The organism is Psychromarinibacter sediminicola, assembly GCF_029168335.1.
Lineage (GTDB): Bacteria > Pseudomonadota > Alphaproteobacteria > Rhodobacterales > Rhodobacteraceae > Psychromarinibacter > Psychromarinibacter sediminicola.
This window is the reverse complement of sequence record NZ_JARGYC010000024.1, coordinates 1-56,129: the sequence shown is the minus strand read 5'-3', so window position 1 is coordinate 56,129 and position 56,129 is coordinate 1. Positions and strand designations below refer to the sequence as shown.

53 protein-coding genes (1 of these 53 running past the window's edge) are annotated in these 56,129 nt (G+C 67.5%); 11 read left to right on the top strand and 42 right to left on the bottom strand.

What is annotated here, in order from left to right; all coding sequences use genetic code 11:
- The 3 genes in view from P1J78_RS10995 to P1J78_RS10985 are tightly spaced (at most 31 nt apart) and all read right to left on the bottom strand, a layout consistent with a single transcriptional unit that may run on beyond the window.
- Positions 1–327 carry the 5' end (the start) of a TRAP transporter large permease gene (locus P1J78_RS10995; RefSeq protein WP_275567397.1) on the bottom strand. 951 nt of this gene lie to the left of the window's left edge, so only the first 327 of its 1,278 coding nucleotides appear in the window; its start codon is at positions 325–327; its stop codon lies off the left edge, out of view.
- Positions 324–827: a TRAP transporter small permease gene (locus tag P1J78_RS10990; RefSeq protein WP_275567396.1), complete on the bottom strand. Its 504-nt coding sequence runs from the start codon at positions 825–827 to the stop codon at positions 324–326. Before P1J78_RS10990 ends, P1J78_RS10995 begins: the two co-directional genes overlap by 4 nt.
- A 31-nt stretch (positions 828–858) precedes the next feature.
- Entirely contained in the window at positions 859–1,869 is a 1,011-nt protein-coding gene (locus P1J78_RS10985; RefSeq protein ID WP_275567395.1) for a TRAP transporter substrate-binding protein, read from the bottom strand.
- 149 nt (positions 1,870–2,018) lie between these two features.
- Between P1J78_RS10985 and P1J78_RS10980 the strand changes: the two genes are divergently transcribed.
- From P1J78_RS10980 to P1J78_RS10955, 6 genes are all read left to right on the top strand, one after another.
- Positions 2,019–3,017, top strand: coding sequence for a LacI family DNA-binding transcriptional regulator (locus P1J78_RS10980; protein WP_275567394.1), 999 nt, complete (start codon positions 2,019–2,021; stop codon positions 3,015–3,017).
- A 393-nt stretch (positions 3,018–3,410) separates the two neighbouring features.
- Entirely contained in the window at positions 3,411–4,340 is a 930-nt protein-coding gene (locus tag P1J78_RS10975) for an ArsR/SmtB family transcription factor (RefSeq protein ID WP_275567393.1), read from the top strand.
- A gap of 155 nt (positions 4,341–4,495) precedes the next feature.
- Complete coding sequence (locus P1J78_RS10970; protein ID WP_275567392.1) at positions 4,496–5,746, top strand: extracellular solute-binding protein; 1,251 nt, start codon at positions 4,496–4,498, stop codon at positions 5,744–5,746.
- A gap of 76 nt (positions 5,747–5,822) precedes the next feature.
- Positions 5,823–6,698, top strand: a complete 876-nt coding sequence (locus tag P1J78_RS10965) for a carbohydrate ABC transporter permease (RefSeq protein ID WP_275567391.1) — start codon at positions 5,823–5,825, stop codon at positions 6,696–6,698.
- Positions 6,695–7,534 carry a carbohydrate ABC transporter permease gene (locus tag P1J78_RS10960; RefSeq protein WP_275567390.1) on the top strand — a complete coding sequence of 280 codons (840 nt, stop codon included), beginning with the start codon at positions 6,695–6,697 and terminating at the stop codon, positions 7,532–7,534. Before P1J78_RS10965 ends, P1J78_RS10960 begins: the two co-directional genes overlap by 4 nt.
- A gap of 49 nt (positions 7,535–7,583) precedes the next feature.
- Positions 7,584–8,645 (top strand): ABC transporter ATP-binding protein, encoded by a 1,062-nt coding sequence (locus P1J78_RS10955; RefSeq protein WP_275567389.1) that lies wholly within the window; start codon positions 7,584–7,586, stop codon positions 8,643–8,645.
- A 183-nt stretch (positions 8,646–8,828) separates the two neighbouring features.
- On the opposite strand, the gene P1J78_RS10950 is transcribed toward P1J78_RS10955, so the two are convergent.
- From P1J78_RS10950 to P1J78_RS10895, 12 genes are all read right to left on the bottom strand, one after another.
- Positions 8,829–9,593 carry an ABC transporter ATP-binding protein gene (locus P1J78_RS10950; RefSeq protein ID WP_275567388.1) on the bottom strand — a complete coding sequence of 255 codons (765 nt, stop codon included), beginning with the start codon at positions 9,591–9,593 and terminating at the stop codon, positions 8,829–8,831.
- Complete coding sequence (locus tag P1J78_RS10945) at positions 9,590–10,630, bottom strand: FecCD family ABC transporter permease (RefSeq protein ID WP_275567387.1); 1,041 nt, start codon at positions 10,628–10,630, stop codon at positions 9,590–9,592. The genes P1J78_RS10950 and P1J78_RS10945 overlap by 4 nt, the downstream gene beginning before the upstream one ends.
- Positions 10,627–11,634: an ABC transporter substrate-binding protein gene (locus P1J78_RS10940; protein ID WP_275567386.1), complete on the bottom strand. Its 1,008-nt coding sequence runs from the start codon at positions 11,632–11,634 to the stop codon at positions 10,627–10,629. The genes P1J78_RS10945 and P1J78_RS10940 overlap by 4 nt, the downstream gene beginning before the upstream one ends.
- Positions 11,635–11,861: 227 nt before the next feature.
- Entirely contained in the window at positions 11,862–12,281 is a 420-nt protein-coding gene (locus P1J78_RS10935) for a nuclear transport factor 2 family protein (protein ID WP_275567385.1), read from the bottom strand.
- A gap of 13 nt (positions 12,282–12,294) precedes the next feature.
- Positions 12,295–13,110, bottom strand: coding sequence for a GNAT family N-acetyltransferase (locus P1J78_RS10930; protein ID WP_275567384.1), 816 nt, complete (start codon positions 13,108–13,110; stop codon positions 12,295–12,297).
- Between the two features lie 17 nt (positions 13,111–13,127).
- Positions 13,128–13,835: an aspartate/glutamate racemase family protein gene (locus P1J78_RS10925; RefSeq protein WP_275567383.1), complete on the bottom strand. Its 708-nt coding sequence runs from the start codon at positions 13,833–13,835 to the stop codon at positions 13,128–13,130.
- Complete coding sequence (locus tag P1J78_RS10920; protein ID WP_275567382.1) at positions 13,835–14,707, bottom strand: ABC transporter permease; 873 nt, start codon at positions 14,705–14,707, stop codon at positions 13,835–13,837. Before P1J78_RS10920 ends, P1J78_RS10925 begins: the two co-directional genes overlap by 1 nt.
- A gap of 4 nt (positions 14,708–14,711) precedes the next feature.
- Positions 14,712–15,545: an ABC transporter permease gene (locus tag P1J78_RS10915; protein ID WP_275567407.1), complete on the bottom strand. Its 834-nt coding sequence runs from the start codon at positions 15,543–15,545 to the stop codon at positions 14,712–14,714.
- Positions 15,546–15,661: 116 nt separating this feature from the next.
- Entirely contained in the window at positions 15,662–16,933 is a 1,272-nt protein-coding gene (locus tag P1J78_RS10910; protein ID WP_374213244.1) for an ABC transporter substrate-binding protein, read from the bottom strand.
- A gap of 37 nt (positions 16,934–16,970) precedes the next feature.
- Complete coding sequence (locus P1J78_RS10905) at positions 16,971–17,969, bottom strand: ABC transporter ATP-binding protein (protein ID WP_275567381.1); 999 nt, start codon at positions 17,967–17,969, stop codon at positions 16,971–16,973.
- A 281-nt stretch (positions 17,970–18,250) separates the two neighbouring features.
- A complete protein-coding gene (locus tag P1J78_RS10900; protein ID WP_275567380.1) occupies positions 18,251–18,895 on the bottom strand; it encodes a DsbA family protein in 645 nt (214 codons plus the stop codon).
- 59 nt (positions 18,896–18,954) lie between these two features.
- Positions 18,955–19,566 (bottom strand): NAD(P)-dependent oxidoreductase, encoded by a 612-nt coding sequence (locus tag P1J78_RS10895; protein ID WP_275567379.1) that lies wholly within the window; start codon positions 19,564–19,566, stop codon positions 18,955–18,957.
- 174 nt (positions 19,567–19,740) lie between these two features.
- On the opposite strand from P1J78_RS10895, the gene P1J78_RS10890 reads away from it, so the two are divergent.
- Positions 19,741–20,124: a winged helix-turn-helix transcriptional regulator gene (locus P1J78_RS10890; protein ID WP_275567378.1), complete on the top strand. Its 384-nt coding sequence runs from the start codon at positions 19,741–19,743 to the stop codon at positions 20,122–20,124.
- Between the two features lie 415 nt (positions 20,125–20,539).
- On the opposite strand, the gene P1J78_RS10885 is transcribed toward P1J78_RS10890, so the two are convergent.
- From P1J78_RS10885 to P1J78_RS10855, 7 genes are all read right to left on the bottom strand, one after another.
- Positions 20,540–21,928, bottom strand: coding sequence for an FAD-dependent oxidoreductase (locus P1J78_RS10885; protein WP_275567377.1), 1,389 nt, complete (start codon positions 21,926–21,928; stop codon positions 20,540–20,542).
- A gap of 111 nt (positions 21,929–22,039) precedes the next feature.
- Positions 22,040–23,440, bottom strand: a complete 1,401-nt coding sequence (locus P1J78_RS10880; RefSeq protein WP_275567376.1) for an FAD-dependent oxidoreductase — start codon at positions 23,438–23,440, stop codon at positions 22,040–22,042.
- 28 nt (positions 23,441–23,468) lie between these two features.
- Entirely contained in the window at positions 23,469–24,470 is a 1,002-nt protein-coding gene (locus P1J78_RS10875; RefSeq protein WP_275567375.1) for an ABC transporter ATP-binding protein, read from the bottom strand.
- Positions 24,467–25,555 (bottom strand): ABC transporter ATP-binding protein, encoded by a 1,089-nt coding sequence (locus P1J78_RS10870; RefSeq protein ID WP_275567374.1) that lies wholly within the window; start codon positions 25,553–25,555, stop codon positions 24,467–24,469. Before P1J78_RS10870 ends, P1J78_RS10875 begins: the two co-directional genes overlap by 4 nt.
- 192 nt (positions 25,556–25,747) lie before the next feature.
- On the bottom strand, positions 25,748–26,584 hold the full coding sequence (locus P1J78_RS10865; protein ID WP_275567373.1) for an ABC transporter permease: 837 nt from the start codon (positions 26,582–26,584) through the stop codon (positions 25,748–25,750).
- Between the two features lie 36 nt (positions 26,585–26,620).
- Entirely contained in the window at positions 26,621–27,571 is a 951-nt protein-coding gene (locus tag P1J78_RS10860) for an ABC transporter permease (protein WP_275567372.1), read from the bottom strand.
- Between the two features lie 69 nt (positions 27,572–27,640).
- Complete coding sequence (locus P1J78_RS10855) at positions 27,641–29,245, bottom strand: ABC transporter substrate-binding protein (protein WP_275567371.1); 1,605 nt, start codon at positions 29,243–29,245, stop codon at positions 27,641–27,643.
- Between the two features lie 222 nt (positions 29,246–29,467).
- Between P1J78_RS10855 and P1J78_RS10850 the strand changes: the two genes are divergently transcribed.
- Entirely contained in the window at positions 29,468–30,703 is a 1,236-nt protein-coding gene (locus tag P1J78_RS10850; RefSeq protein ID WP_275567370.1) for a citrate synthase, read from the top strand.
- 179 nt (positions 30,704–30,882) lie between these two features.
- On the opposite strand, the gene P1J78_RS10845 is transcribed toward P1J78_RS10850, so the two are convergent.
- The 12 genes from P1J78_RS10845 to P1J78_RS10790 all read right to left on the bottom strand — a co-directional run bounded on the left by P1J78_RS10845 (position 30,883) and on the right by P1J78_RS10790 (position 44,310).
- Entirely contained in the window at positions 30,883–31,968 is a 1,086-nt protein-coding gene (locus tag P1J78_RS10845; RefSeq protein ID WP_275567369.1) for an ABC transporter ATP-binding protein, read from the bottom strand.
- A 3-nt stretch (positions 31,969–31,971) separates the two neighbouring features.
- Positions 31,972–32,757, bottom strand: a complete 786-nt coding sequence (locus tag P1J78_RS10840) for an ABC transporter permease (RefSeq protein ID WP_275567405.1) — start codon at positions 32,755–32,757, stop codon at positions 31,972–31,974.
- Positions 32,758–32,771: 14 nt separating this feature from the next.
- Complete coding sequence (locus P1J78_RS10835; protein ID WP_275567368.1) at positions 32,772–33,758, bottom strand: ABC transporter permease; 987 nt, start codon at positions 33,756–33,758, stop codon at positions 32,772–32,774.
- A gap of 75 nt (positions 33,759–33,833) precedes the next feature.
- Complete coding sequence (locus tag P1J78_RS10830) at positions 33,834–34,943, bottom strand: ABC transporter substrate-binding protein (protein WP_275567367.1); 1,110 nt, start codon at positions 34,941–34,943, stop codon at positions 33,834–33,836.
- 58 nt (positions 34,944–35,001) lie between these two features.
- Positions 35,002–36,102, bottom strand: a complete 1,101-nt coding sequence (locus tag P1J78_RS10825) for an NAD/NADP octopine/nopaline dehydrogenase family protein (RefSeq protein WP_275567366.1) — start codon at positions 36,100–36,102, stop codon at positions 35,002–35,004.
- A gap of 99 nt (positions 36,103–36,201) precedes the next feature.
- Positions 36,202–36,795, bottom strand: a complete 594-nt coding sequence (locus P1J78_RS10820; protein ID WP_275567365.1) for a peroxidase-related enzyme — start codon at positions 36,793–36,795, stop codon at positions 36,202–36,204.
- The gene (locus tag P1J78_RS10815; protein ID WP_309568128.1) at positions 36,792–37,271 is read right to left on the bottom strand and encodes a hypothetical protein; all 480 of its coding nucleotides are present in this window, start codon (positions 37,269–37,271) and stop codon (positions 36,792–36,794) included. The genes P1J78_RS10820 and P1J78_RS10815 overlap by 4 nt, the downstream gene beginning before the upstream one ends.
- The gene (locus P1J78_RS10810) at positions 37,271–38,737 is read right to left on the bottom strand and encodes an NAD(P)-binding domain-containing protein (RefSeq protein ID WP_275567364.1); all 1,467 of its coding nucleotides are present in this window, start codon (positions 38,735–38,737) and stop codon (positions 37,271–37,273) included. Before P1J78_RS10810 ends, P1J78_RS10815 begins: the two co-directional genes overlap by 1 nt.
- A gap of 277 nt (positions 38,738–39,014) precedes the next feature.
- The gene (locus P1J78_RS10805; RefSeq protein ID WP_275567363.1) at positions 39,015–39,161 is read right to left on the bottom strand and encodes a hypothetical protein; all 147 of its coding nucleotides are present in this window, start codon (positions 39,159–39,161) and stop codon (positions 39,015–39,017) included.
- 110 nt (positions 39,162–39,271) lie between these two features.
- Positions 39,272–40,834, bottom strand: a complete 1,563-nt coding sequence (locus P1J78_RS10800; protein WP_275567362.1) for a sulfatase family protein — start codon at positions 40,832–40,834, stop codon at positions 39,272–39,274.
- Positions 40,831–43,203, bottom strand: a complete 2,373-nt coding sequence (locus P1J78_RS10795) for a TRAP transporter permease (protein ID WP_275567361.1) — start codon at positions 43,201–43,203, stop codon at positions 40,831–40,833. Before P1J78_RS10795 ends, P1J78_RS10800 begins: the two co-directional genes overlap by 4 nt.
- Before the next feature lie 132 nt (positions 43,204–43,335).
- Positions 43,336–44,310, bottom strand: a complete 975-nt coding sequence (locus tag P1J78_RS10790) for a TAXI family TRAP transporter solute-binding subunit (protein ID WP_275567360.1) — start codon at positions 44,308–44,310, stop codon at positions 43,336–43,338.
- Positions 44,311–44,397: 87 nt separating this feature from the next.
- On the opposite strand from P1J78_RS10790, the gene P1J78_RS10785 reads away from it, so the two are divergent.
- The gene (locus P1J78_RS10785) at positions 44,398–45,345 is read left to right on the top strand and encodes a LysR family transcriptional regulator (protein ID WP_275567359.1); all 948 of its coding nucleotides are present in this window, start codon (positions 44,398–44,400) and stop codon (positions 45,343–45,345) included.
- 60 nt (positions 45,346–45,405) lie between these two features.
- Here the strand turns inward: P1J78_RS10785 and P1J78_RS10780 are convergent, their stop codons facing one another.
- Positions 45,406–45,615, bottom strand: coding sequence for a hypothetical protein (locus P1J78_RS10780; RefSeq protein WP_275567358.1), 210 nt, complete (start codon positions 45,613–45,615; stop codon positions 45,406–45,408).
- A 310-nt stretch (positions 45,616–45,925) separates the two neighbouring features.
- Here P1J78_RS10780 and P1J78_RS10775 point away from each other — a divergent pair, with 310 nt between their 5' ends.
- A complete protein-coding gene (locus tag P1J78_RS10775) occupies positions 45,926–47,077 on the top strand; it encodes an amidohydrolase/deacetylase family metallohydrolase (protein WP_275567357.1) in 1,152 nt (383 codons plus the stop codon).
- A 57-nt stretch (positions 47,078–47,134) separates the two neighbouring features.
- Here P1J78_RS10775 and P1J78_RS10770 read toward each other — a convergent pair whose 3' ends face one another.
- Genes P1J78_RS10770 through P1J78_RS10745 form a run of 6 tightly spaced genes read right to left on the bottom strand, consistent with a single transcriptional unit; the run spans position 47,135 to position 53,190 of the window.
- Positions 47,135–48,100: an ABC transporter ATP-binding protein gene (locus P1J78_RS10770; RefSeq protein WP_275567356.1), complete on the bottom strand. Its 966-nt coding sequence runs from the start codon at positions 48,098–48,100 to the stop codon at positions 47,135–47,137.
- The gene (locus tag P1J78_RS10765) at positions 48,097–49,050 is read right to left on the bottom strand and encodes an ABC transporter ATP-binding protein (protein ID WP_275567355.1); all 954 of its coding nucleotides are present in this window, start codon (positions 49,048–49,050) and stop codon (positions 48,097–48,099) included. The genes P1J78_RS10770 and P1J78_RS10765 overlap by 4 nt, the downstream gene beginning before the upstream one ends.
- Positions 49,051–49,053: 3 nt before the next feature.
- Positions 49,054–49,905, bottom strand: a complete 852-nt coding sequence (locus P1J78_RS10760; RefSeq protein ID WP_275567354.1) for an ABC transporter permease — start codon at positions 49,903–49,905, stop codon at positions 49,054–49,056.
- On the bottom strand, positions 49,902–50,849 hold the full coding sequence (locus P1J78_RS10755) for an ABC transporter permease (RefSeq protein ID WP_275567353.1): 948 nt from the start codon (positions 50,847–50,849) through the stop codon (positions 49,902–49,904). The genes P1J78_RS10760 and P1J78_RS10755 overlap by 4 nt, the downstream gene beginning before the upstream one ends.
- 10 nt (positions 50,850–50,859) lie before the next feature.
- On the bottom strand, positions 50,860–52,383 hold the full coding sequence (locus P1J78_RS10750) for an ABC transporter substrate-binding protein (protein ID WP_275567352.1): 1,524 nt from the start codon (positions 52,381–52,383) through the stop codon (positions 50,860–50,862).
- Between the two features lie 30 nt (positions 52,384–52,413).
- Entirely contained in the window at positions 52,414–53,190 is a 777-nt protein-coding gene (locus P1J78_RS10745; protein WP_275567351.1) for an SDR family NAD(P)-dependent oxidoreductase, read from the bottom strand.
- 322 nt (positions 53,191–53,512) lie between these two features.
- Between P1J78_RS10745 and P1J78_RS10740 the strand changes: the two genes are divergently transcribed.
- Positions 53,513–54,460 (top strand): MurR/RpiR family transcriptional regulator, encoded by a 948-nt coding sequence (locus tag P1J78_RS10740; protein ID WP_275567350.1) that lies wholly within the window; start codon positions 53,513–53,515, stop codon positions 54,458–54,460.
- Positions 54,461–54,535: 75 nt separating this feature from the next.
- Here P1J78_RS10740 and glpK read toward each other — a convergent pair whose 3' ends face one another.
- Positions 54,536–56,035: a glycerol kinase GlpK gene (glpK, locus tag P1J78_RS10735; RefSeq protein ID WP_275567349.1), complete on the bottom strand. Its 1,500-nt coding sequence runs from the start codon at positions 56,033–56,035 to the stop codon at positions 54,536–54,538.
- Positions 56,036–56,129: the final 94 nt, after the last annotated feature.

The following is a 56,129-nucleotide window of genomic DNA, read 5'->3' as shown; positions in this document are numbered from 1 at the left end:
CGCCGCGCCGGACATGCCGGAGAACACCAGGCTGACCAGGACGTTGACCTGCGCCACCCCGCCCCGCAGCCGGCCGACGATCATCCGCATCAGCTCGAACAGGTGATTGGTGACGCCCGTGGCGCTCAGCAGCGTGGCGGCGAAGATGAACAGGGGCACCGCCAAGAGCGGCGTCGAGTCGAGCGCGTTCACGCTGCGCTGCGCCAGCACGTTCAGCGGCAGGTCATGGATCAGGATCGTGATCGCCGAGGACAGGCCGAGGCAGACCGCGACCGGCACGCCCAGGACCAGCCCGGCACCGAAGAGAAGCAGAAGCGTCAGGGTCATGCGCGCCGTTCGCCTCCGCGCACGAGTTCGGCCAGCCGCAGGATCGCGACCAGTCCCAAAAGGACGATCCCCAGAAGCGCAGGGATGTAGAAGATCATGTTCGGGATCCCCAGCGCCGGCGTCTTGAACCGCGCCGCGCGGTCCAGAAAGCCGGCGAATGCGACCAGGCTGATCCCGGCGAAGGCCGCAACGGACAGGTCCGACACCGCCAGAACCGCCGCCCGCGCCTTGCCGGCGAGTCGGTCCGGCAGGAATTCGACCGCGATGTGGGAACCGCGGTCGAGAAGGTGCGGAATGGTCAGGTAGACGAGCGCGATGCCGAACCACCGCGCCAGCTCGTCCGCCCAGGGCAGACCGAGGGAAAAGACGTTCCGGGCCACGACCTGCCCTGCCACCAGCGCGGAGATCGCCACCAGCAGCAGGACAGAGATCCAGAGCCCGGCCCGGGCGACGGCACCGAGTGCCCCACGCAGGGTGGCGATCACACCGGTCTCGGCCATCGCTTCGCTCTCCTCCCCCGGCGGCCGTCGATCACTCGACGGCTTCGACCTGCTCGTAGAAGTCGCCGTACTGGTCGCCGAACTCCGCGTCGATGCGCTCTTCGACCGAGGCGCGGAAGGCCTCGACATCCAGCCCGTCCTCGGGGCCGATGATCGTCATGCCCAGCTCTTCCAGCTTGGCCTTGTCCTCGGTCTCCGAGGCGATCACGTATTCGGTCGCCTTCTGGCGCACTTCCTCGGCCGCCGCCTGCAGCGCCGCCTTGTGCTCGTCCGACAGGCCCTGCCAGGTGTCCTCGTTGATCAGGACGACCTCGGCCGCGACGATGTGCCGGGTCTCCATCATGTGGCTTTGCACCTCGTAGAGCTTGTGCGCCACCGCCACGTTCACCGGGTTCTCCTGGCCGGAGACGACGCCGGTCGCGAGCGCGGTCGGCACCTCGGACCAGTCGATCGGCACCGGCACGGCGCCGAGCCCCTCGACCGCGGCGGTGTAGATCGGGAACGGGATCGAGCGGATCTTGACCCCCTCGAGGTCGGCCGGCGTCTTGATGGCCCGGTCGGCCGTCAGGTTCCGCGCCCCGAAGTAGAAGGCGTAGAGCACGCGCACGCCGGCCGCCTCGATCAGCTCTTCGTTGAGCTGCTGCATCACCGGCGAGTCGGTATCCACCACCTTCATCAGGTGATCCACGTCGCGATACAAATACGGCGTGTCGAAGGCGGCGAAGGGCGGGTGCAGCGAGCCGATGGCCCCGGCCGTATTGTGCGACAGCGCGATGGTGCCGGTGGACACCCCCTCGGCCAGTTCCTGCAGCTTGCCGAGCTGCGACGACGGGAAGACCTGCACCTCGATGGCCCCGTCGGTCCTCTCGGCGATGGCCTCGGCCAGCCAGTCCGCCTGCATGCCGGCAATGGAATTCGGCGCGTTCATATGTCCGTAGCGCAGGGTGATGTCCTGTGCGTAGGCGGCGCCTGCCATGCTGGCGGCGACCACGACGGCAGAGACGGTCCGGCGCAGCGGCGCCTTGGTGATGAAGTCGAGCATGTATCTCCTCCCAGGGTGATGGTTTTTGATGGAGCGCTTTACAGCGGCGCCAGAAAAACCCATGCTTTCGAGAGTATTTCGCAACGCGGCTTCGATACAGGGTTCGATCATGATGGTTTTTGATGTCTTCTGAGAGGGCCGGCCGCAGCTTGACCACGATCCCCGAAATCGCCCGCGCTGCCGGTGTCTCCACCGCCACGGTGGACCGGGTGCTGAACCGCCGCACGCCCGTCCGCGAAAGCACCTCGCGCCGCGTTCTGGATGCCGCCTTCTCGCTGGGCTACGTGACATCCTCCGACGTCGAACGGCTCAGCGAGTCCGAGCCGCTGACCCTCGCCTTCCTGTTGCCGCGCGGCACGAACCCCTATCTGGCCCTCGTGAACCACCGCGCCCATGCCTTCGTCGAGCGCAACCGCCGCGATGCGCGGGTGAAGAGCTATTTCATCGACGGGTTCGACCCCGACGAACTCGCCCGTTCGATCCGCCATTTCGCGCGACGCGCCGATGGCGTGATCTTCATGGCCATCGACCACCCGAAGGTCCGCGCCGCCACGGACGAGATCGTCGCCTCCGGCAAGCAGGCGATCACCTTCATCTCGGACATCTCCACCTCGCGCCGCCATGCCTATGTCGGCATCGACAACTTCGCCGCCGGGCGCACAGCCGCCCTGATCCTCGGGCGTTTCAACGGCGGACGCGAGGGGCGCGTCGCGCTCATCGCCGCCAGCCGGATCTACCGCGCGCACATGGAGCGCGAAGTCGGCTTTCTGGGGCTGGTCGAGGAACGGTTCCCGGGCCTTTCGGTGTCCGCCACCCGAGAGGGGCACGACGACCGGGACGAGAACTACCAGCACACCCGCCGGCTTCTCGACAAGCATCCCGACATCATCGGCCTCTACAACGTCGGCGGGTCGTCCGACGGGATCGGCCGGGCGCTGCGAGAGAGCGGGCGCGCACAGGACATCACCTTCGTCGGACATGGGCTGACCCGCGACACACGCGCGATGCTGGCGGACGGAACGATGGACGCGGTGATCACGCAGGATCCGGACGCGCTGTTCGAGGCCGCCGTTCTTGCGGCGACCAAGGGAACTCCGCCGGTGGTGACGGCAGAGCTGTATCTTTCGGAGAACATGCCGCCGGAGTGAAAGCCGCCCAATTCGTCAAACGCGGGGGCGGGATCGTCCGCCCTGCCCCGTCGCCAGCCCGTCGCGGTACGGCCGCGCCTTGACCGACCCACGCGGACGGACATTCGGACAAGAGACCTCTGGCGACAGAACACGCTGCGATACCAATCCGGTAGGCGCATCACGATCTTGATGCTCATCAACACATTCGTCCCGCGCCAGTACCGCCCGCCCGTCGTCCCGCGCGACATCTCACGGTCGGGCACGAAGGGACCGGCCCTGATCAGATCTAGTTACGTCGCGTGAATTTCGGCGACAGCGCGCGACCGATCGATCCCTTTCCTCAAGTTTTCAGTTGTTGTCGCCCGACAGTATCGGTATTTCGGATATATATCGTAACTCGGGTCGAGCGTAATGAACGGCAAATTCATCGTCGTGGACCCCGTGAAGGACTTTGCGATCCTGAAAGGGCTCGCGTCTCCAACGCGGGTCAGCATCCTGACTCTCCTTCGCGAAAACGGGCCCACGAACGTCAACGTGATTGCCGAAAGGCTCGGCCTGCCGCAATCCTCGGTGTCGACCAGCGTGCGCATGCTGGAAGACGCGGGGCTGGTGCAGACCGAGGCGCGCAAGGCCCGGAAAGGCACGCAGAAGATCTGCCGGGCGATCTATGACGAGCTGGTCATCGCCTTCAACCGGGACGTTGCCGAGACCGCGGACCGCACCATCGAGGTGTCGATGCCGCTGGGCCTCTACTCGCAGTGCGAGGTAACGGGACCTTGCGGCATCTGCGCGCCCGACGGCATCATCGGCCTTCTGGACGTGCCGTCGACGTTTCTCGAACCGGACCGCATGAAGGCGTCGCTCCTGTGGTTCACGAGCGGTTTCGTGGAGTACCAATTCCCCAACAACGCCAAGGTACTGGGCGCCGATCTTGAAGCGGTCGACCTGTCGATGGAGGTCAGCTCGGAAGTTCCCGGCACCAATGCCGACTGGCCTTCGGACATCTCGGTCTCCTTCAACGGCACAGAGCTGGGAGTCTGGACCTCGCCCGGCGACTACGGCGACAAGCGCGGACAGCTGACGCCGGACTGGTGGAAGCTCAGAGGATCCCAGTACGGCATGCTGAAGACATGGTCGGTCACGCGCGCGGGCACCTTCGTCGACGGGGTCCGGATCTCCGACGTGTCCATCCGCGATCTCGATCTGACAGAGCACCGCTCCGTTCGCGTTCGAATCGAGGTCAAGGCGGACGCTCAGCACCCCGGGGGGATAAATATCTTCGGGCGCGGGTTCGGGAACTACGATCAGGACATCCTGCTGCGCCTGCGACGGCGGACCTGACCGGCCCCTGGCCCCCGCTGCCTGCGCGGCCCTCCAAGCCGCTTGACGACGGCGCGCCCATTGCCTCAATATCCTCAAAGTAGATTTATATCCAAAATGCTGATTTGCCGGGGGCCACCCCGGCCGGCATCAACAAGTGAAAAAGGGAGGAAGAAATGAAAGACCGCTGGAAATCGAGTACCGTCCTGGCAGGGGCGCTCCCCGCGCTCGTTCTCGGGACGTTTGCCACCTCGGCCGCCGCGCAGGACGCCATACGGGTCATCAGCCACCGGCAGCCGGCGCTGGAATACTACACCGAGCAGATGGTCGACGCCCTCCCCGAGGGCCGGGTGACGATCGAGTTGATGCCGATCGACAAGGAGCTCGAACTCGCGTCGATCACGATGTCGTCCGAGTCCGACGCGATCGACGTCGTCTATCTGAACGACTCGGCGTTCAAGCGTTTCGCTGCAAACGGCTGGCTGGAACCGCTGGACGATCTCTGGGAGAAGTACAAGGACGAGTACGACCTTGACGACTTCCCGCAGTCGGTCGTCGATGCCGTCAGCTATGACGGACATATCTATTCCATGCCGATCCTGACGAACACCGAGCTGTTCTTCTACCGCAAGGACGTGCTGGACGAGGCCGGCATCGCGCCGCCTTCGACGATGAGCGAGTACATGGACGCGGCGGCCGAACTGGACTCGCCGCGCATGGCCGGCACCATCATGTCGCTGAAGCCGGTCGACGCCGCGCTGAACGAGGCGCACTGGTACATGAACGCCATCGGCGACGGGTGGTTCGACGAGGACTGGCGCCCGATCTTCAACAACGAGGCGGGCGTCGAGGCGATCACGATGCTCAAGGAGATGTCGGAATACGCGCCGCGCGGCTTCACCTCGCATGCCAACGACGAGTCCACGATCAACCTTCAGCAAGGCCTGGCCGCGATGGGGCTGCAGTGGTTCACCCGCGCCGCGGCGATGGACAACCCCGAGCAGTCCCGCGTCGTGGGCAAGATCCACTGGGTCGCACCTCCGGGCGGGGGCGCGCGGGTCGCCAATGACGGCTTCGCGATCTCGAAGTTCTCGAGCGCCGACAAGGAAGAGGTGTTCAAGATGCTGGCCGAGGCCGCCAGCCGGGAGAGCATGCGCGAGGGGGCGAAATTCGCGATGCCGCCGAGGCTTTCGCTGCTGGAGGATCCCGACCTGGCCGAAGAGTTCCGCTGGTACCCGGCGGCGCGCGACGCGCTGGAAAGCGGCAAGCCGTTCCCGGCGATGCCCGACTTCCTGGACGTGGGCGAGATCGTGACGCGGCACATCCTGCGCGCGGTGACCGGCGAGGCCGAGGTCAAGGCGGCGCTGGACCAGGCAGCGGCCGAGACCGAGGAACTCCTGGCCTCGCGCGGCTACTACGACCAGTGAACGCAGAGGCGCCCGCGATCCCGGGCGGATCGCGGGCGTCGTCCGTTTCGGCCCGAGGATAAGGAGACCTCCAGGCATGGTGCGCTGGCAGCGGGGGCTTTGGCTCTTTTTCCTACCGAGTTTCGGCCTGCTGGCCGTCGTCCTGCTCTGGCCGCTGGGCTACGCCATCTACCTGAGTTTCTTCGACTATTACCTGGGGTCGGACGCCCGCACCTTCATCGGCCTGGGCAATTACGCCGACCTGCTGTCGGAGACGCGGCTGTGGCGGTCGATGTGGACGACGATGCTGATCGCCTTCGGTTCGGTCGGGCTGGAATTCGTCGTCGGCTTCGCTCTGGCGCTGGCGCTCTACCGCCTGCATCGAAGCGCCAAGGTCTTCTCGGTGCTTCTGTTTCTGCCGCATATCGTGACCCCCGTCGTCGCGGCGCTGTTTTTGAAATGGATGCTCGCATCGAACTGGGGGTTCATCGACGCGACGCTTCTGACCTTCAACATCGAGCCGCAGGACTGGCTCGGCAGCCCCTTCTGGGCGAAGGTCAGCGTGATCCTGGCCGATGCCTGGGTCTTCACGCCATTGATCATGATGGTGCTCTACGCGGCGTTGCAGGGGCTGGACACCTCGCTGATCGAGGCCGCGCAGATCGACGGGGCAAGCAACTGGCGCATCCTGCGGCACGTCATCATCCCGTCGCTCATCCCGGCGATCATCTTCACGATCTCGGTGCGCCTGATGGACGTCTTTCGGTTCTTCGACATCATCTACGTGCTCACCGGCGGCGGCCCGGGCACGGCGACCGAGACCATCACGATGTACACCTATCAGCTCGGCTTCCGGATGCTGGAAGTGGGCAAGGCCTCGGCGCTCGGCGTCATCACCCTCGTTCTGGTTGCCGCGCTTCTGCTGGCGATCAACCGCACCCTGAACAAGACCTACAGGGGAGGTGACCGATGAGCGTCGATGCCGTCAGCCGGCGCCAGCGCGACACCTATCTGATCTTCATCGCGCTCTGCGTCTTCACCTTCATCAACCTGACGCCGCTGATCTGGGCGGTGCTGACCTCGCTCAAGGATCCGCGGGACGCCTTCACGATCCCGCCGACGATCATCTTCGAGCCGACGCTCGAGTATCACTACGAGGTCTGGTTCGAGAACGACTTCTTCCGCTATCTCAAGAACAGCCTGATCATCTCGCTCGGCACCGTGCTGGTCTCGGTTCCGGCCGGAAGCCTGGCGGCCTATGCCCTGTCGCGGATCCCGCGGCGAAGCGCCGGACCGATCCTGAGCGCGCTCTTCACGATCCGGATGTTCCCGCACATGCTGCTGGCGATTCCCTTCTTCGTGATGGGTACCTTCCTTGGCATGATCGACACCTATCCGCTGCTGATCCTTGCGCTGGTCGCCATCAACCAGCCCTTCACGATCTGGCTGATGCACGGGTTCTTCCTCGAAATCCCGCGCGACCTGGACGAGGCCGCCGCCATCGACGGCTGCACCAGCTGGCAGGCGTTCCGCATCGTGATCCTTCCGCTTGCCCGGCCGGGGATGACGGTTGCCGCCCTGTTCAGCCTGCTGTTGTCCTACAACGAGTTCCTTTTCGCCCTTGTCCTGACGGGGACGACGACCAAGACGCTGCCGGTCGCAATCGCCTCGTTCGGGGGCGAGGACATATCGGCCTGGTCGCTTTCCGCGGCCGGTGCGATCGGGATCATGCTGCCCATCGTCCTGGTGATGCTGGTGCTCCAGCGGCACCTGGTCCGCGGGCTGACCGCGGGGGCGGTGAAGGGATGAGTTACGACACGCACAGGACCGACCGCGACATGCTCCGGAGAATGAGAACATGGCACCTCTGACCGTTCGGCAGGCGACCAAGTCCTTCGGGTCCGTGCAGGTCCTGCACGGCGTCGACGTCGACATCGAGGACGGCGAGTTCGTCGTTCTCGTGGGGCCGTCGGGCTGCGGGAAGTCGACGCTCCTGCGGCTGATCGCGGGGCTGGAGGACATCACCTCGGGCGACATCCTGATCGACGGCAAGGTGGTCAGCCGACTGCATCCGAAGGACCGGGACATCGCCATGGTGTTCCAGTCCTACGCGCTCTACCCGCATATGACGGTGGCAGAGAACATGGGCTTCTCTCTGCGGATGCGGGATGTGGGCAAGTCCGAGCAGGACCGAAAGGTTCGCGAAGCGGCCGGGATCCTCGGGCTGACCGACCTGCTCGACCGATATCCGCGCCAGCTCTCCGGCGGCCAGCGGCAGCGCGTGGCGATGGGGCGCGCGATCGTGCGCGATCCAAAGGTCTTTCTGTTCGATGAGCCCTTGTCGAACCTCGACGCCAAGCTCCGGGTGCAGATGCGCGCAGAGATCCGCGAGCTGCAAAAGGCGCTCCGGACGACCATCGTCTACGTCACGCACGACCAGATCGAGGCGATGACGATGGCCGACAAGATCGTCGTCATGCGGGACGGCCGGGTCGAGCAGATCGGCTCGCCGCTTGAGCTGTACGACAGGCCTGCCAACATGTTCGTCGGCGGGTTCATCGGGTCGCCGGCCATGAACCTGTTGCACGGGCGGGTCTCGGAGGATGGACGTTCGTTCACCACGGACGACGGTGCCGATATCGCCTTTTCCGAGGCGGTGTCGCCCGCGCCGGGGCGCCAGGCCGTCCTGGGTCTCCGTCCGGAGGATTTCACCATAGCGGATGGCGGGACGCCCGCGACCATTCGCCTTATCGAGCCGACCGGCGCCGACCTGCTGATCAACTTCGACCTCGGAGGGGAGCCGATAACCGCGCTGTTCCACGAACGCCTGGCGCTCCGGGAGGGAGAGACCGTCGGCCTTTCGGTGCCCTCCAACAAGGTGCATTTTTTCGATCCCGATTCCGGGGCCAGAATCGAGTAGGCGGGCGAAAGACCGCCAACCGACCAATACCCGTCAGGCCCGGCGCGGGTCGCCCCCGGCGTCCCGAAACGCGACGTCGAGCGCATGGCGCGGGCCGGGTGTCGTGCAGATCGGCCGGCACACCGGATGTGTCCGACCGCCAGGCATGCGCAGCCCCCGGCGGGCCGGCAGGGAACGGCCCCCTCATTCCGGTCTGAACCGGATATGCGGCCGGCCGGTATCGGACAGCCCGGTGATATCGGCGGCAACCCGGAACACCTCGCGCAACAGCGCCCGCGTCAGCACGGCGTCCGGCGTGCCGCAGGCCCGCACCGCGCCCTCGTCCAGCACCACGATCCGGTCGCAGAACATCGCCGCGAGGTTGAGGTCGTGCAGGGCGACCACGCTCGTCAGGTCGAGATCCCGCACCATGCGCAGGATCTCGATCTGGTGATGGATGTCGAGGTGGTTGGTCGGCTCGTCGAGGAACATCACCTGCGGCGTCTGCGCCAGCGCCCGCGCGATATGGACGCGCTGACGCTCGCCCCCCGACAGGGTCTGCCAAGCCTGGGCCCGGTGCCCGGTCATGTCGACGCGCGCAAGTGCCGTGCTCACCGCCGTCTCGTCCGCCTCGGACCAGCCCGCCAGGGCCGAGCGATGCGGCGTCCGCCCCAGGCGCACGACATCGCGGACGGAGACATTGGTGTCGGTCGCCGCGCTCTGCTGCACGAAGGCGACCTGCCGCGACAGCGCCCTCCGGGACACCTGCGCGATGTCCTGCCCGTTGATCTCGACCCGCCCGGAGAGCGGCCTTTTCAACCCGGCCAGCAGCCGCAGGAGCGACGACTTGCCCGACCCGTTGGGACCGATCAGGCCCAGCGTCTCGCCCGGCGCGACCGACAGGGACACGTCCGTCACGATGGTCTTGCGCTTGACGCCCCAGTGCAGGTTCTCGGCGACCACGCTCATGCCTGGGGCCTCGCCCGATAGAGGATGATGGCGAAGAAGGGCACGCCGACCAGCGCCGTGACCACGCCGATCGGCACCGTCTGCTGCGCCGCGACCACCCGCGAGACGATGTCGGCGATGACCATGAACACCGCCCCCACGACGGCGCAGGCGGGCAGAAGGCGCAGATGCAAGGGCCCCACGACGTAGCGCGCCGCATGCGGCACGACGAGGCCGACAAAGCCGATGGCCCCGACCATGCTGACGATGGTCGCGGTCAAAAGCGCCGTCACCCCGAACAGCACCAGCCGGATGCGCCCCACCGGCACGCCGAGCGCCGCCGCGTCCTCGTCGCCGAAGGTGAAGGCGTCGAGCGCGCGGCCCATCAGGATGCAGATCGTCAGGCTGAGGAGGACGACCAGCAGCAGCAGCTGGAAGTCCGGCCAGCGCACGCCGCCGAAACTGCCCAGCAGCCAGAACATGACGTCCCGCGCCTGCTGGGCATTGCCCGAGGTCGTGACGATGTAGGAGGTCAGCGCGTTGAACAGCTGCGACGCGGCCACGCCGGCCAGGATCGTGTGATTGGGTCCGCTGGTCGCCCCGTTGGACAGGAGCGCCACCAGCGCGAAGGCGGCGAAGGCCCCGGCGAACGCCCCCAGCGACAGCGACAGGCTGCCCGCCCCGATCCCCAGGACGATCACGCAGACCGCCCCGGTGGAGGCCCCCGCCGAGACGCCCAGCACGAAGGGCTCCGCCAGCGGGTTGCGCAACAGCGCCTGCAGGATCGCGCCGCAGATCGCCAGCCCGGCGCCGGCCAGCGCCGCCACCAGCGCGCGGCTCAGGCGCAGGTTCCAGACCACGCTCTGCTCGATCGGCGCGACGTCCGCCCCGGTCAGGCCAAGCTCGTTGGTGACGGCCAGAAAGACCGTGCCCAGCGCGATGCTGTAATCGCCGATCGCCGTCGCGGCGGCGACGGCGAGGATCAGGACCAGCAGGGACAGGAAAAGGACAAGGGCGAGGCGGCCAGCCTCGCCCTGCCGGTCAGCCTTCGCCGTCACGGCAGATCGAGCGCCTCGAGCTGCTCGGCCACCTGCTCGGCGCCGTAGAGCGTGCGGATGCTCGGGTTCATCGCCGCCCCGCTCATGACCACGATACGCCCCTCTTGAACAGCCTCCATCTGGCTGACGGTCGGGTCGGAGGTCAGAAAGTCGATCTTGTTCTCCGCGGTATCCAGGTCCCAGCGATTGCGGTCCACCTGCGCCACCACGAAGACCGTCGGATCCGCGGCCATTATGCCTTCCCATCCCAGGGCCGGCCAGTCGGCCTCGGTCTGGATCGCGTTCGTTCCGCCGAGGATGTCCGCGATGTAGCCCGACGGGCCGTAACCGCCGCCGAGATAGGCGTCATCCGCGGGCGACGGGCTGGAGAACCAGAATACGAAGGTCAGATCCTCGTTCTCGCCGAACTGCGCGCGCAGGGCCGCTTCGCGCGCCTTGAAATCCGCGATCAGCGCCTGCCCGCGCTCGGCCACGTCGAAGATCCGCGACAAGTCCTCGATCTCCTTGTAGAGCAGGTCCATGCTCCAGAGCTCGTCGCGCGACCCATAGGCGTCGCCCGCATCCAGCGTCGTCGAACAGGCGCTCGGCGAGAGGTAGGTGGGGATTCCCAGCGACTCGAAGTCCGAGCGCTTGGCAACCTTGCTGTCGGGGCCGAGCAGCGTCGTCAGCATCGCGGCGACGAAGTCGGGCTGTTGCGACAGCACCGCCTCCAGCGACGGGAATTCCACCGACAGAACCTCGACCTCGCTGTTGGCCTCGGCCAGTTCCGGCAGCACGTCGTTGGGCCAGAAGGCGGTTGCGGCCATGCGGTCCTCCAGCCCCAGCAGCAGCATGATCTCCGCGCTGTTCTGCCCCAGGGCCACGGCGTTCTGCGGAGCGTTCTCGAACGTGACGGTCTGCCCGCAATTCTCGATCGTCAGGGGATAGCTGGTATCGGCGTGCAGGGCCGTGCCGGCGAGCATCAGTGCCGCGCTTGCGAACGCCAGGGTTGAGTTGGTCGGCACGTTGAGCCTCCATTCCTGAGTAATATGGTCGGACGCTCGCTACAGGCATTCGCCCGCTCCATCAAGAGCGTTTTACTCAGGTATTTGTCGGAAAACGCGCCCGCGATCCCTGTGGACCGGCGGCCGTTCGGCGCTATCGAGCATTTCGGGGCGGGCCGCCCCGGGGCCACGTGAAGTCTATCGACTACGTCATCGGGCGGCAGCCGGAGCGGCCGCGGACGCCAGGATCACAACGGCGCCTCCGCAAGCCCCGCCTTCGCCAGGAGAATCTCCGCGCTGTCGTTCCAGACCTCGGTACGGACGATCAGCCCGTCCCGCACCGCGAAGAAGTCGACATAGCGGTTGCCGTCGAACGCCTCGCCATCGGGCCACTCGCCGTAGAGGTGGCCGGTGTTCCAGACATGCACGTCGCCGGTCTCCGGATTCAGTACCGCGTCGGTGCGCAGGAACCGTTTCTTCACCCAGCCGTAACGCTTCGCGTTGAAGGCCGGCGGGTCGCCGGGGCCAGCCATCTCGCGCCCGCCGGTGAAGACGATACGGCAGTCGGGCGCCATGTAGCGGCGCGCGCCGTCCACGTCGCGCGCCATCGAGCGGTCGAGGTAGGCCTCCACCACGCGCTTCGCCTCGGCCACCGGGTCATCGCTCATGGGTCGCTCCTGTTCAGCCGAGTTCGAAGGTGGTGACCCCGAAGGTGCGGGCGAGGTCCTGCTGCGGCGCGGGGCCGCGCCACATCCGCGCGGTCTCGAAGTCGGGGGCGAGACCGCGCGCTTCGGCCAGCGCGCGCGCGTCGTCGTTCGGTTCGGAAACGTCGAGGCTCAGCCGTTCGCCGGCGGCCAGCCCCGCGAGACCGTCGAGCACCGCCTCGGCCGCCGCCCGGTCCCGGGCGAAAAGCGGGCCGACCTTATGGCCCTGCACACAACGCCGCAGGACGCCGAGTCCTGCCAGCGCCCCGTCGCGGATCAGCGCGCGGGCCTGCCGGCTGGGATCGCCGGTAAGCCAGTTAAGCAAGAAGGCGCTGCGGTCGTAGCCGGTCACCGCGCGGTCGAGTGAAAGCGCGGCGTCGATATGTCCGGCGGCCAGGGGCACCGTCTCGTCCGGCCCGGCCGGCGCCACGACGCCGGAGTACCGCAGGTTGCGGTGCGACAGCACAAAGCCGGAGCGGGCGTAGTTGGCCTGTTGCGCCGGCACGCCGTCCAGCCCGGTGGTGCGCGGCGCGAGACGCGCCATCCCCGCCTGCCAGAGCGCATAGCCGACCCCCTGCCCCCGAAAGTCGGGGCCGCAGATATAGAGGCCGAGGAACGCGGTCGCGTCGCCGAACCGGACGATGGACAGGCTGGCGGCCGGGGTGCCGTCCACCTCCGACACCAGGAAGCCCTCCGGATCGGCGGCGCGGAACGCCGCGGCATCCGCGATGCCGGGATTCCAGCCCTCGGCCTCGGCCCACGACAGAACGAGGTCGAGGTCGGTGGGCGTCATCCTGCGGACCGTACCGGTCAAGACGCGGCCGTCTTCCGGGGAAAGGCATAGCCGCCGCGCTTGGACGTGCGCAGCCCCGCCCCGGCGAGCGCGGCCGCGAGGGACAGGCCCGCCGCGATCCCCTCGATCACGGGGCAGCCGAACTCCTCGGAGAGGCTCGCGGCGAGCGACGCCATGCCGGCGCAGCCGAGCACGATGGCGTCCGCCCCGTCGTCGTCCAGCGCCGCGGCGGTCTCGCGCCGGATCGCCGCCAGCGCCTCCGGCGTGCCCGCGTCGATGTCGAGTACGGGAACACCGGCCGCCCGAAGCCCGGCGCAGCGCGCCGCCAGCCCGTAGCGGGCGAGGTTGCCGCGCAAGACCGGCAGCGCCTCGGGGACCGAGGTGACCACGGCGAAGCGGTCCGCCACCAGCGTGGCGCAATGCGCCGCGGCCTCGCCGATGCCGACGACCGGCGCGCGAGCGACGCAGCGCGCGGCGTCCAGGCCGGTGTCGTCGAAGCAGGCGATCACATGGGCGTCCACGCCCTGCGCCTCGGCCTCCTCGATCCGTTGCAGCATCCACGGCACCGCCATCGCCCCGTCGACGGGCCCCTCGATGGAGAGCGGACCACCGGCCGCGCCGGTCACGGTGACGGTGACGCCGGCGGGGGCGGCCGCCTCGGCGGCGCGGGCGATGCCCGCCGTCATCTCGGCGCTGGCGTTGGGATTGACGACATGCAGGTGCATCAGCCGCGCTGGCGCCTCCGCTGCAGCAGCGAGGCCAGGGTGAACATCATGATCACCAGCAGGATCGACCCGCCCGTCGTCGCGGTGCCCAGCGCGTAGATCTCCGGGTCGGTCACGGTGGTCGTCTTGGCGGCGAGCTGCATGGGCAGCGTGTTGTCCGCGCCCATCACCTGGCTGGAGCGGGCCAGCTCGTCCCATGACAGGGTAAAGCCGAACACCGCGACACCGATAAGGAACGGCGCGATCATCGGCAGCGTTACGTGCCGGAACGTCTGCCACGGCGTGGCGCCGAGGTCGCGGGCGGCCTCCTCGTAGGCGGGATCGAAGCGGTTGAACACGGCGAACATGATAAGCAGCCCGAACGGCAGGGTCCATGTGAGATGCGCGCCGAGGCCGGAACTGAACGGCCCGAGCGCCGAGACGAAATCATTCTGGATCCATTCGATCCCCAGGTCCATGCCGATCGCCTTGATCGCGTCGTCGATCAGGCGGAATTCCAGCGCGATGCCGAGGGAGACGACGATCGAGGGCACGATCAGGCTGGCGATGGCGACGTAGAGCAGCAGCGTCGCGCCGCGGAACCGGCGGCGGAAGGCAAGCCCCGCCAGCACCGAGATCGTCACCGTCAGCACCATCACCAGCAGCGCCAGCTTCAGCGACCGGCGCAGTGCACCCCCGATCTCGACCTGGCCGCCGCCCTGCCACAGCTTGTCGAACCAGTGGGTGGAGACCCCGTTCATCGGGAAGACGAGCCCGCCCTCCGGCCCCTGGAAGGACAGCACGAGGACCGAGATCATCGGCCCGTAGAGAAACAGCAGGAACAGCGCGAAAAAGCCGGCGAGGACGTAGAAGGAGCGGGGGCGGGTGTCCATGGGCTCAAAGCTCCTTGCGGATGTCGACGAGCCGCAGCAGCGCCCAGACCCCGGCCAGCACCGCGGCCAGCAGGATCACCGCGTTGGCGGCGGCCAGCGGGAATTGCAGGAACTGCATCTGCGTCTGGATCACCTTGCCGACCGAGGCGATCTGCTGCCCGCCCATGATGCCGATGGTCAGGAAGTCGCCCATCACCACCGTCACCACGAAGATCGACCCGATCAGGATGCCCGGCCGGGCCAGCGGGATGATCACGGCGGTCAGCGTCTGCAGCCCGCTCGCGCCGGAATCCCGCGCCGCCTCGATCAGCGCGCGGTCGATGCGCATCAGCGAGTTGAAGATCGGCACCACCATGAACAGCGTGTAAAGGTGGGTCAGCGCCAGGACGACCGAGAAATCGGAATAGAGCAAGCCCTCCAGCGGCGTGTCGATCACGCCCATGCCGACAAGCGTCTGGTTCACCAGACCGTTCCGGCCGAGCAGCGGGATCCACGAGATCATGCGGATCACGATCGAGGTCCAGAACGGGATCGTGCAGAGCAGGAAGAAGATGACCTGCACCTTCAGCGTGTGGACGTGGAAGGCGAGGAAATAGGCGACGGTGAAGCCGATGGTCAGGGTGCAGGCCCAGACGATCAGGCAGAATTTCAGCGTCGAGAGATAGGTCACGAACGTCGTGCAGAGGTCCGGCAGATCGCGCAGGCAGCCGTAGAACACGTCGCCGTAGTTCTGGAACGTAAAGGCGGGTTCGATGGAATACTGCGTGTATTGCCAGAAGCTCACCACGATCGTGGCCGCCAGCGGCAGGACGAAGAAGATCAGGAAGACCAGCGCCATCGGCGCCGCCTGCAGATATGGCGCGGCACCGTGCCCTTCGCGCCGCGCGCGGCGGCGCGGGGCGCGGCCGGAGGCCCGGGTCTCCCGGGCCTCCGCGATGGCTTCGACCGCGTCGCTCACGCCGCGATGAACTCGTTCCACTTGCGGACCATGTACTGGTTCTCGTCCATGACCGCGTTCCAGCAGGCGACGGCGCCCATCCGTTCCCAGTAGGAGCCGCCGTCGCGCACCGCGCCGGCCTCTTCGAGCAGGCGCCCGTCGGGCGAATAGATGTCTTCGGCCGCCGGTTCGCCCTCGTACCAGTAATCCCACTCGTAGGGCTCCATGAAGCCCTTCGCGGTCTCCAGCACGGCCGGATAATAGCCCTGCTTCGACAGGTGCGCGCCGGCCCAGCCGGACAGGAACCAGTTGATGAACTCGTAGGCCGCGTCTTCCTTGCGCCCGTCGATGGTCTGCGGCAGGCCGAAGCCCGACGCCCAGGCGCGGTAGCCCTCCTTGAGCGGCTGGTAGACGCAAGGGATGCCCTGGGTGCGCACGGCGGTGACCGCCGGCGACCACATCGACTGGATCACCACCTCGCCCGAGGCCATCAGGTTCACCGATTCCTGGAAGTTCGACCAGAAGGCGCGGAACTGGCCGGCGCGCTTCGCCTCGATCAGCTTCTCGATGGTGAAGTCGATCTCCTCGCGCGTCATGTTGCCCTTGTCGCCATAGGCGATGTCGCCGCGCGCCTCCAGCGCCATCGCCGCGTCCATGATGCCGATGGAGGGGATGTTCAGGATCGCCGACTTGCCCGCGAATTCCGGATCCAGCAGCGAGGCCCAGGACGAGATCTCCTTGTCGATCAGGTCGGGGCGGATGCCGAGCGTGTCGGCGTTGTAGGTCGTCGGGATCAGCGTGATCCAGTCGGTCGGCTCGGACGCGAAGGCGGTGGCGTCCTGGCCTTCGAGGTAGAGAACCTCGTGCGGCGCGGTGCCGTCCCAGCCGACCTTTTCGCCGTTGACGGTGCCCTCGGCGATGACGCTCGCCAGCTCGTCGATGCGGTCGATCCGGCTCGCGTCCATCCCCTTCATGTTGCCCGACGGCACGAGGTTCGGCAGCGAGAAATACTCCGAGTCGACGAGGTCGAAGGAGTTCGGCTGGGTGATGACCCGGCGCGGCACCTCGTCGGTGTTGACCGCGATATACTCGATGTTGATGCCGAGCTCTTCGCTCGCCTTCTCGGCGATCGCGGGCGACTGGTTCACCGCCGTCGACAGGTAGCGCAGGGTCACCGCCTCCTGCGCGTGGACGAAGGGCGCCGGGAAGGCCGCCGCGCCGGCCATCGCCGCACCGCCTTTCAGCACCCCGCGCCGGGTCGGGTTCGACTTTCGGAACATGTCTGTCATTCTCTCTCTCCTGTTGGGACTTGCCGGGCCGGGGCGCTCAGCCCTCGGCCGAAAGCTCGTGAACCGCCTCGGGGCGCCAGCCCACCGCCACGGCGGAGCCGATGTCCAGCGGGCGGTCGAAGAAGGCGCGTTCGCCGAGCACCGCGGTCAGCTCCTCGCCGCGCTCGGTTTCGAGCGACACGCGCACGTCGGGGCCGCGATATTCGATGTCGCTGACCTTGGCCGCGCGGTGGCTCTCGGGCGCCTCGCCCGGCGGCATCAGCGACACCTCGTCGGCGCGCAGCGTGATGGTGCGGCCGCCCTCCTCGATGATGTTGTGGCCGCCGATGAAGCGGGCGACGAAGGGCGTGCGCGGGGCGTTGTAGATCTCTCGCGGCGGACCCGCCTGGGCGATCCGGCCGTCGTTCATCACCACCACGAGGTCGGCCAGCGCCATCGCCTCTTCCTGGCTGTGGGTGACATGGATGAAGGAGATGCCGAGCTCTTTCTGGATCCGCTTCAGCTCGGAGCGCATCCGCACCCGCAGGAACGGGTCCAGCGCCGAGAGCGGCTCGTCCAGAAGCAGCACCGACGGCTCGGTCATCAGCGCCCGGGCCAGCGCCACGCGCTGCTGCTGGCCGCCCGACAGCTGGTTCGGCTTGCGGTCGGCGTAGTCCGCCATCGACACCAGGTCGAGCAGCTCCTTGGCGCGCGAGATCCGCTGGTCGCGCCCGACCCCCTTCATCCGAAGCGAGAACGCCACGTTCTCGGCCACGCTGAGATGCGGGAACAGGGCGTAGCTCTGGAACATCATCGCCGTGCCGCGCTGCGCCGGCGGATCCTCGTTGACGACCGTGTGGCCGATCAGGATGTCGCCGTCGGTGACGCTTTCGTGCCCGGCGATCATACGCAGGGTCGAGGTCTTGCCGCAGCCCGACGGCCCGAGCAGACAGCAGTAGCTGCCGGCCTTTACCTTGAGACTGATGGCGTCGACGGCAAGCGCGTCGCCATACCGCTTGGTGACTGCGGCCAGTTCGACAGCCTGGGCTTTGGTCATCTGCATCCCCCGAATTCGCCCTGAAAGGAGCCGCACCGGCGCTTGCGGTTCAAGACGGAGGGGGTCGCGGTTGCACATTTACCGGGCAACATCGTACGACTGCACAATTTATAGTCAGATTTTCGGGGCGCTGGTGAGATTTTGAGACGCGATTTCCATTCGAAGGCCCGGGGCCGGACCGGAATCACGGCTCCGGGTAGGCGTGCGCGCCGTGGTCTGATTTGCGGACATGGCCCGGGACCCGAAAGGCGGCGACGCGCGGTCTCGGGTCCTTCTCCGGCTCAGGCGGCGCGCAGCGCCGCGATCAGCGAGTCGGCCTGGCCGTAGAGCGCGTTCGAGCTGACGACGCGGGCCTCCGCCCCCTCGCCCAGCACGAGGGTCGGCACGCCCCTGGCGCCGAAACGGCGCATCTCCGCCTGCGCGGCCTCGATCCGATTCCGATTGACGGCCAGCAGGTCTTCATCGGGATCGGCAAGGCGCCCGGCCGCCGCATCCAGCCCCAGATCTGTCAGCACGGCGCCGACGACCGCGGCGTCGCCGTTGTTGCGCCCGTCGACATAGCGGGCGCGCTGGATGGCGGTCAGCGCCTCGAACTCCCGCTCGGGCGCGGTCAGGGACACCGCCGTCAGCGCCAGGGTGGCGGGGCCGGAATCGACCGCCCCGGCACCGCTTTCCAGAACGTTGCGGCGATAGGCCTCGGTAAAGGCCTGGCCGGTGAGCCGGGCGATGCGCTGATCGGCCGCCCAGGCATGCGCGGCGAAACCGGCATTCATCGCGAAGGCCCCGGACCCGGCGAACAGCCCGGAGGGCCTTGCGGTGACGGTGATGTCGTCCTGCTGCATCAGCTTTTCGACGGACGGCGATGCGCCATAGCACCAGCCGCAGAGCGGATCGAAGAAATAGGTGAGGTGGATGGTCTCGGACATGGTTTTTCGGTTCTCGTTGGGGGGACGGGAACGGCGGCTTGCGCCCCCGCCCCGGGTCGTCAGTAGCCGACGGTGAAGCGCTGGCGGATGTGCTTGGGGTCTTCGACCTCGTCCACCATGGCGATGGCATAGTCCTCGAAGGAGATGCTCGACCCGGTCTCGGTGCTCAGCAATTCGTCCTTGCCGAGCCGGAACGTGCCGGTGCGTTCGCCGGGAACGAACATCGCCGAGGGCGACAGGAAGGTCCATTCGATATCGTCTTGGCCCCGCAGGTAGTCCAGCGTGGCGGCGCCGTTGGTGGCCTCTTCCTTGTAGGCCTCGGGGAAATCGGGCTGATCCAGAAGCCGCTGTCCCGGCGCCACCTCCAGGCTGGCGGCGCCGCCGACCACCAGATAGCGCGCGACACCGGCCTTGCGCAGGGCCTCGACGATGATCGAAAGATCGGTGCCGGTGAAGCGCAGCGCGCTGATCACGGCGTCATGCCCCTGCACCAGCCCGGCCAGCGACTCGGCGTCCTGGGCATCGCCCGCAATGGCCGTGGCGCCCGGCAGCGCGGCGATCTTTTCGGGGCTGCGGGCGATGGCGGTCACGTCGTGGCCGCGATCCGAGAGTTCCTTGAGAATGCGCGACCCGGCATTGCCGGACGCGCCGATGAGAGCGATTCTTGCCATTTTCAGTCCCTTTTCGGTGCGATGTCTGTTCTGATGGTGCCGATCTTCGACTAGGTCCAAGAAATAGACCTTTGCCGTTGCCGGTACTTATTGTATCGAGACCGCGCCGCAAGACGTCATTTTCGGATGATCAGGTCACCGCCGGATGACCGTCCAGCCAAGGAGCGCCCCGCAATGAACCAGGACGACCTCGTTCCAATTCCCTTCGTGTTCGAACAGCCCTGTCCGATCCGCGATGTCCTCGACAGGATCGGGGATCAATGGAGCCTGCTCGTGTTGCAGGTGCTGGAGCACGGAACCATGCGGTTCAGCGCGATCCACCGCGCGATCGGCGATATCTCCAAGCAGATGCTCTCGAAAACGCTGAAGCATCTGGAGGAAGACGGGTTTATCAGGCGCACGCTTTACCCCGAGGTTCCGCCGCGCGTGGAATACGACCTCACCGATCTCGGCCGCTCCTTTCTCGTGCCGATGAAGCAGCTCACCCTCTGGGCCGACGAGAACCACCGCGCCATCTGCGAGGCGCGCGAGAAGCATGCCGACCGGGCGGGCGCATGAGCGTTCTCGTAGAAACGTGTCCGGTAACAGGTTTCGCTGACCTGGTCGCATGACAGTATCCCGATCCGGTTCCGACCCCGCCGAATCCCGCGCGACCGGGCCCAGGCCAGAAGCGGGTCCGAGCGGAAGCACAGAATGACGTGGAGGATGCCAGACGCCGATGCGGTCAAATCGGTGAGACCCGGTCTTCGTTGGGCCAGGAACGCTGTCCCAAGTCCATGGACGGTTGGGATCGGGTCATGGCGGGGCGCGACGGACGCCCCTGCCCCGCCTCGCGCCGCGTTCCTCTTGGTCGCCGCCGAGTTGATGCAACGACCCCGGAGGGCCGGCAGGAAGACCTGCCGGGGTCCGGCGACCAAGATGCGCAGGCGAGTTGCACGCCCTACGGACATGCCGAAGCGGCACGACGCCATTCCTACGAAATGCCGTCCAGCACGGCGCCCTGCTCCTTCAGCAGCGTCCGCAGACCTGCCAGGTTTATCCCGCGCAGATCCGACACCGAACCGGGCTCGCTCAGCATGGCCGCGGCGGTGCCCGCAGCCTGCCCCATCGCCATGCAGGAGCCCATCGCGCGCGCGGTGCTGTGCGCCTCTCTGTCGGCCGACAGGCTGCGGCCGGCCACAAGCAGGTTGCGGGCGTCGCGCGCGACGAGGCATCCGAACGGGATGTCATACGACCCGCCGTCCTTGACATTCTCGCGTCTGTGGCCGGCGGTGTCGTGGACATCGAGTTCGTGACATCCCTTCGCCACCCCGTCCTCGCTCTTCTTGCCGGACAGCACGTCGGCGCCGGTCAGGACATAGTCGCCCACGACCTGGCGCGTCTCACGGATACCGACGAACGGGTCGATGGCGGACAGGCCCGCCTCCTCGAACCCGGGCAGGCTGCGTTGCAGGAAGTCGGCGCACATGGATATCTGCTCGTGCAGGCTGTCGAAGGCGACGCCCTCGCGCGCGATCTCGGTCGCGTCCACGTCGGGGACCACGGTCGTGTGGATGCTGACCTCGCGGCGTGCCGTGGAGGTCGGAGACACGGCGACCCAGGATGTGGGATACATCCGCCCGTCGGCGACCGCATCGCGCAGGAGCGGGCCATCGGAGGTCAGCAGCACCTTTGGCTGCCCCTGTTTCACCAGGCCGGCAATGGCGGCGGCCGCGTCCTCGGCAAATCCCGGATACTCCATCGCGCCGAAGTTCTCCGGTGCGCTCTTGACGAAATCGAGCAGCCGCCCGGTGTCGACGCCCGACATGCGGAACAGGAGCGACTCGGACTGCGCCGATCCGTTCGCGGCGTCGCTCACCATCATCTCGCAGCCCATCGCGACGGCGATGTCGCCATCGTCCGTCGCGTCGATCACCGTCTTCGCGCGAATGAAGGTGCGGCCACGCTTGTTGCGGACGACGACCCCCTGGATCCGGCCGTCATCGTCGACGACGGCCTGGTCGGTGAAAGTGTACATCAGCACCTGGACATCGGCGCGCGAGACCAGGTCGATCGCGGCCAGCTTGGCCGCCTCCGGGTCGATGCAGACCAGGTTCAGCGCGCGATAGTCGCAGACCGGGCCGATATATCCGTCGTACTTCTCGCAGGCGGCAAAGAAGTCGCGGGCAAAGCCACCCACCGCCCACTCCCCCCGCGCGGTCAGGCAGCCGTCCACGGGGGCGCCATAGTTGAGCTCGCCGCCCAGGATCGGGCCGGCGTTCACCAGAATCGTCCGCGCGCCGTTCCGCGCAGCCGTCGTCGCCGCCGCGATGCCGGCGGCCCCGCCGCCCACGACCAGAACGTCGGTCTCAGTCTCTGTCATTTGCCAGTTCATCTTGTGTTATCCTTGTTGGAGTCGTGCCGAAGCGCTCTAACGTCTTGATTTCGCATGCCCGGGGAGCCCGAAGCCCGGCCCCGCTCTTGGGCGGCATGGCTAGTGCGTGCCGTCCAGGATCGCGCCCTGCGACACCAGCCGGTCGCGCAGGGCGGGCAGCGGGACATCGCCCAGGACCGGTTTCGGCACGTTGCTTTCGCAGACCATCGCCGCGGCGGTGCCGACGGCCTGCCCCATCGCGATGCAGGTGCCCATGACGCGGGCGGAGCCATGCGCGACACGGTCCGCCGACAGGCAGCGTCCGGCGACGCCCATGTTCTCGATCCCCTTCGGCAGCAGGCAGCCCAGCGGAATGTCATAGGACCCGCCGTCGCGGACCGGGCGGCGAAGCTGATCGGTCCCGTCGCCGTGGACATCGACGTGATGCCCGCCCTTGGCGACGCCGTCGTCGCGCTTGACCGCGTTCAGCACGTCGTCGCCTTGCAGCGTTTCCTCGCCGACGATCCGCCGCGTTTCACGGATGCCGATGCGCGGCGCGATGCCGGCAAAGGCGGCCTCCTCGAAGCCCGGCACCCGTTTCTGAACGAAGCTCTGACAGTTCCACACCTGGTCGATCAACGACGGCATCGTCGCGCTGAGCGCGCCGGTATCGGTGGCGTCCACATTGGCGACCCGGGTGGAGTTGATCGCGACGACACGCAGGTCGGCCGAAACCGGGATCACCGCCAGCAGAGCGGTGGGATACAGCTCTCCCTCGGCGATGGATTTCGACATCAGCGGGCCGTCCGCCTTCAGGAAGACCTTGGGATAGCCCAGCGCGATCAGCTCGCGCAGGCATTCCTCGCGGGACTTGTTCAGCCACTCGTTTTCGCCCAGCGCCAGATTGTCGGGATGGTCCCGCGCGAAATCCAGCAGCCTCCCGGTATCGACGCCCGCCATCCGGAACACCATCGACACCGGCTGGAATACGCCCTTGCCGTCGCCGCGCTGATAATCGGCTCCGGCCCCCGCGGCCACGTCGCCGTCGCCCGAGCAGTCGAGGAAGATGTCCGCGGTGATCAGCGTGCGCCCCGACTTGTTCAGAACGACGATGCCGGTGACCCGGTCGCCATCGGTCACCACCTCGTCCACGAAGCTGTTGAGCAGCAGCTTGGCGCCGTCCTCGCGCAGGCGATGAGCGACGGCGAGCTTCATCCGCTCGGGATCCACGCAGACCACCCAGATCGTCCGCCAGTCGAAGAAGGCGCCGACGAAGCCGCCCATCTTCTTGAGATCGTCCAGCAGGGAATTCAGAAAGCCGCCGACAATCCACTCGCCCCGGGTGTTGAGACAGCCGTCGATGGGGATGCCCGACAGCAATTCGCCGCCGACCATGGGCCCGGCATCGACCAGAAGCGTGTCCGCACCGTTGGAGGCGGCCGCCGAGGCCGCCGCGATCCCTGCGGAACCTCCACCGATCACGACGACATCGTGATGTCGATGAGAGAGTGAATTGGACATGTCTTTCTCCTTGATTTCATACATTCGTTCAGACGGATGCGGGGGTCGCCGCCGGGTCGGCGAAATGGCAGGCGATCCGGTGGCCACCGCCGGTTTCGTTCAGCTGCGGTCGCGTCGCGGTGCATTCCGGAGGGTCGCCGAGGCTCGCGCGCAGGGGACAACGGGTGCTGAAACAGCACCCGCTCGGCGGATTTTCCGGGCTGGGCAGCTCGCCCTTCAGGATGGTCCGGCTGCGCTGCCGCTCCTTGACCGGATCGGGCAGCGGCACGGCCGACAGGAGCGACCGGGTATAGGGATGGCCGGGCCGCGTGTAGAGGTCGGCCTTGTCCGCGATCTCGACGATGCGGCCCAGATACATGACCGCGACGCGATCGGCGATGTGGCGCACGACCGAGAGATCGTGCGCGATGAAGATCATCGCGACCTGCAGCGAGCGGCGCAGCTCGGCGAGCAGGTTGATGACCTGCGCCTGGATCGACACGTCGAGCGAAGAGATCGGCTCGTCCGCGACGATCAGGGCCGGGTCCAGCGCCAGCGCGCGCGCGATCGCGATCCGCTGCGCCTGACCGCCCGAGAACTGGTGCGGATAGCGGCCGGCGGCCTCGGGGGCCAGCCCGACCAGCCGCAGCAGCTCGGCGACCCGCGCGCGCCGCCCCTGCCGATCCAGCAGGCCATGGATCTCCAGCGGTTCGGCCAGCAGGCGCCCCACCTTCATCCGGGGGTCGAGCGAGCCGCGCGGATCCTGGAATATCATCTGCATACGCCGCCGCAGCGGCAGCAGGGCATGCGGCGACAACCCGGTGACCTCCGTCCCTTCGAACCGGATGGAGCCGGAGCTGACCCGGTTGATGCGTAGCACCGCCCGCCCCACCGTGGACTTGCCCGAGCCGGATTCCCCCACCAGCCCCAGGATCTCGCCGGGCCGCAGGTCGAAGCTGACGCCGTCGACCGCCTTGACGGCGCCGAACGACACCCGCAGGTCGGTCACCTGCAGCAGCGGCGCCGCATCATGTGTGCCGGTCCCGCTCATGACTCGGTCCCCGCCATGGCCGAGGCGGCGCGGATGTCGGCGACGATCCGGGGATCGCCGGTATCCTCGCGCCAATCGGTTCCGATCAGCCAGCCGCCTTCGGGGACATCCTGCGCGCCCCAGCAGCGGACCCGGTGCGTGCCGCCATCCGGGGCCGCACGAAGATCGGGCATGCGGCTTTGGCAGATCTCCCGCCGATACGGGCAGCGCGACGCGAAGCGGCAGCCGGGGGGCGGCGCGGCCAGATCGGGCGGCAGCCCCTCGATGGGCGTCAGATCCTCGGTCAGCGGGGCGTCGAGGCTGGGGGCCGAGCGCAGCAGGCCCCAGGTATAGGGCATCGCCGGCGCGGCGAAGAGCGCGTCGGTCTCCGCCTCTTCGATGATCTGTCCGGCATACATGACATAGACCCGCCGCGTCATGCCGGCGACGACGCTGAGATCGTGGGTGATCAGCAGGGTCGCGGTGTTCAGCCGCTCCGACAGCGCATGCAGCAGATCGAGGATCTGCGCCTGCAGGGTCACGTCCAGGGCCGTCGTGATCTCGTCGGCCAGCAGAAGCCGCGGCTCGCAGGACAGGGCCATGGCGATCATCACCCGCTGCCGCATCCCGCCCGACAGCTGATGCGGGAACCATGTCATCCGCTCTTCGGGAACCGGAATGCCCACCATCGACAAGAGCTCGATGACCCGTGCCCTCATCGCGGCGCGGTCCAGGTCGGTATGGGCCGCGAGATACTCGGTGATCTGATCGCCCACCGTCATCACCGGGTTCAGCGAGGTCATCGGATCCTGAAAGACCATCGCCACGTCGCCGCCCTGGATCCGGCGCATCTCGGCTTCCGGCAGGTCCAGGACATTGCGGTCGTTCAGCCGGATCTCGCCGGGGCCATAGCGGGCGACCTTGTCCGGCAACAGCCGCAGGATCGACCGCACGGTTGCGGATTTCCCGCAGCCGGATTCGCCGACCAGGCCGACGGTCTCGCCCTCGTTCACCACCAGGTCCACGCCGTCGACGGCCTGCACCGTGCCGCGCCGGGTCCGGAAGCCGAGATGGAAATCGGTTATTTGCAGCAAGGGAGCGCTCATGCCGGCCTCCCTTTCGCCGAGCCCATCCCGTGCCGTTCGCCGACCGGCTTTTCCTTCGCCGCCGCATGATATCCGGTCGGACCGGACCCGCGGCCCCGCCGTGTCATCGCCGGATCGAACACCGTCGTGGTGACGGTCGCTAACTGAACGCTCATTGTCTTGCTCCATCGTGGGCTTCCGGCTCAGTCGAAGTCATGAGATCGCAGTGCGCAGATCGCGCAGGTCCCGGATCGCGTCGCCCATCAGCGACAGGCCCAGAACCGTCAAAAAGATCGCGAGGCCGGCGAAGAAGGAGATCCAGGGCGCCACCTCGATGTAGCCGAAGCCGCCGCGCAGGATCGCGCCCCAGCTCGCCGTGGGCGGCTGCACCCCGAGCCCCAGAAAGGACAGCCCGGCTTCGGTCAGCATCGCGAGACCGACATGCAGCGTGGCCATGGCGAGGATCGGTCCCGTCACGTGCGGCCAGACATGGCTGAAGATGATCCGCGGCACCCGGGCGCCCATCGCCTGTGCCGCGACGACGAAATCGCGTTCGCGCACCGACAGGACCTGGCTGCGCGTCAGGCGGGCAAAGACCGGCATGTCGCCGATGGCGATGGCGATGATGATCGTCGTCAGGCTCGGGCCGAGGGCCGCCATGATCCCCAGCGCCAGAAGGACCGACGGAAAGGCCAGGATCGCGTCGACCAGGCGCATGATCGCTTCGTCCAGAATGCCGCGCGAGTATCCCGCCGCCAGCCCCAACAGCGAGCCGACGGTCACCGCGAACCCGACCGCGGCGATGCCGACGACGATGGCGATGCGGCTGCCGTGGATGATCCGGGACAGCAGATCGCGGCCCAGGTGATCGGTGCCCAGCCAGTGTGCGCTCGACGGCGGCTCCAGGACGGCGTCGTAGTCCTGGGAATAGGGGCTGTAGGTCGTTATGACGTCGGCGAAGATCGCCAGGAACAGCGCCCCCGCCACGAGGACCAGCGCCAGAATCCGCAGCGGCGAAGACAGGAAATCCCGGACCATGTAACCGCTCATGTGCCTTTTTCCTCTTTGCGATGTGTCGGGAAGGGATCAGTCGTAGCGGATCCGCGGATCGAGCCGTGCGTAGATCAGGTCTGTGACCAGGTTCGCGGTCAGCACGATGGTGGCGAACAGCAGCATCACCGCCTGCAGCATCGTGAAGTCGCGGAAGAAGATCGAATCCACCGCCAGCCGCCCCAGCCCCGGCAGCGAGAAGACCACCTCGACGGTGGCCGCACCGGCCAGCGTATGCCCCATCTGAAGCCCGATCACCGTCACCACCGGCAGCAGCGCGTTGCGCAGCGCATGACGATAGATGACGCGACGCTCGGTGATCCCCTTGCTGCGGGCGGTGATGATGTAATCCTCGCCCAGCACCTCGAGGACCGAGGTCCGGACCTGTCGGATCGTCACGCCGAACAGCGCGGTCGCCAGTGCAACGGCCGGCATCAGCATCAGCCGGATGGATTGCACCGGATCCTCCCACAGGGGGACATAGCCCGAGGGGGGCAGCCAGCGCAGCCATACGGCGAAGACCAGGATCAGCATGATCCCCAGCCAGAAGCCCGGAATGGCAATACCGCCGAGCGCGAAGACCGTGCTTGCCGCATCGACCCAGGTGTTGTGGTGCACCGCAGCCGCGACACCGACCGGCACCGCGATGATGATCGCGATCAGCATCGCCATGAAGGCCAGTTGAAAGGTCGGGCCGGCGCGGCGGAGAAGGGCCGGCCCGATCTCCTCCTTGGTGCGCAGCGACACGCCCAGATCGCCGGTCAGGACGCCACTGATCCAGTCGAAATAGCGCACCGCCAGAGGCTTGTTCAGGCCGAGCCGCTCGCGCAGCGCCTCGTAGGCCTCGGGGTCAAGACCGCCGTCTTCGCCAAGAACCGCTGCCGCCGTGTCGCCTGGCAGGACAAAGACGATCAGGAAGGTGATGACGCTCACCAGAAACAGGACGACCAGGGCGGTCAGCAACCGCCGCCAAAGATACCGTGACATGGGAGATCCGCCGTGTGCCGAGGGACGGCACGGCGGAACCACGCCGTGCCGTCGTCGGATAGGTTGGGTTTATTGCTCGAGCCAGACGTAACGCATGTTCTGGCCGTAGCTACGCTCGATGTTGTGCAGCTTCTTCGAGTAGCCCAGCACGATCGGCCTGCGATACGCTATGATGTGAAAGGCGTCCTCGTACATGATCCGCTGCATTTCGCGGTAGATGTCGGCCCGCTCGGCCGTGCTCGTCGCCATCTCCGCCTCGTCCCACAGCGCATCGACCTCGGGCTTGAAGTAACGCGCCCAGTTGGACGAGCTTTCCGAGTCGGTCTGGCGCCGCATCAGCGGGTCGATATTCGCCGTGTTGCCGTGCGACAGCGCCTCGAAGTTGCCGGAGCGGCCCGCATCCACCCAGGGCGTGCGGTCCATGACCGAGATCTTCAGACGGATGCCGACTTCGCCCAGCATCGCCTGCATGATCTCCAGCGGCTGCACGTCGAGCGGGCGGTTGGGAACCTTGACCTCCAGGTCGATCCCGTCGGCGTAACCGGCCTCGGCCAAGAGCGCCTTGGCCTTTTCCGGGTTGTATTCGTAATGCGGCAGACTCTCGTCATAGCCGGGCACACCCGGATACCAGCCCCAGTAGTAATGCGGCTCCGCCTCGCCGCCGACCACCTTGGCAATCGCTTCGCGGTTGATCGCGTACTGGACCGCCTGGCGCAGACGCACGTCGTGGGCAAAGGGCGAGTCCGAGTCTGGATTCGAGGTGATGTAGAAGCTCGGATAGGCCTTGTCGCTGAGCGGAACCCTGTAGAGCCCGATGTCGGGCGAGTTGCGCAGGGCCGCCATATCCTGCGGCAGCAGCGTCGTGACATGAACCGTCCCGGCCCGCAGCTCCAGCGCCCCGACCGTCTGGTCGGGAATGAACCGGATCACCAGTTCGTCGGCATACGGCAGGGGCTCGCCGTCGACACCGGTCTGCCAGTGGTTCTCGACCGCTTCCAGCTCGAGCTTGTCGTCCGGCACCCATTCGACCACCCGGAACGGGCCGCTGCCCACCGGCGCGCGGGCAAAGGCCTCGTCGCCCATCTCCTCGACCGCCGTGGGCGAGACGAAATAGATGTTGGCCGGGTTCGCGGGCGACATCAGCACGTCGAACAGCGGCTGCGGGACGGAAAACTTCAGCCGCAGCGTGTGGTCGTCCACCACCGTCACATCGGTCAGGCTCTCGACCGTCTGCTTGCGCGTCGAGATCTCGTTGTCGCGCGCCCGTTCGAGGTTCCACTTTACGGCCTCGGCATCCAGCGGGGTTCCGTCGTGGAACGTCACGCCTTCGCGCAGCGTCAGTTCGATCTCGGTCGGGCTGAGCCGCTCGAAGGACGTGGCCAGGCCCGGCCCGATGTCATATCCCTCGCCGTCCTCCTGCGGCGGAATATAGGTGAAGAGCGAGTCGAAGATATTGCTCCAGGTGGATCCGACGATCGAGTTGGACAGGTGCGGATCCAGCGACGGCACCGCCAGCCATTCGGCGAGGACCACGGTGCCCCCGCGCTGAACGTCCTGCGCCTGCGCGACTGCGCCCACCCCGATGGCAAAGCTGGCGGCCAGCAAGGCGGCGCGGGCGCCCCTGGTCGCAATGCGTCTCGCTGCGACCGAAGCGTCGGTTACCAATAAAGTCATTGAACTCCTCCCAGTTGGTGGGGTGGCGGCGAGCCGTCGGCCCGCGTCGCGCCCCCGTTTCCGCCTCCGGCCTCGGCAGTCCTCCCTGCACGACGCCCCCGGCGGTATTCGAAGCATTGTCCGCGAAAAGTTAATCGTCAATAGTTGATCTTAAATCAACATTGAGCTGTAATGAGCTCCCAAGCGCTCGGCCGGGGCGCCGGACACAAGGCGGAAGGACTGATGAACGAGAACGAGGATACCCGCGGTCTGATGACTGCCGAGGAGGTCGCCCAGCGGCTGAACGTCAAACGGGCGACGGTCTATGCCTATGTCAGTCGCGGCCTGTTGCAGCGCAAGACGCTGGCCGGGATCGACGGCAGCCTGTTCGACGCCATGGAGGTGGAGCGTCTTGCAGGCCGCAGCCGCAAGGGGCGCCGGCCGGGGCGCACGACACCCACCTTCCGATCCGCCATCACCACGCTGCACAACGACGAATTCTACTATCGCGGCCACCGCGCCTGTCGCCTTGCCCGGACGGAGACGTTCGAGAACGTGGCGCATCTGTTGTGGCTCGACCGCCTGGACCTCGGCGACGGGTTCGTCCCGAACCGGCAGGTCGCCGAACGGCTCGCCCATTGGGGCAGCCTGCTTCCCGCCGAGACCCTGCCCTTCGACCGTGTCCGCGCATTCGTACCTTTGGCGGCAACGCTGGACCCGATGCGGCACGATCTGAACACGGCGTCCGTCGTCGACCGCGTGCCCGCGTTGATGGCCACGCTGGCCGCGGCGCTGGCCTCGTCGGAACAGCGCGGCACCCTACCCGATACGCGCTTCGGCTTCGCGCAATGGCTGTGGTCCGCCCTGTGCCCCGCGACGCCGAGCGAGTCGCAGCTCGAGGTTCTCAACGCCGCCCTGATCCTGACGGCCGACGCGGACGTGATGTCGCCGACCACGGTCGCGGCGCGCTATGCCGCATCGGTCGGCAGCGACATCTATTCGGTCATCGGTGCCGGGATGCACAGCAGCGGCGGCGCCGTGCAATACGCCTCGTCGCTCGCCATCGAATCCTATCTCGGCACGTTCGACGACCGCAGCATCGGCGAGATCGTGGGCGAGCGCCTGCGGCAGAGAGAGTCGATCCCGGGCTTCGGCCATCCCCGATTCAGCAAGGGCGACGCGCGCGCGGCCCTGATCCTGGAAAAGCTGGCCGGGGCCGGGTTTGCCTCCGACCGAGTGGACAAGCTGTCCGAGTTCCTCGAAATGCAGCACAAGCGCGGTCTGCCGGAGCCCAATATCGGCTTCGCGATCTCGGCACTGGCCTATGTCGCCAGGATGGTCCGCGGATCCGGAGACATGATCTTCGCCATCGGCCGCACGGCCGGATGGGCGGCCCATGCGATCGAGCAATACAACAACGAGCAGCCGCTTCCCCGCCCCCCGTCGCTCTATGTCGGCCACCCGCCCATGAGTGACTGACCGCGGGGATGGTGTCCCGCGGCGCGGCGTAGACGCGAAGGCGGGACACGGACATACATCGCGAGACGGATGATCCCGCGCGACGTCCTGACAGTATCTAGACGGGCCGGATCGGGGCGCTCTCGCGCCCGTCCCGCCGGGGCCGCAGACGTTGCGAACGACCGGGCCGGCCGCCGGGATCAGTCGGTCAGCATCGCCATGCTGTCCACGTCCCAGCCGATCCACACCGGATCGGACCCGACCCGTGCACCGGTTTCGGCGTCGACATAGGCCCGCAGCATCGCGTCTTCCACGTCGTCCACCGCGATCTCCATGGCCATTCGGCTGCCCAGGAACGTCTTGCCCACCACCCGGCCGCGGACCGCGTTCGGCATCTCCGGGCGCTCGGAATGGAACTGCAGCTTTTCCAGGCGCACCGAGGCGGTGATCGGCTCTCCCTGATCGGGGCTGCCCTGCGGCGCGAGACCGCGCAGGGTCTGGCCGTGCCAGTCCATGACGATCTTGTCGTCCTCTTTCCCCCGGACCCGGCCCGACAGCAGGTTGGTCTCGCCGATGAACTCGGCCACGAACCGGCTCGCGGGGCGGAAATACAGCTCTTCCGGCGTGCCGTCCTGCTCGACCCTGCCGTGGTTCAGGACGACGATGCGGTCGGACATGGTCAGCGCCTCTTCCTGGTCGTGGGTGACGAAGAAGAAGGTCTTGTGCGTGCGCCGCTGGATCGACTTGAGTTCCTGCTGCACCTGCCCGCGCAGCTTGGCGTCGAGCGCGCCCAGCGGTTCGTCCAGCAGCAGAAGCGCCGGGTCCGGCGCCAGGGCCCGCGCCAGCGCCACCCGCTGCCGCTGCCCGCCCGACAGCTGGATCGGATAGCGGCTGCCGTAACTCTCGAGTTCGAGAAAGGACAGGATCTCGTCCGAGCGGCGCTTGATCTCGGCCTTGCCCATGCCCTTCAGTTCCAGCCCGAACGACACGTTCTGCGCCACCGTCATGTGCGGGAACAGCGCGTAATCCTGGAACACCATGTTCACCTGGCGCTTTTCCGGCGGCTGGTTAGTGACATCCGCGCCGTCGAGGATCACCCGGCCGCGGGTCGGTCGCTCGAACCCGCCCAGGATGCGCAGGGTCGTGGACTTGCCGCAGCCCGACGGGCCGAGGAAGGTCACGAACTCGCCCCGCGCGATGTCCAGCGTCAGGTCGTCCAGCGCGACGGTCTCGCCGAAATGCTTGGTCAGACCCTCGATGCGGACCAGCGGTTCGGGATCGGTCATGTCTCAGCGTTCCTTGTTCATGCGTCGCGTGAAGCGCTCGGCCCAGAGGCCTATCGCGGCCGTCAGGACCAGCGCAACGGTGGCGATGGCGTTGATTTCGGGCGACATGCCCGAGCGCAGCATGGCGAAGATCATCACCGGCAGCGTCGGCTCGTAGCCACCCAGGAAGAACGAGCGGACGAAGTCGTCGAAGCTGAGCAGCAGGCAGAAGATCGACGCCCCCAGGATCGCCGGCACCAGGTAGGGCAGCGTGATCCGGAGAAAGGTGATCAGCGGATCGGCGCCCAGGTCGCGCGCCGCCTCGATCTGGCTTTTCGGCAGGGTCGACAGGCGCGCCATCACCACCAGCACCACGAAGGGCACGTTGTGAACGGCGTGGGCCCAGACGATGGCGCCCATGCCCGGCTCGATCCCCAGCCAGCGGGCGTAGATGCGAAAGGCGATGGCCGAGATGATGCCCGGCACCAGCGCCGGCAGGAGCGTCAGCCCGAAGGTCAGGCCGCGGCCGGCGAACTTGCGCCCCTCCAGCAGGACCGCGATCCAGGTTCCCACCAGGATCGAGATCAGCGTCGACAGCACCGCGATGGCGATGGAGTAGCCGAAGGTCGACAGCACCTCGGTATCGGCGAAGACGCCGGTATACCACTCCAGGGTCCAGGAGCGGATGGGAAAGCCGATGAACCGCGAGTCCTTGAAGCCCATCAGCACCATCAGGATCAGCGGCACGAAGACGTAGAGGACGAAGGCCCAGTAGATGCAGGCCAGGAAGATGCGGTTACCGCGGAACAGTTCGGGACGGTCGTTCATGCGCTCTCTCCCTTGCGCAGCATCTTCATCAGCCGCTGGAACACCGTGGTGATGATCAGCGCGGCGAGGAACATGATCGTGGCAAAGGCCGCGCCGGTGGGCCATTCGTCGCCCGCGACGTGGAAGAAACCGGCGATGGTTTCGGCGAAGACCGTCGTGGAGGGCCCGCCCAGCAGGACCGGCGTCGCATAGAACCCGGTGGAGATCAGGAAGACCAGCGTGCAGCCCGACGAGATCCCCTCGATCGTCAGCGGCAGCGAGACGCGGCGGAACCGCGTCCAGGCGCCCGCGCCAAGGTCGGCGGCGGCCTCGTTCATGCTCTGCGGCAGTTTCTCCAGCGCCGAGTAGAGCGGCAGCAGCATGTAGAGCGCCGTCAGATAGACGATGCCCACGCCCATGGAAAAGCTCGTGTACATGAACGGGATCGGCCGGTCGATCAGGCCCAGCGTCTTCAGCGCCAGGTTCACGGCGCCGGTATTGCCCAGAAGGATCATGATCGCGTAGGTGCGCACGATCTCGCCCACCCAGAACGGGATCAGCAGAAGCAGCAGGAACAGCATCTGGTTCTTGCGGCTGACATGCCGGGCCAGGAAATAGGCGACCGGATAGGTGATGATCAGCGTGCAGAAGGTGAACACGCCGGCAAAGGTCAGCGTCCGGAAGAACGGCATCCAGAAGATGCTGTCGCCGAAGAACCGGGCGTAATTGTCCAGCGTGAAGCTCTGCTCGACCCCGGGCGCCACCGGGTAGGCATCGGTCAGGCTGACGCGCAGCATCTGCAGCATCGGGCCCAGATGCTGGGTCAGCACCCAGAGGATCGGAAACGCCGCCAGGATCAGGAACTGCCGCCGCGGCGAGGCCGTCGTCAGCCGCATCAGCGCGTGGTACGGCCCCCACGCGGACAGCCGTCCCCAGAATGTGCGGTCGGCGGCCGTGCTCCCCGCGGACTGTCCGTCGCGCCGCGTGGATGCGTCATAGGTCATGCGGTCGTCTTTCGGAAGAAGCAGAGGGCCCTGCCCCGCGCGCCCGGCGGGACAGGGACGGATTGCGTGCGCGGATCAGGCCGCCTTGATGGCCTCGACGGCCGGGTCGACCAGGCTGTATTTCAGCTCGTTCGCCTCGGCCCGGAAGAACTGCAGGTTGGCCAGCTGCTCCTCGGGGAACGAGGTCGACTTCTTCTCCAGCTCCGTCAGGTACTGGTCGGCGCCCTTGTAGGTCGAGATGAAGCCCGACGCTTTGGTCATCGCCGCGCCGATCTCGGGCGAGGCCAGGATCGCGTCGAGGAAGGTATAGGCGTTGTCCGGGTTGGGCGCGTTGTTGGCGATGTTGTAGGTGTAGACAAAGCCGTAGGAACCCTCGTTCGGGATCGTCATGCCCAGCGGGAAGCCGTCGTTGATCAGAGCCGCGGCGGGGCCGTTCCAGGAGTGGCCCAGCACGATGTCCTGGTTGATCATCATCTGCTGGAACTCGGCGCCGCTGTCATAGTACTTGCGCACCAGCGGCTTGTGCTCGATCAGGAAGTTCTTGGCTTCCTCGACGATGGCGGCGGCCTTGTCGGGGTCGTCCATGTAGGCGACCATGTTGCCGTCATAGCCCTTCATCAGCATGACGATGCTCATCATGTCCTGGATGATATAGGCGGTCTGGTTGGCGTATTCCTCGCTGAACAGCGTCTGCCAGGTCATCGCCTCTTCCTGCGTGACATAGTCGGTGTTGTAGGACAGCACCTCCATGCCCGACAGGATCGGCGCGCCCCACTTGTGGCCGTTGATCGTCGCCCAGTCCGACTCCGAGAAGGTGGGGTTGATGTTGCCCCAGTTGGACAGCCGGTCGGTGTCGAGCGGCGCCAGGAGCTCGCTGTCGATGAACTGCAGGAAGCGGTGGCCGGCGACCGTCATGATGTCGACGGTGGGGTTGGGCTGTTCCGCGGCCAGCAGGTTGAACTGCTTGCCCTGGTCGTCGACGAGGCGGATGTTGATCTTGATCCCGGTCTCGGCCTCGAACTGCTCCTTGAAGGCTTCGGGCACGAAGTTGTTGTAGGTCCAGATGTTGACCTCGCCGCCCGACTGTGCCGCGGCACGGCGCAGGTAGGCCGGCGACGCAAGCGCCGCGCCGGTGGCGGCGGCGGTGCCGAGGAAACGGCGGCGGTTGTAGATCAGTTTTGCCATTTTGGTCTCTCCTTGTTGGTTCCGTCGTTGGGTCTTCTTGTTATATCGGTCCGCCGGATCAGGCGGCGCTTTCGGGATGCCGCAACAGCCCGCTCTGCGCGGCGCGTTTCAGGTCGTCCAGCGCGTATCGGTCCAGATCGAGGGCCTGCAGGATCTCGTTCTCCGCCTCGAAGTCGCGCCCGTACATCGCCGAGAAAATGCGGATCCCCGCCTCGTGAAGCACGGCGGGACGGCCCGTCAACCGCCCCAGCGCGGCGGTCAGCACAAGCCCGTAGGGCACGTCCTCTGTCACATAGCGGCTGTCGGCGGTGGCCGGCCCGGTGCCGCCGTTGCCCTGGGCGTGCATCTGCTGGTTCATCTCGGAGATCGAGGCCACAGGGACGTGAAACGACAGGTGGAAATGCTCGAAGATCGTCTTGACCTCCAGCCCGAGCGCGCAGGCGATGGCCAGGCGCTCCTGGTCCAGCTCCTCCAGCAACCGCCCCACCTTGGGCGTGACGTTCTGGCCCTGCGACCAGGTCTCGCCCCGCTCCATCCGGGTGATGTTGCCCAGCGCGATCCCCATGTGGTTCTGCGGGTTCAGGTTCGACAGGGAGATCGCCAGAAGTCCGTCGCGCGGCTGGAAGCGGTCGCCGAACAGCTCGCGGCACAGCGACAGCGCCTCGTCCGAGCGCTCGGCCGGCACGGTACACAGGTCGACGCGGCTTCGGACGGTGTTGACCGTGACCTCGGTGCCGGACTGCCGCCGGCCCGTGCAGATCGTCGTGCCCCAGGCGATGATCGGAACCGCGACGCCGCGCTCGGCCAGCAGCTGCGCAAGATAGATCGCCCCGAGCGAGGCATGGGACGAGACGATCACCCGATGGCGCGGCTCGATATGCGGGGCGAACGCGTCCATCACCGTCTTGTGGCCGTAGCCGGGCAGCGTGATCATCAGCACGTCGTTGTCCCGCGCCAGGCTCTCGGCGCTCACCGCGATGCGCGGCGTGAACGTGGTCTCGACCGCGCCGGTCGCGGAAAGCGACGCGCCGTCGGCCAGCTCGGCCGTGCCCGCGCCCGAGGGCGACCAGAGCATGGGATCGTGGCCCCGCTCGTGCAGAACCGCCGCCGTTCCGAAGGCGATCGAGCCTGCGCCTGCAAGTCCGACTTTCGTCCCCAAGCTATCCCCTCCTGCCGGTTCGCGCCCGCCCACCAATGCTATGGCGAACTGTCGCAGCACGCAACGTGGCGGCGCAACCGCCGTCGAACCGCAACTCCGTCATGACGCCCCGGCCTCGTCCTTGCGCACCGGATCGCCCAGGACGTGCATCAGGCGATTGGCCCAGCCGAACAGCGACGCGGACAGGATCAGATCCAGGATCTCCGCCTCGTCCAGCCCGGCCTCGCGCAGCGCGGCCATATGCTCCGGCCCGGCGGTCGACGGGCAGTCCGACAGCGCCACCGCGAAGTCGAAGATCGCTTGGTCGCGCGGGCTCAGCTCCGCCTGCTTGCCGTCGCGGAACAGGTTGTCCGTGACCTCGGTCGATTTCTCCAGTTGCGCGTGGCGCATGGCATGGACGGCGGCGCAGTAGATGCAATGGTTGACCATCGAGGCGGCGAGCGCGCCCAGCTCGCGCTCGGCCCGGCTCATCCCGCCCTTGTCGTACATGATCGCGTTGAACAGCGGCGAACGGACCTTCAGGCTTTCGACGTCATGCGCCAGCGTCAGGACGTAGTCGGAGACCTTGGTATTGGACGGCGTCACCTGCAGCGCATCGAGCTGCTCCTGCGTCGCCTGCTCCAGATCCATCGGCGTCACGCGGGGCTGCCAGTGCGGGACCGTGCGGGTAAACTTCCTGACGACAGTGCTCACGCGGATACTCCCCCCATCAGGCGCAGCCCGGCAATGACCCGGATCTGATAGGCGAGGAAGGCGTTCAGCTCGCACAGGCGAACGATGTCGGCATCGGCCACCCCGGCCGCCTGCAGGGCCGAGATGTCCGCCCCGCTCACGTCCCGGGTCTTGGCCGCGACCTTGTCCATGAAAGCGACGACCTCGGTCACCCCCTGCTCCGACCCGTCGCTGCCCGGATCGGCCAGGCCGGCAAAGTCGCCCGCATCGGCGGCATAGCGCGCGGCAAGCCCGGCCTCGGCGTTCAGCGTGGCTATGCGGGCCGCCAGCGCCGCGCGCAGGGCGTGGCTCCACGGCCCCGGGTCTTGCGGGCGCAGCACCGAGGCTTCGGCATCCTGCGTCATCTCGAATATCCCCGCGCGCGTCTGGACCGCCTCGTCCAGCGCCGTTCCGGGCCTGATGCCCGCCGCGGTCAATGCGGTCGTCTCCAGTGCCATCAGGCGACCTTCCCTCTCTTTTGCGCGTCCCCCAGCTCGGAGGGCTCCCATTCGCTGCCGTCGAGCTCGGGCTTGGCGTAGTCCAGCATGCCCTGCCAGTGGGTCTCCACGTCCTCGGCATAGAGCGTGGCCGCGATCGCGCGGGTCAGCCAGCTGGCCCCATCCGAGATGCCCGGAATGTCGCCGCTCACCTTGCCCAGGCTCGCCGAGGCCCCGTAGTTGAAGCAGTAGACATTGGACAGCCACGGGGCGGTGCCGGGCACCTTCTCGCGGAACGTGAAGTCGTCGTTGAGATAGGGGAAGCGCCCCAGATCGCGCGACGGCTCGTCCTCGGGCGGGGTGTACACATCCTCCCACAGCAGGATGTCGCCGGCGGCCTCCCCGAACTCGGTGCGCGACATCGGGTCGATGCTGAACCCGGTGCCCAGGATCACGAAGTCGGCCTCGTAGGAGGAGCCGTCGGTGAAGCCGATCTGCACCGCGCCGTCCGTCTCGACGGTCGATTCCACGGCCTTTCCGAAATGGAAATAGGCGTTGTCGTGGCGGCTGACCCGCTTCGTCGACCCGTGCGGCGGCGGGGTCTGGGTGGCGAAGGAATACTGCATGAAACGCCAGCGCCAAGCATCCGACAGGTTGGCGTAGCCGGCGGTGAACCCGTAAGAGCCGATCCCCATCATCTTGTTGATCGTCGGCATCTCCTTGCGCCGGATCAGGTGGCGGACCTCGGCGGCGCCATGCTCCAGCGCCTCGGCCGAGTTGTCGACGGCGGAGGCGCCCACGCCGATCACCGCCACCCGCTTGTCCTTCAGCGCAGCAAAGTCGATCTCGTCGGCGCTGTGCGCCCAGTACTTGCGCGGCAGGTCGGCCACGAAATCGGGGATGTTCGGCTGCCCCGTGCCCTCGCGGCCGGTGGCGAAGACGAGCTTGCGGGTGAGGATCGACGCCTCCGCCGCGCCCGACAGGTGCAGCCGCAAGAGGTCACCCTCGGGCTCGACCAGGTCGACCGAGACCCCGTTTTCTGTCGGAATATCAAGAACTTCCCGGTACCACTTGAGGTAATCCATCCACATCGGCCGCGGGATTTTGTCCAGCTCCTCCCAAGCTTCGGTGCCGAACTGCGCCCGGAACCACGCCTGGAAGGTCAGCGCACCGTGGCCGTAGGCCGGCCCGGTCAGCTCCTTGGGCGAGCGCAGCGTCTCCATGCGGGCATAGGTCAGCCACGGCCCTTCCAGCCCCTGCGGGCTCCGGTCGAGGACGCGCATGTTGTGGATGCCGCCGGTCTTCAGCGCGAGCCATGCCAGCATCCCGCACATGCCGCCGCCGATGATCACCACGTCGGTGACGCCGTCGCGGGCCGGCACCCAATCCTTGCCGGGCCAGCACAGGAACTTCAGGTCCTCGCGCAGTCGCGCCTCCAGCGCCGGCAGGCCCCGGCCGTCGATCATGGATGCAGTCTCGTTCGTCATTGGGTCATTCCTGTTGGTCTTGCCCCGGCGGGTCAGACCGGCCGGGCGGCCGCGCGGTGAAGGTGAGGATCGCCGGCCCGGCCGCGCTGCCGCGGCTGTCGTCGCACGCGCCCTGGCGACCGGTCGCGGCAATCCCAACGGCCCTTACCCGATGCATAGGTCGCCGGACCGGGATTGACCAGACCCGCCTTGCAATCGGTCACCCCCGGCCGGATCGGCGCCGCGGATCCGCCGGCGGGCCGTTCGACGTCTGTCTGGAAAGAGACCCTGCGATCCGTCATGAAGCCAGAAAATCCTCGGAGGTCCGGATTGCGTTGAAGCGGGCGATACTGGTCTCGACGCGATACTCGTGCGCACAGCTTGGTGCGATCCGCGCCGGATTGTCCACCGCCTCCACGACAAAATCCACCTTGGACACGGTCATCGAGCCAGAAAGGCCAAGCCGCGACCGCCCACCGTACGGCCGATGTCGGCCTCGCGGACCAGCCGACGGTCGGCGCCGGCGCCGGCCTGGCGAATGGCGGCGCCATCCGTCTAGGCCAGGCGTTTGGACCGTGGGCTTTCGTCCATCTGGGCGATGAGGGCATGCGTGAGGGACTGGATCAGGGCCGCCTTGACGTCGGCATGTGCGGGGCTCGACCAGAGATTCCGAAGGTGGTGTGGATCTGCGCGTCGGTCGTAAAGCTCGCCCCAGTCGAGATCCTTGTAGACCGAAAGGTGCCAGTCGGGCGTCACGAGCGTCCGCACCCGCGCCGGCGGATCGAAGCCCATGCGTTTGCCGCCGTCGTTGTATTCGATGAAGACACTGTCGCGTTCGCCGGGGCCGCCGCCAAGGGCGGAGGAGAAGCTTTCGCCCTGCATGCCGAAATACGGGCGCACCCCGGCGCGCTCCAGGATCGTCGGTGCGAGGTCGACGGTCGAGGCGAGCGCCTGCGTCGCCGTCCCCTGGCGCCGGGACGGGTCGGACCAGATCATCGGAACGCGCGTGATCGCGTCCTTCGGCCAAGCCCCCTTCAGCATCAGGTTGAAGTCGCCCAGGTAGTCCCCGTGGTCGGAGTTGAACACGATGACGGTGTTCTCGTACCGGCCGCTCGCCTTGAGCGCGTCGACGATCGCGCCGACCGCGTCGTCGATCATCGTGACCATGCCGGCCGAGAGCGCCATCGCCTCGCGGATGTGGTCGTCCGAGGCCATGAAGCTGATCTGCCGCACCTTCGGCATCCGGCCGGCCTCGTATTCGCGCCGTGCATGCGCCAGCGGCGGGGGCGGGTTCTCGTGGTCTTCGTAGCGGACCGACAGTTCGAAATCGTCGGGGTCGTACATGTCCCAGTACCGCCCCGGCGGGTTGAACGGGTGGTGCGGGTCCGGGAAGGACACGAAGGTGTAGAGCGGCGCGGCGCTGTCGGCGTTGTCCTTCAGATAGGCGGCGGCCCGGTCGCGGATATAGGCCGTCGGGTAGGCGTCTTCCGGGATCGGCGTGCGAAAGGCCTGCGGGCAGGTGTAGTTGTGGGGCAGTTCGTTGGCCGGGTCGGTCAGCTCCTGCCAGTCCGGGTAGGTCTCGCGAAACCACTGGCGATAGTGGCCGCCCGCCTTGTCGCCGTGCCCGGTCACCATGTCGACATGGTCGAACCCGTAATACGGCGTCGGCACCTCGAACCGGTCGCCGTCGCTGTACCGGGCCGGCTCCTCGACCGTATAGTCCAGCCCGTCGGGCTTCCACGCCTCCTCGATCGGTCCGGTCTCGAACGGGTCGCGGGCGAAGGGTTCGCTGTCGGTGAAGGGCTGCAGATGCGACTTGCCGATCGCGGCGGTGCGATAGCCGGCGGCGCGCAGCACATCCACGAAGGTGTTGGCCCGGCGCGACAGGAGGCAGCCGTTGTAGCGCAGGCCGTGCACGCTCGGATAGCGGCCGGTCATGAAGCTGGCGCGGTTCGGCATGCAGACCGGGGTGGCCACGAAGAACTGGTCGAAGCGGGTTCCTTCCGCCGCGATGGCGTCGATGTTCGGGGTCCGCACGACGGGATGCCCGTAGCATCCAAGCCAGTCGGCGCGGTGCTGGTCGGTCATGATGAAAAGGAAATCGGGGCGATCGGTCATGCGATGTTTTGCTTCTGTTTCAAGGTCTGTCCCTGGATGTAGTGGAAAACGACGATCGCGATGGCCGCCGCGGCCGCCGGCCCGTGGATCAGCAGGCTCGGAGAGACCAGAAGCAGAGCGAGGCCGAAGCGCACGAGGATCTCCCAATTCGGCATTCTGACCCGGTCGAAGCGGCTGGTGGCGCTGGCGAAGAGATAGATCATGCCGGCGGTTCTCAGCAGCACAGAGAGAAGGCCGAGCGGAGAGAAGACCTCGCCGTCCTCGAAGGCTTCCGGCACGATCAGCATGTCGGGGTTGAGTGCGAACATGAACGGCACGGCGAAGATGACGATGCCGATGCGCACGGCCGTCACGCCGGTCGCGACGGGCTTCGCTTCCGCCACCGCAGCCGCCGCGAAGGCCGCCACCGCGACGGGGGGCGTGATCGCGGATGCGACGCCGTAGTAGAACACGAACATGTGCGAGGCCATGACCGACAGGCCGAGCGAGTTCAGGGCCGGGCCCAGGATGATGATCACCGTCAGGTAGGCCGGCAGCGTCGGCATCCCCATGCCCAGGAGCAGCGACACGACGGCGGCGATCGCGAGTGTCAGGACCAGCGCGACAGAGGCGACGTCGCTGATCTCGCGTCCGAGCTTCGATGGCAGGTCCGTGGTGGACATGACGCCCACGATGATGCCGACGACCCCCACGACCATCAGCAGGCGGCCGAAGGTCACGCCCCCCGCCGCGATGGCGCGCAGAAGGACGACGGGCCGCTCGCGCACCGTCGGGCTGACCGCCGACAGAAGGATCAGCGCCAGGATCGCGGTGACCGCCGATCCGGCCGGAGAGGCGCCCTGGATCAGGCGCCAGATCACGATGGCCAGCGGGACGAGCACCAGCAGGACGACGTTCACCGTGTCCTGCCGCGACACCTCTTCCAGGTCGTCCAGCGCTTGCGGCTCCATGCCCATCCGGCGGGATTCGAACACGACCGTGACAAACAGCGACAGGTAATAGGCCAGGGCCGGCACCAGCGCCGCGATCATGATGTTCAGATAGGCGGTGCCCGTCAGGTCCGCCATGACCAGGGCGGCGGCCCCCATGATCGGCGGCATGATCTGCCCGCCGGTCGAGGCCGTCGCCTCCACCCCGCCCGCGAATTCGGCGGTGTAGCCCCGGCGCTTGATCATCGGGATGGTGATGACGCCCGTGCCGACGACGTTCGACACCGCCGAGCCGGAGACCGAGCCGAACAGCCCCGAGGCCAGAACCGCCGCATGCGCCGGCCCGCCCTTGGTGTTGCGCATCAACAGGAAGGACAGCTTGATCAGCGACTTCGCCGCACCCGTCGCCGACAGCAGGGCGCCGAAGACGATGAATGGCAGCACGTTGTTCAGAAGGATGCCCAGCTTGCTGCCCAGCACCGCCTTGTTGTTGTTGAACCAGAGGTTCTCGGCGACCGAAACATAGCCGCCGTATTCCGCGTTGAAGATGCCGGGCAGGTAGCCGCAGACGAAGAAGTAGGCAAAGGCGACCAGCCCGCAGATCGCCAGTGCGGCGCCGTAGACGCGGTAGCACAGATAGAGGATCGAGACGCAGCCGATGACGGCCGTATTGGCGTCGAAGACCGAAAAGCTCATCTTCTCGATCCCGACATAGATGTACTGGAAGACCGACCAGGCGACGGCGGCCAGCGCGACCCAGTCGAGCCACATCAGGTGGTGGCGCGTCGCGCCCTCGTCGTCCTTCTCGTCCGAGCCGAGGGTCAGCACGGTGATGAACGAGGCCAGAAGGAACATGCCGGCATAGAAGACATGGGTGGGGCTGGCCGGTCCGATCTGGAAGCTGCCGCGGAACAGGCGGTTCTGGTCGGCGAACAGGTCGCGGACGTTGAAACCGCCGATGCCGATATACTCGAAGCGCAGGCCGGGGAGCACCGCGAGCATACCGATGATCCCCATCGCCAGCCCGCCGACCACGCTCCAGCGCCGGAGCGGATTGCCGTCGCTGTCCCGCTCGGTCAGCGCGAGGGCGAGGAAGATACAGAGGAGCGCGAGGCACGGGATGACCCGCAGATTGAACTCTCCGATCCGCAGGATCGACGGGTCGAGCGAAGCGCTGCTCTCTGCCGCGAACCGGGCGAAGTCGAAGCCGAAGACGGCGTCCAGGGCGGCTGCGACCAGGCCCAAGACGGCCAAGGCCAGCCCGCGCGCGGCCGTCGGTTCGACGCGGCGATAGCGGGCCAGCGCGCCTGCGAACAGGCCCAGCGAGATCAGGAGAAGCGCGCGCGCCCAGGTGATATCGGCGATCCCCAGCGGAATCTCCGGATAGCGCAGCAGGTTGAATTTCAACGCGATGATGATCTCGATGGCCGCGGCCGCCATGGCCAGCGCGCCCCACGCGAACGAGCGCGGGGCAAGCCGTGCGCGGACAGGGTCCGTTTCCGGGGCGTTCATGGCGATGTCCTCGGCCAGTCCGCGGGCCGGGCGCGTCGCCCCCGGCCCCGGTGCATCACATCACATGCGCGCGTCCGGAATCTCGACGCCGATCTCCTTGTAGTAGCGGATCGCGCCGGGATGCAGCGGCAGGTTCATCCCGATGAACGGCTGCTCCGGGTTGATACCCGCCAGGACCTTGATGTCCGCCTTGGCGGCGTCGAGGTTCTCCCAGAACTGCTTGGTCAGTTGATAGGCCGTCTCTTCGTCCATGTCGGCGTGAACGCCGGCCTGCATGGAGTACTCCGCGACGGTCACGTCCTCTTCGTTCACCGCGTTGGAGTAGGTGCCGGCCGGAATGGTCCCGGCAAACCGGCTTTCCTGCGCGGTGTAGTTCTTCCAGGCTTCCGACTCCCGCGCCTCTTCCGAAAGGCCCAGCAGGCGGATCGGTCCGAGTTGTTCGATCACGGAGACGCCGATGGGGGCGGGCCGCATGAAGACTTCGAATTGCCCGTCCTGGAAGGCCTGAAGACCGGCGCCCCAGCCCAGGTTGACCGCCTCGTAGTCCTCGCCCGGCTCCATGCCCGAGGCGGCGCGGATGATCGCCTGGCTCTGATTGTTCGCGGCGCCTGCCGGGGGACCGGTGAAGATGCGCGTGCCGAACGTGTCGTCCCAGCTTTCGATCCCGCTGTCGGCCTTGACGATCGGGTGGAAGAAGCCGGCCGAGAAGGCGAACAGCCCGCGCAGGTTGCCATGGGCCTCTTTCGCGCTGTCCGAGACGTCCTTGTAGGGGCCGACGCCGTTCGCCATGGCGCTCATCGCCGGCGGCGGGCAGATCGCCACGTCGATGTCGCCCTGCCCCGCCTTCAGGCAGGCCCGGGTCAGCGTCTGGCCCGAGTTGATCTGCAGGTCGAGATCGCCGTAGGTCGCGATGACCTGCATCGCCAGGGTGGTCAGCCCCGATGGCGTTCCCGTTTCGACCGTGAGTGTCTGGGCATGGGCTGCGGGCGCCGCGGCGAGCCCGGCGCCGAGGGCCAGTGCATGGATCAGTTTCATCGTTCTCCTCCCTGATGATCTGATGCTTTGGCGCAGTTTGCCTTGCGTCAGGTCTTGAGTAAAATTCGGATTCGCGCCTTTCCATGCATGGATGCATACCTGATGGACCCCAAGCATCTGTATCAGTTCGCCATGATCGTCGATCTCGGCTCGATGAGCCGGGCCGCGCAGCGGCTGAACGTGACCCAACCGACGCTAAGCCGGATGGTTCGGCTTCTCGAGGACCAGGTCGGCTCGACCATTCTGAGGCGGGACCGCTACGGCGTCGCGCCGACCGAGATCGGCGAGCGGCTGGCCGCGGAGGGCCGGGTCATCGCCGACCGCGTGCTGCGCGCCGACGATGCCGTCGATCAGTGGCGCCTCGGGCTGACGCGGGAGTTGCGCGTCGGGGTCGGCCCGGTCCTGGCAGTGGCCCTGATGGGGCGGTTCCTCGAAGCCGCGCTGGAGCCGGACTGGTCCACGGCGTTGCGGATCGAGGTCGGGTCGGTGGCAGAGCTGATCCGGCGCCTGGATCGGGACGACCTGGATGTCGTGTTCGCCCCGTCCCGGATCAACCGCGCACAGGCCAGGCTGCGGCAGGAGGTCGTGTTCGAAGACAGGATCGCCCTTTATGCCGGCGCCACCAATCCATTGGCGAAGCGCCGGGGCATCGTACCGAACGCGGCTCTGGCCGGCCAGAAGTGGATCGCGATGGGCGCCGTATCGGGCCTGCGCGGCTCGACCCGGGAGGTGCTGGAACTCCTGGGACTGGAGCACGAGGCCGTCTTCATGAATTTCAGCGGCGACGCGACCATGGCGTTGCATCTGCTCAATTCGACCGACGTGATGTGCGTATTGCCGCGCCGTCTCGTCGAGCTGCTTCCGAGCCGGAAACGCTTTGGAGAGGTGCGCGTGGATTGCGTGCTGCCGGAGCGCAACGTGGCGATCTGGACCGCGGCGGCGAAGCACGACCTGCCCCAGATACGTCGCCTTCGCGACCGCTTCGTCGCCTTCGTGCGATCCGACTCCGACCGCTCCCCCGGCCCGGCTGCGTAGGACATCCGGCGGGCCGCTTTCGCACGGCGACCCGCCGGCCGGGGGTTCCCGCGACGAGCCTCAGCGTCCCCTGAACGCCGGCTTGCGCTTTTCGTGGAACGCCTGGACGCCTTCGGCGAAGTCCTCGGACTGGCGCAGGCGGCTGGTCTCGTCCCGGCTGAGGGGTCCCTTCAGCTCGCGCTGTACGAAGTACGCGACGTCGTCGAGCGTCGGCCTGCCGTCGACATAGCGGTCGCTGCTGGCGAGTTTCGGCAGCCCGGCACGGACCAACGCGCGCGGCCGTCCCTGCGCCCTCGGGCTGTCCGTGATTTCGCATCGCCTTGTTTGCGACCCCGGGCGCCGTCATCCCGCCCCCTGTCCCTGCAACAAAGCTCTCCGGCAGGTCGCCATCATGGTCGACGGCCCGTCGACACTATCGCCCCCGCGCCGTTGATCTTCACGGCCATCTCGTCGAGGTGTCACCGCCAGCGGCCGGGCCGCGCGCAGGGCGACATGCGGTTTGGCAAGCGCCGTCGCCGTGGCCTATGCTTCGATCGACGCCCGGACTCCGGGGCCAGGTGACAACAAGAAGGAAACAGGAATGAGTTTCGACCTTTTGCTGCGCAACGGCAGGGTCATTGATCCCGCCCAGGGGCTCGACGGCGTACAGGACCTGGCATTCAAGGACGGCAAGGTCGCCGCGATCGGCCCGTCGATCTCCGGCGAGGCGGCGGAGGTCTCGGACGTGTCGGGCCTGATCGTCACGCCCGGGCTGATCGACCTGCATACCCATGTCTACTGGGGCGGCACCTCGCTCGGCATCGACGCCGACGACTTCGCGCGCAGCTCCGCCGTGACCACGGCGGTGGATACCGGCAGCGCCGGGCCCGGCAACTACGCGGGCTTCCGCAAGCACGTGATCGAGCCCGCCACGGCGCGGATCCTCGCCTACCTGCACGTCTCGTTCGCGGGGATATTCGCCTTTTCAAACCGGATCATGATCGGCGAAAGCCAGGACTGGCGGCTCCTGGCGGCGCGCGATGCGGCCGAGGTCGCGGTGTCGGACCCCGACACTATCATCGGCATCAAGGTGCGGGTCGGCCGCCATGCCTCCGGCCCCACCGGCATCCACCCGCTGACCGTCGCGCTGCAGGTCGCCGACGAGACCGGCCTGCCGCTGATGTGCCACATCGACGAGCCGCCGCCCTCCTACGAGGAGGTCGTCGACCTGCTGCGCCCGGGCGATGTGCTGACCCATTGCTTCCGCCCGTTCCCGAACGCGCCGCTGGCCGGCGACGGAACGGTGAAGCCCGCGGTTCAGCGGGCCCGCGACAGGGGCGTCATGTTCGACATCGGCCACGGCAAGGGATCGTTCGGCTGGCGCACCGCGCGCGGGATGATGGCGCAGGGCTTCGCGCCGGACGTGATCTCGTCCGACGTCCACGCGCTCTGCATCGACGGGCCGGCCTACGACCAGGTGACCACCCTGTCGAAGTTCCTGCCCCTCGGCATGAGCCTGCCCGAGATCGTCCGCGCCTCGACCGAGACCCCCGCGAAAGCGGTGCGGCGGCCCGAGCTGGGCTCGCTGAAGGTCGGCACGCCGGGCGATGCCTCGATCCTGTCGCTGCAGGAGGGCGCGTTCGAGCTGGAGGACGTGCTGGGCGAGACCGTCACGACGGATAAACGGATCTTCGCCGAGGGCTGCGTCATCGGCGGCAAGTGGTTCAGGGAGGCCGGCAAAGTGCCGGCTTAGGCGGCGCGCCCGGCACCGGCGCGGGCGCGCCACGCCGGTCGTCGACGTCGCCCTGTGTCAGGCGTGGTGACAGGACACCTGCCGCACCTCCGACAGCGCGCGCGGCTTCGGCGTCTCGTCGGCGCAGATCGCGGTGGCCGCCGGGCAGCGGTCGCGGAACGGGCAGCCGACGCGGTCGCGCATCCGGCTGGGCGGTTCGCTGACATCGATGCCCCCTGCGATGCGCGTCGCCGGGTCGGGGCGCGGGATCGCCTCGATCAGGAGCTGCGTGTAAGGATGGCGCGGGTCGGTGAACAGGTCGCGCGCCGGCCCCAGCTCCACCACGTCGCCCATATAGAGCACTGCCACCCGGTCCGAGATCTTGGCCACCACCCCAAGGTCGTGGCTGATGAACATCAGCGTCAGGCCAAGACGCTCCTTGAGGGTCTCCAGCAGGTTCAGCACCTGCGCCTGGATCGACACGTCGAGCGCCGAGACGGGTTCGTCCGCGATCACCAGCTTCGGCTCCGGCAGGATGGCGCGGGCGATGCCCACCCGTTGCCGCTGCCCGCCGGACAGCTCGTGCGGGTAGCTGTCGGCAAAGACGGCGCCCAGCCCCACGCGGTCCAGCGCCTCCTCAACCCGCCGCCGCCGGTCGGCGCGGCCCTTGAAGATGCCGTGGATGTCGCCGGTCTCGGCCACTGAATCCGCGATCGACCGGCGCGGGTTCAGCGAGGCATAGGGGTCCTGGAACACCATCCGCATGTTCAGCCGGGTTTCGGCCGAATGGCTGCGGTAGCGTTGCAGCAAGTCGTCGCCGTCCAGCGTGATGCTCCCGCCGCTGGCGCCCGTCAGGCCCATCAGCACGCGGGCGAGCGTGGACTTGCCGCAACCGGACTCGCCGACGATGCCCAGCGTCTCGCCCCGGTGGACGCTCAGCGACACGTCGTTGATCGCCCGCAGCTCGTGGGATTTGCCGCCGCGCCGGACCGTGAAGACCTTTTCCAGGTCGTCGATGCGCAGGATGTCGTCGGCGGCGGTCATGCGGGGGCCTCCTGGCGAACCGGGAAGTGGCAGACGGCCACCTGCCGCTCCGGCCCGTGCGCCTCCGGCACCGGGCCGGAGCGGCAGGTCTCCTGCGCCCGGTTGCAGCGCGGCGAGAACGGGCAGCCCTCGGGGATCGCGCCGGGGCGCGGCGCGGCGCCGGGGATGGTCTCGAAGGCCGCATTGCCGGATTCCGGGTCGGGCAGACAGGCCAGCAGGCCGTTGGTGTAGGGATGCAGCGGCGCGCGGAACAGCGGGCCGACATCCGCCCGCTCGCAGAGCTTGCCCGCATACATCACCGCGACCCTGTCGGCGAGTTGGGCCACCACGCCCAGATCGTGGGTGATGAACAGCACCCCCATGTGCAGGCTGTCGCAGAGCTCGCGGATCAGGCCCAGCACCTGCCGCTGCACCGTCACGTCCAGCGCCGTCGTCGGCTCGTCCGCGATCAGCACCTGCGGCCGGCAGGCCAGCGCGATGGCGATCATCACCCGCTGCCGCATCCCGCCCGACAGCTCGTGCGGATAGGCGTTCAGCTGGTGGCCCGCATCGGGAATGCGCACCATGTCCAGAAGCTCGCGCGCACGCTCCGGGCCGGCGCGCGGGTCGTGCACGTTGATCGCCTCTTCCAGCTGCTCGCGGATGCGCAGCACCGGGTTCAGCGAGGTCATCGGCTCCTGAAAGATCATCGCCACCTTGCCGCAGTTCCGCGCCACGCGCTGATGCGGCTGCAGATGGGTGATGTCGGTGCCGTCCAGCCGGACCGCGCCGCCGGTGATGTCGATGCCCGGCGACAGAAGCCCCATCAGCGCCAGCGAGGTCATGCTCTTGCCCGACCCGGATTCGCCGACGAGCCCCAGGATCTCGCCCGGCGCGATCTCGAACGACACGTCGCGCACGATCTCCGGTCCGCGGCGGACCGAGACGACGAGGTTTTCCACGCTCAGCATCCGCTATCTCCTCACCATCTCGCGGAACCGCGGATCCATCCGGTCGCGCAGCGCGTCGCCGACGAGGTTCAGCGAGAACGCGGTCAGCACGATCATCAGACCGGGCCACAGCAAGAGCCACGAGGCGCGCGTGATGTAGATCCGGCTCTCGGCCAGCATGTTGCCCCAGGACGGGATCTCCGGCGGCGCGCCCAGCCCGAGAAAGTCGAGCGACGCCGCGCCGAGCTGCGCGAAGGCGAAGACGAAGCTCGCCTGCACCAGCAGCGGCGAGATCATATTGGGCAGGATATGCCGCGTCACGATCCACCACGTCCCCGCCCCCGCGCTGCGCGCCGCCTCGACGTAAGGCTCCGCCTTCAGCCGCAGCGCCACGCCGTAGACGATGCGCGCCGTGGTGGTCAGATAGATCAGCCCGATGGCCAGGATCGCGTTGAACACCCCCTGCCCCAGGATCACGATCAGCCCCAGCGCCAGCAGCAGCGACGGAAACGACATCAGCACGTCCACCATCCGCATCAGGACGCGCCCCAGCGCCGGGAACAGCGCCGACAGCACGCCGATCGGCACGCCCGTGCCCAGCGCGAAGGCCACGACCCCCACGCCGATCAGAAGCGCGAGGCGCGCGCCAAAGACCACGCGGCTGAACGTGTCGCGGCCGAAATGGTCGGTGCCCATCAGGTGGTCGCCGCCGGGCGGAAGCAGCCGGTTCACCGGGTCCATCACGTCCGGCGGATAGGGCGCGATCCACGGCGAGGCCGCCGCGAAGATCACGATCACCACCAGGAACAGCACCCCCAGCGCGGTGATCGGCCGGCGGATGGCCGAAGTCGGCAGCATCATCAGAACCTGTCTCATTCCAGCTCCACCCGCGGGTCGAGGTACCGGTAGGACAGGTCCACGATCAGGTTGATGACAAGGTACAGGCACACCGTGATCAGGATCACCCCCTGGATCACCGGGTAGTCGCGGCGCAGGATCGACTGCACCACTGTCCGCCCGATCCCGGGCAGCGCGAAGACCGTCTCGGTCACCACCGCCTCCGAGATCAGCGCGGCGAAAGTGAAGCCGAAGGCCGACACCACCGCCAGAAGCGCGTTGCGCAGGATGTGCCGCAGCACCACGCGGGTGGGCCGGATGCCCTTGGCCCGCGCGGTGCGGATATAGTCCTCGCGCGCGACATCCAGCATCGAGGCGCGCGTCAGCCGCAGGATCAGCGCGGCGTTCGGCGCGGCCAGCGCGAGGCTGGGCAGCACGAGGTAGCGCAGGTTCACCAGCCCGCCCTCCTCGAAGATCGAGGGGTAGCCGGAGCTCGGGAACCAGCCCAGCCCGGCGGCGAAGATCAGGATAAGGTAGAGACCGACCCAGAAGGTCGGCAGCGAGGCGGCCAGCATCGCCAGCCCCGACAGGCCCTGGTCGATCAGCGTGCCCTGCCGGATCGCGGCCAGGATGCCCACCGGGACGCCGATCAGGATGATCCAGACCATCGTGACCGACGCCAGCAGGATCGAGGTCTCCGCCCCTTCGGCGATCACCTGCGTCACCGGCGTCTCGAAGAAGATCGACACGCCCAGATCGCCCCGGAGCGCGTTGCCCGCCCAGATCAGGTATTGCATCACCAGAGGCTCATCGAGCCCCAGGCGGTCGCGCAAGGCCGCGACCTGCTCCGGCGTCGCGCCGTCGCCCAGCATCACGTAGACCGGGTCGCCCGGGATCAGGTGGATGAAGGCGAAAATGACGATGGACGCGGCGATCAGGGTCATGATCGCCGCGCCAGTCCGTCTGATGACGTAACGGCTCATTCAGGGATGCTTATTTCGAGGCGCCCCAGAAATACGGGAAGGCCGGGGCCGATTCCCATGCCGTCGTCAAGTCGGGCGAGGCGATGTCGTAGGAGTAGAGGTTGCCGACCTTGATCGCCGGAACCTGCTCGTACATCAGCGCCTGCAGGTCTTCCCACACCGCCTGACGCTCCTCCAGCACCGAGGTCTCGGTGAAGTCGGCCAGCAGTTCGTGCTTCTCCTCGGTCTGCCACCAGCCCGGGTAGCTGTCGTTCATCATCGTCAGCAGCACCGGGTCTGGCACCGTGCCGTGGTGCGTCATGAACATGTCCCACTCCGACGGCTGCGCGCGCAGCTGCAGCAGCGTCGCCCAGTCGACCACGACCATCTGCACGTTGATGCCCGCATCCGCCAGCTGGCGGGTGAAGACGCTCGCATCGTCGAAATGCGCCTTGTAGTTGGTCGAGACCAGAAGCTTGATCGGCGTGCCGTCATAGCCCGCCTCCTCGGCCAGCCTCTTGGCCTTCTCCGGGTCGCCCTGGTTGTAGGCGTCGGTCCCGGCCTCGGTGTGCCAGATGTTGCCCTCGCCGAAATAGGCGCCCGTGGCCTCGAACAGCTCCGGCTCGCCGACCGACACCTGCAGCGCCTGCTCCATGTTCAGCGCGGCCAGCACCGCCTGCCGCAGCTTGAAGTTGGTGGCCATCGGTCCGGCTTCCGAGTTCATGAACATCAGCCCGAAGATCGGCGCGGCGCTGATCTTGACCTGCACCGACGGGTCGTCCTTCACCAGACCGTAGAGGTCGCCCGAGATGTACTCGGCATAGTCGTAGTCGCCGGCCTGCACGCCGCTCATCCGCGTGCCGACGTCGGGCACCGGGATGAAGCGCAGGGCGTCGAAATTCGCCACCCGCTCGCCGGCCGCGCCGTCGGGGGCGTCCGGATGCGCGCTGTAATCCTCGAACTTCAGCAGCTCGACATAGCGGTTCGGACGCAGCTCGCCGAACTGATACGGGCCGGTGCCGACGTAGTTCTCGGCCGCGATCGGCTCGCCGGCGGCCTCCGACACGATCTCGGCCGGGTAGATCACCGGGCCGCCATTCACGAAGGCCAGCACGCTCTTCCACGCGCCGTTCGGGGCGGCCAGCGAGATCGTCACCTCCAGCTCGCCGGTCGCCTCGACGCTTTCCATATCCAGCAGCTTGCCGCGTGCGCCGTGCTCGCCCCAGCGCGACAGCGAGGCGGCCACGTCCTCGGCATCCATCGTGTCGCCGTTGTGGAACATCACGCCGTCGCGCAGGCTGATGACGATGGTCTTGCCGTCGTCCGAAATCGTCTCGCCGGTCGCCAGGAACGGCTGCGGCGCGTTCGCGGCGTCGAAGGCGTAGAGCGTCTCGAACATGTGCTGCGAGATGGTCGAGGCCAGCGTCGCCGTGCCCATCTGCACGTCGAGGCTGGGCGGCTCGCCGATGGTGGCATAGCGCAGCGTCTGCGCCGACACCGGCACCGCCATCAGGGCGGAGAGGGCGAGGCCCCCGATTAGCTTCCTGAGATTCATGGTCTTTGCTCCCTGTTGTTTTTCTTCGGGTTACTGGCAGGTCAGCCCGCCATCGATGACAAGGCTCGCGCCCGTCATGAACCGCGAGGCGTCCGAGGCGACGTAGACGGCCAATGCGCCCAGGTCCTTCGGCGTGCCCCATGTTCCCATCGGAATATCGGCGATCAGCCCGTCGATGATCCCGGGCTTCACCTCTTTCCAGTGCTCGTTCTGCGCGGTCCCGAACAGACCGGGGCAGATCGCGTTCGCCGTGATGCCGTATTTGGCCCAGTCGACGGCAAGCGTGCGGGTGAACTGCTGCACCCCCGCCTTCGCCGTCTCGTAATGCCGCCCGCCGATGCCGCGCCCGGCGATCATCGCGTTGATCGAGGCGATGTTGATGATCCGGCCGCCCTGGCCCGCCTCGATCATCGCCTTGCCGATGATCCGGCTGCACAGGAAGGTCGAGGTCAGGTTCAGATCCATGTATTTCCGCCAGGTCTCCAGGTCGAGCTCTTCCGTCGGGATGTTCGCGAACCGCCCGCCCACGTTGTTCAGCAGGATGTCGAAGGCCCCGATCTCGGACAGCGCGCGGTTGCAGATCGCCTCGGTCTCCTCCATCGAGCCAAGGTCGGCCTCCAGCGTCCACGCGGTCCGGCCGAAAGCGCGGATGTCCTCGGCCGTGCGCTGCAGGGACTCCGACGGCCGCGCCACCAGCGCGATGTCCACCCCGGCCTCCGCCAGCGCCAGCGCCATCTCGCGCCCCAGCCCACGGCTGCCGCCGGTGATGAAGGCGCGCTTGCCGGAGAGATCGAAACAGTAGCTCATCGGCGTCCCTCCTTGCGCTCGGCTGCACGGCCGGGCCTGCGGGCGGCATGGGCCGGGGACGGGCGGCGCCGGTTTCTGCCTGTGTCTCGCGCGTATGTCATGAAGGGACAGGTATCCTGAGCCGTTTCCCCCGGTCGGCGACAGAGCCGCTGACGCTTGGGAAAACTGTGTAATTGAGTTACAATTCTGTCAAGGGACTCGCTGCGCCGGTCACAAGAATCCGGCGATCCTCTTATTTTGTGGGCTATAGTCATGTTATTTTCCTACATGTTGACCCCTCACGATCTCTTTGCAACGATCGCGCACTGACCGAGGACACCCTATGCCAGCATCCCACTCGCGAATTGAGGCGGCCGATTCAGCCCCCGGGACGCTGGCGGAGGCCGGGCAGTTCACGGATATCGTGGCGCTCATGAAGGACCGGCTGCACGGCTTCAGCCCGGCCGAAAGACGTGTCGCCGCCATCGTGCTCTCCGACGTGCCCCGCGCCGTGGAGGAGAACATCGCGAGCCTCGCCGCCCGGGCCGGGGTGAGCGAGCCCAGCGTCACCCGCTTCTGCCGCGCCATCGGCTGCCGGGGGGTGCGCGACTTCAAGCTGAAGCTGGCGCAATGCCTCGTGGTGGGCGAGGCCTACCTGAACGCCGATGCCGAACCGGCGACCCCGGACGCCGATCTGCCCGCCTACTGGACCCCGATCATGACCGACGCGCACGGCGCCCTGCGCGAGGTCGAACGCCGCATCACGCCGGAGGACATCCAGCCCGCCGCGGCGGCCCTCGCGGGGGCGCAGCAGGTCATCACCGTGGGCCTCGGGGGCAGCGCCGCGACGCTGGCGGAAGAGGCGCAGTTCCGCCTGTTCCGCTACGGCGTCCGCGTCTCCTGCTGTCCCGAATCCTACATCCTGCGGATGACGGCGGCGACGCTGGGCCCGGGGGATCTCGTCCTTGCCATCTCGGCCTCCGGCAAGACGGAAGAGCTGATCGAAGCGGTGGGGCTCGCCCGCGCCTATGGCGCGCAGACCATCGCGATCACCGCGCTGGCAAGCCCGCTGGCGGACGCGGTGGACCACGCGCTCTGCGTGGCCGTGCCGGAGACGCAGGACACGCTGACCCCGACATCGCTGCGGTTCGCCTATCTCGCGATCATCGACCTGCTGTCGGCCGCCACGGGCTACGCGCTCGGCCCGAAGGCGCGCGAGAACCTGCGCCGGATCAAGTACACCGCGCTGAACCACCGCGCCGGAGAGGTCCAGGAACCGCTGGGGGACTGAACCCGGCCGGGGCGCCGAACGACGCCGTCTCGCCCTCCTGCACGCCCGGGAGACGGGATCAGAGGCGACGGCGGGTCACGCGCTCGCTCGATAGCGCAAGGTGGCGTCCACCGCGCGGCCCCAGGCCGCGTATTTCTGCCGGCGCATGGCCTCGGGCATCGACGGGGTGAAGGTCCGCTCCACCCGCCAGCCGTCGGCGAAGCCCTGCATGTCGGGATAGACGCCGGCCCGCTGCCCGGCCAGCCAGGCCGCGCCCAGCGCCGTGGTCTCCAGCACCTCCGGCCGGTCCACCGGGGCGCCGATGATGTCCGACAGGAACTGCATCGTCCAGTCGCTGGCGGTCATGCCGCCGTCGACCCGCAGCGTGGGGCGCGCGCCCTCGGCCTGCCAGTCGGCCTGCATCGCCTCCAACAGGTCGCGGGTCTGGTAGCCGACGCTTTCCAGCGCGGCGCGGGCCAGTTCCTCGGGGCCGCTGGCGCGGGTCAGCCCGAAAACGGCGCCGCGGCACTCGGCGTTCCAGTAGGGCGCGCCCAGCCCGGTGAAGGCGGGCACCAGCGTGACCGCCTGCGACGGGTCGGCAGCCTCGGCCAGCGGCTGGGTCTCGCCCGCCTCGCGGATGATCCCGAGCCCGTCGCGCAGCCATTGCACCACGGCGCCGGCGATGAAGATCGACCCCTCCAGCGCATAGGTCGGCGTGCCGTCGAGCTGGTAGGCGATGGTCGTCAGAAGGTGGGTCTTCGAGGCGACGGGGGTCGGGCCCGTGTTCATCAGGGCGAAGCAGCCGGTGCCGTAGGTCGACTTCAGCATCCCCGGCCGGAAACAGGCCTGGCCCACCGTCGCGGCCTGCTGGTCGCCCGCAACCCCGAGGATCGGCAGCGCCCGCCCGAAGAGATCGGGCCTCGTCGTGCCGAAATCGGCGGCGCAGTCCCGGACCTCGGGCAGCATCCGGTGGGGGATGTCGAACAGATCGCAGATGGTGCGCGACCAGCGCCCCTTGTGAATGTCGTAAAGCATGGTCCGCGCCGCGTTCGTGGCGTCGGTGACATGCGCCGCGCCGCCGGTCAGCTTCCAGATCAGCCAGGTGTCGACCGTCCCGAACAGCAACTCGCCGGCCTCGGCCCGCGCCCGCGCGCCCTCGACCTCGTCCAGCAGCCATTTCAGCTTGGTCGCCGAGAAATAGGGGTCGGCCAGCAGGCCGGTGCGGGCGGTGATGGTCGCGTCATGGCCCGCCGCGCGCAGCTCGGCGCAGAGGCCGGCGGTGCGCCGGTCCTGCCAGACGATGGCGTTGTGGATCGGCTGGCCTGTCTTTCGGTCCCAGACCAGCGTGGTCTCGCGCTGGTTGGTGATGCCGATGGCGGCGATCTGGGCAGGGGCCAGGCCGGCCGTCTCGATGGCGGCGCGGCAGGTGCCGACGGTCGTGGCCCAGATCTCCGCGGGATCGTGCTCCACCCATCCGCTTTCGGGGAAGTGCTGGGTGAATTCCTCCTGCGCGGTCGCCGCGATGCCCATGGCGGCGTCGAAGACGATGGCACGGGTCGAGGTGGTGCCCTGGTCGATGGCCAGAACGTAGGACATAGCAAACTCCTCCGCGCGGCGGGGCGCGGCTTTCGGACAGGATGCGGGGCATGCGGGGATCGGAGGGGGCCGGAGCGCGCGGGGCGCTCCGGCC

What these genes read in the sequence shown, in the direction of transcription:
- P1J78_RS10990 (WP_275567396.1), bottom strand. Translation starts at nt 827, where the DNA reads ATGGCCGAGACCGGTGTGATCGCCACCCTGCGTGGGGCACTCGGTGCC.
- P1J78_RS10985 (WP_275567395.1), bottom strand. Translation starts at nt 1,869, where the DNA reads ATGCTCGACTTCATCACCAAGGCGCCGCTGCGCCGGACCGTCTCTGCC.
- P1J78_RS10975 (WP_275567393.1), top strand. Translation starts at nt 3,411, where the DNA reads ATGAACGGCAAATTCATCGTCGTGGACCCCGTGAAGGACTTTGCGATC.
- P1J78_RS10970 (WP_275567392.1), top strand. Translation starts at nt 4,496, where the DNA reads ATGAAAGACCGCTGGAAATCGAGTACCGTCCTGGCAGGGGCGCTCCCC.
- P1J78_RS10965 (WP_275567391.1), top strand. Translation starts at nt 5,823, where the DNA reads ATGGTGCGCTGGCAGCGGGGGCTTTGGCTCTTTTTCCTACCGAGTTTC.
- P1J78_RS10960 (WP_275567390.1), top strand. Translation starts at nt 6,695, where the DNA reads ATGAGCGTCGATGCCGTCAGCCGGCGCCAGCGCGACACCTATCTGATC.
- P1J78_RS10955 (WP_275567389.1), top strand. Translation starts at nt 7,584, where the DNA reads ATGGCACCTCTGACCGTTCGGCAGGCGACCAAGTCCTTCGGGTCCGTG.
- P1J78_RS10950 (WP_275567388.1), bottom strand. Translation starts at nt 9,593, where the DNA reads ATGAGCGTGGTCGCCGAGAACCTGCACTGGGGCGTCAAGCGCAAGACC.
- P1J78_RS10935 (WP_275567385.1), bottom strand. Translation starts at nt 12,281, where the DNA reads ATGAGCGATGACCCGGTGGCCGAGGCGAAGCGCGTGGTGGAGGCCTAC.
- P1J78_RS10930 (WP_275567384.1), bottom strand. Translation starts at nt 13,110, where the DNA reads ATGACGCCCACCGACCTCGACCTCGTTCTGTCGTGGGCCGAGGCCGAG.
- P1J78_RS10925 (WP_275567383.1), bottom strand. Translation starts at nt 13,835, where the DNA reads ATGCACCTGCATGTCGTCAATCCCAACGCCAGCGCCGAGATGACGGCG.
- P1J78_RS10920 (WP_275567382.1), bottom strand. Translation starts at nt 14,707, where the DNA reads ATGGACACCCGCCCCCGCTCCTTCTACGTCCTCGCCGGCTTTTTCGCG.
- P1J78_RS10915 (WP_275567407.1), bottom strand. Translation starts at nt 15,545, where the DNA reads ATGGCGCTGGTCTTCCTGATCTTCTTCGTCCTGCCGCTGGCGGCCACG.
- P1J78_RS10910 (WP_374213244.1), bottom strand. Translation starts at nt 16,933, where the DNA reads ATGACAGACATGTTCCGAAAGTCGAACCCGACCCGGCGCGGGGTGCTG.
- P1J78_RS10905 (WP_275567381.1), bottom strand. Translation starts at nt 17,969, where the DNA reads ATGACCAAAGCCCAGGCTGTCGAACTGGCCGCAGTCACCAAGCGGTAT.
- P1J78_RS10900 (WP_275567380.1), bottom strand. Translation starts at nt 18,895, where the DNA reads ATGTCCGAGACCATCCACCTCACCTATTTCTTCGATCCGCTCTGCGGC.
- P1J78_RS10895 (WP_275567379.1), bottom strand. Translation starts at nt 19,566, where the DNA reads ATGGCAAGAATCGCTCTCATCGGCGCGTCCGGCAATGCCGGGTCGCGC.
- P1J78_RS10890 (WP_275567378.1), top strand. Translation starts at nt 19,741, where the DNA reads ATGAACCAGGACGACCTCGTTCCAATTCCCTTCGTGTTCGAACAGCCC.
- P1J78_RS10885 (WP_275567377.1), bottom strand. Translation starts at nt 21,928, where the DNA reads ATGACAGAGACTGAGACCGACGTTCTGGTCGTGGGCGGCGGGGCCGCC.
- P1J78_RS10880 (WP_275567376.1), bottom strand. Translation starts at nt 23,440, where the DNA reads ATGTCCAATTCACTCTCTCATCGACATCACGATGTCGTCGTGATCGGT.
- P1J78_RS10875 (WP_275567375.1), bottom strand. Translation starts at nt 24,470, where the DNA reads ATGAGCGGGACCGGCACACATGATGCGGCGCCGCTGCTGCAGGTGACC.
- P1J78_RS10870 (WP_275567374.1), bottom strand. Translation starts at nt 25,555, where the DNA reads ATGAGCGCTCCCTTGCTGCAAATAACCGATTTCCATCTCGGCTTCCGG.
- P1J78_RS10865 (WP_275567373.1), bottom strand. Translation starts at nt 26,584, where the DNA reads ATGAGCGGTTACATGGTCCGGGATTTCCTGTCTTCGCCGCTGCGGATT.
- P1J78_RS10860 (WP_275567372.1), bottom strand. Translation starts at nt 27,571, where the DNA reads ATGTCACGGTATCTTTGGCGGCGGTTGCTGACCGCCCTGGTCGTCCTG.
- P1J78_RS10855 (WP_275567371.1), bottom strand. Translation starts at nt 29,245, where the DNA reads ATGACTTTATTGGTAACCGACGCTTCGGTCGCAGCGAGACGCATTGCG.
- P1J78_RS10850 (WP_275567370.1), top strand. Translation starts at nt 29,468, where the DNA reads ATGAACGAGAACGAGGATACCCGCGGTCTGATGACTGCCGAGGAGGTC.
- P1J78_RS10845 (WP_275567369.1), bottom strand. Translation starts at nt 31,968, where the DNA reads ATGACCGATCCCGAACCGCTGGTCCGCATCGAGGGTCTGACCAAGCAT.
- P1J78_RS10835 (WP_275567368.1), bottom strand. Translation starts at nt 33,758, where the DNA reads ATGACCTATGACGCATCCACGCGGCGCGACGGACAGTCCGCGGGGAGC.
- P1J78_RS10830 (WP_275567367.1), bottom strand. Translation starts at nt 34,943, where the DNA reads ATGGCAAAACTGATCTACAACCGCCGCCGTTTCCTCGGCACCGCCGCC.
- P1J78_RS10815 (WP_309568128.1), bottom strand. Translation starts at nt 37,271, where the DNA reads ATGGCACTGGAGACGACCGCATTGACCGCGGCGGGCATCAGGCCCGGA.
- P1J78_RS10810 (WP_275567364.1), bottom strand. Translation starts at nt 38,737, where the DNA reads ATGACGAACGAGACTGCATCCATGATCGACGGCCGGGGCCTGCCGGCG.
- P1J78_RS10805 (WP_275567363.1), bottom strand. Translation starts at nt 39,161, where the DNA reads ATGACCGTGTCCAAGGTGGATTTTGTCGTGGAGGCGGTGGACAATCCG.
- P1J78_RS10800 (WP_275567362.1), bottom strand. Translation starts at nt 40,834, where the DNA reads ATGACCGATCGCCCCGATTTCCTTTTCATCATGACCGACCAGCACCGC.
- P1J78_RS10795 (WP_275567361.1), bottom strand. Translation starts at nt 43,203, where the DNA reads ATGGCGGCCGCGGCCATCGAGATCATCATCGCGTTGAAATTCAACCTG.
- P1J78_RS10790 (WP_275567360.1), bottom strand. Translation starts at nt 44,310, where the DNA reads ATGAAACTGATCCATGCACTGGCCCTCGGCGCCGGGCTCGCCGCGGCG.
- P1J78_RS10785 (WP_275567359.1), top strand. Translation starts at nt 44,398, where the DNA reads ATGGATGCATACCTGATGGACCCCAAGCATCTGTATCAGTTCGCCATG.
- P1J78_RS10775 (WP_275567357.1), top strand. Translation starts at nt 45,926, where the DNA reads ATGAGTTTCGACCTTTTGCTGCGCAACGGCAGGGTCATTGATCCCGCC.
- P1J78_RS10770 (WP_275567356.1), bottom strand. Translation starts at nt 48,100, where the DNA reads ATGACCGCCGCCGACGACATCCTGCGCATCGACGACCTGGAAAAGGTC.
- P1J78_RS10765 (WP_275567355.1), bottom strand. Translation starts at nt 49,050, where the DNA reads ATGCTGAGCGTGGAAAACCTCGTCGTCTCGGTCCGCCGCGGACCGGAG.
- P1J78_RS10760 (WP_275567354.1), bottom strand. Translation starts at nt 49,905, where the DNA reads ATGAGACAGGTTCTGATGATGCTGCCGACTTCGGCCATCCGCCGGCCG.
- P1J78_RS10755 (WP_275567353.1), bottom strand. Translation starts at nt 50,849, where the DNA reads ATGAGCCGTTACGTCATCAGACGGACTGGCGCGGCGATCATGACCCTG.
- P1J78_RS10750 (WP_275567352.1), bottom strand. Translation starts at nt 52,383, where the DNA reads ATGAATCTCAGGAAGCTAATCGGGGGCCTCGCCCTCTCCGCCCTGATG.
- P1J78_RS10745 (WP_275567351.1), bottom strand. Translation starts at nt 53,190, where the DNA reads ATGAGCTACTGTTTCGATCTCTCCGGCAAGCGCGCCTTCATCACCGGC.
- P1J78_RS10740 (WP_275567350.1), top strand. Translation starts at nt 53,513, where the DNA reads ATGCCAGCATCCCACTCGCGAATTGAGGCGGCCGATTCAGCCCCCGGG.
- glpK (WP_275567349.1), bottom strand. Translation starts at nt 56,035, where the DNA reads ATGTCCTACGTTCTGGCCATCGACCAGGGCACCACCTCGACCCGTGCC.